Origin of the sequence: uncultured Campylobacter sp. (assembly GCF_938041645.1) — a bacterium.
GTDB lineage: Bacteria > Campylobacterota > Campylobacteria > Campylobacterales > Campylobacteraceae > Campylobacter_B.
Genome location: NZ_CALIST010000026.1, coordinates 1 through 40,786, shown reverse-complemented (window position 1 = coordinate 40,786; position 40,786 = coordinate 1). Strand labels below are relative to the sequence as shown.

Here is a 40,786-nt window from a genome sequence, read left to right as displayed (position 1 = left end):
GCTTTATGAAATTTTCTCGCTTTTAAATTTAAACTCGCGCAGATCGAGTCTGTGTTTTACTCCGCTAAAATCCCGCTAGTCCGTGAAATTTAAGCAGGTCAAATTCGCCCCGTCTGCTTGCCCGCCGCAATGAAAATCGCGGCGCCCGCGCAAAAAGCTGCACACAAAATCAAAATAGCACGCAAAGAAAGCGCCAAAATGCGCATCACAGCAGCTCTTTTATCCTTTGCAGATCCTCTTTGAAAAGCTCCGCCTTGCTCGGATTTTGCGCGATGAATGCGGGATCGAAGCTCGGCACGAAGCTGATGCCGTCCTCGTTAAATACCGAGCCGTGCAGCGCGTCCATGCCCGCTAGATCGCCGTTTCGCAGCACGATTTTGCAGCAGAGCTCCCCTAGGCAGAGCACGACTTTAGGCTTTAAAATTTTGATTTCGTCGGTCAGATAGGGCGCGCATTTTAAAATTATTTCCGAGCTTATGCGCCTATTTTGCGGCACCGCACACCTTATTAAAAAGCTAAAATAAATTTCTTCCGGCGCGCAAATTTGATCTAGCGCCGCCGCTACCTCAGCCTCCAAGCTGCCGCTAACACCCTCGCTAACGCCCGGCGCGAGAGCTACGATCATAAGTTTTACGTTCGCGGGTGTTTTAGAATTTTTAAAATTTTTGATAGTTTTGAAATTTTTAAAATTTTGCTCGCCGCCTCCCGTGCGCGTTTTGGCAAGCTCGCAGAGATTGCACTCAGCGGTAGCGGATTTCAGCGCGTCCAGCGCCTTAAAAAATCGCTCGCCGCCGCTTAAAATTTCGGCGCTTACGTAGCGGTAGCCGAACGCTTTGTAATAAAGCAGCCTGCGTAGTTGCGAGCTTTGCACGGCGCGCCTACGATCTGTTTAAATTTCGCGCGACGAATCCGCGATCAAACTGCGCCAAATCTTTGTAAAATTCCGCTCTAAAGCCCTGCTCGCGCAAAAACGCCGACAAACTTTGCTTTTGATCGTAGCCCATCTCGCAGGCTAGAAATTTTGCGCGCCGTGCGGCGATCAGTACGATGCGTTTTAAAATTTCATCTCCCCGCTCGCCGCCAAACAGCGCCTGTTTCGGCTCCTGCAGCACGCGCGCGTCTAATTCGTATGAGTTTGCGATGTATGGAGGATTTGAGACGATTAGATCAAACTCGCCCACAATCTCATCCGCGTAGGCGCAGTGCACAAACTCGACGTCCGCGCCTAAGCTCGCGGCGTTTGCGCGCGCTACCTCAAGCGCATCCGCGCTGATATCGCTAGCCGTGATGCGGCAAGCGGGAAGTAGTTTTTTTAAGCAGATAGCGATTATGCCGCTGCCCGTGCCGATCTCGCAAATGCGCGGCTCGCCCAAGCTTTGCGCCAAAGTAAGCGCCTTTTTTACTAAAATTTCGGTCTCGCAGCGCGGTATCAGCACCCGCTCGTCGACGTAAAATTTAAAGCCCATAAACTCGCAGCTTTGCGTGATGTATTCAAGCGGGCGACCGTCTTTAAATTCAACGATCTTAGCGCGAAACTCCGCTTCGTGCGCGAGCTCTTCCGAGTATCTTAGCACGAGCTGCTCGCCACTAAGTCGCTCGCAAAGCTTTAAAATTTCGCGCGCGACGTATTTTGAGCCGCACTGCCCCAAGCCCCATCTTAGCGCCTCAGCGATCCTCATCAAGCTCTCTTATGCGCTCATATAGGCTTGGGTGCGAATAATACACCGCGGCGTAAATTTTATGAGCGAGCGGAAACGCCTTGTTTTCGCTGCCCAGCTTCTTTAGCGCGCCGATCATACTCTCTTTATCCTGCATGCTCGCGCCATGCCGGTCTGCGCTAAATTCGTGCATGCGGCTAAGCTTGGAGATTACAGGCTCAAAAAACGCATGTAAAATCGGCGCAAACAAAATCATAAAAACCAGCGTCGCGCCGCCGTCCGCGTTAAGTCCTAGCGCGCCGAACACGCCTGCGGGGAGGTTTCCGAATACCGCAAACGTCACGCCCAAAAGCACGAAGCTAAGCGCTAAATTTTTTAAAATGTCGCCGTGTTTGAAATGCCCGAGCTCGTGCCCTAAAACGGCTAAAATTTCATCCTCGCTCAGCTTCTCTATGAGCGTGTCGAAAAGCACGACCTTTTTCGTCGCGCCGAAGCCGCCGAAATAGGCATTTAGGCGCTTGTCGCGTTTGCTCGCGTCAATCGTAAAAACGCCGCTACTTTTAAAGCCGCAGCGTTGCAAAAGCCCCTCTATGCGCTCTTTTAGCTCGCCTTGCTCTAGCGGCTGCATCTTATTAAACAGCGGCGCAATAACGGTCGGATAGATCAAATTTATCAGTAAAACTATGCCGAAGCTTAGCAGAAAGCCCCAGATCCACCAGTGTGCGCCCAAGCTATTTACGCAAAAAACGAGCGCAGAGGCTACCGCAAAGCCGAAAACCAGCGTGAGCATGAGCGATTTTAGCGCGTCTTTTACGAAAATGGCGGGCGTTATCGTGGAAAAGCCTAGGCGGCGATCTTTTACAAAGGTTTTGTAAATCTCAAGCGGAAGCGCCGCCGCGCCGCCGATGATTAAAAACGCCGTTACAAAGCAGCTCCCCGCCAAAATCCCATCGCCCGCTAGATCATATATCGCGCGCTGTAACGCGCCCGCGCCCGCAAGTATCCAAATAAGCGCCACCGCAAACGAAAAGCAGTGCGAAAATATATTAAATTTTAAATTTACCGCGCCGACCTCGCCCGCCTTGCGATAATCCTCCTCGCTAAGCACCACCGCAGGCTCCTTTAGCTTAGCGCGGATGAAGCTTAGCTCGAGCAGATCGAGCGAAATTTTATAAATCGTGTAAAGCGCGTATAAAAAGATCAAAAACCAAACCATCGCGCCTACTTTAGGCTCTCGGCAAGCGAAAGCACTTCGTAATATTCATTTTCCATACTGTTTAACGTTCCTCTTTTTTCTTCAAGCTCTTCAAAAAGCCCCTGCATCCCGAGCTTTTGATAAATTTCAGGCGTCGAAAGCGCGTGATTTAGTTCTTTTATACGCGCCTCGATAGCCTCGATCTTAGCGGGATACTCCTCTAAAATTTTATTCTGCTTATAGCTAAGTTTTGCAGCGCTCGTCTTTTCCTTTTTGTTTTCGCGGCCACCTTCCTCCGCGCTCACGCTCGCGTCGACCTCGATCTGGTCAATCTCCGCCATCTCGTCTTCAAACTCCAAATACTCCGAATATGGCATTTGAATTTGATCGATAACGCCGTTTTTTTCGAAAACCCAAAGCTTATTCGTGATCTTATCGATAAAATAGCGATCGTGGCTTACGATGATTACCGCACCTTCGAAGCTTAGCAGGTAGTCCTCCAAAATATTGATCGTCGCGATATCAAGATCGTTCGTCGGCTCGTCCAAAATCAGGCAATCGTACTGCTCGGTAAAGAGCTTCGCAAGTGCCAGGCGGTTCTTTTCGCCGCCGCTAAGCACGCCGATCGGTTTATCCAAAAATTCCTTCGGAAACAAGAAATTTTTCAAATACCCATAGACGTGCATGTAGCTGCCGCGGACATTGATGTGATCGCCGCCGTTGGGACAGAAAATTTCGATTATGCTTTTATCGTCCGTGATGCCGCTGCGGGTCTGATCGAAGTAGCCGATCCTGATCTCGCCGCGTTTGATCTCGCCCGCATCGATCTTGCTGCGACCGAGTAGAATTTTAAGCAGAGTGCTTTTGCCCGCGCCGTTGGCGCCTACGATACCGATGCGCTCGCCCTGCAAAACTCGCGCCGAAAAGCCCTTGAAAAGCACCTTGCCGTTTAAAATTTTACCGATATTCGTGCATTCAAAAAGCATCTTTTTGCGATTGTCGCCGCCCGTGCCGTTAAAGCTCCTGCTCGCACGCTCCAGCTCGATCCGCACGCGACGGATCGCGCCCGGGTTTTTCTTCGCATCCTGCCTCATCTGCATGATACGCGCCTTGCGCCCTTCGTTGCGCTTTAGGCGCGCCTTTACGCCGCGGTGTAGCCACTCCTCCTCGGCGCGTAGCTGTTTAAGCAGCGTCTCGTGGGACTTTTCGAGCGAGGCGAGCATCTCCTGCTTGCGCCTCAGATAGTTCTCATATCCGCCGTCGAAATTTGAAATTTTACCCTCTTCGATCTCGATACTGCGCGTCGCCAAGCGGTCGATGAAGTAGCGATCATGGCTGATAAAAACGATCGTCTGCTTCGAGCCAAGCAGCATGTCCTCTAGAAATTTCACCATATAGACGTCGAGGTGGTTCGTGGGCTCGTCCAACAGCAGCACGTCGGGCTTTTTAAGCACCAGCGCGCCCAGCGCCACGCGACGAATTTCGCCGCCGCTAAGCGTGCAGACGGAGCGGTTTTCGTAAATTTTAAGCCCGAAATTTTGCAGCACCTGCTCGATCTTATTGTCGATCTGCCAGCCGTCCTTGGCCTCGATAAATTTAATCAGTTCGTCTTGGCGCGCTAAAAGCTCCTGATTTTCGGGATGTGCAGCGATTTCGCTTGAGATCGCGTCGTATTCGCTAAGGGCGGCGTAAATTTCAGCTAGCTCCCTTCGCAGCGCGTCTTTGACCGAGAGATTGTCTTCAAATTTCGGCGTTTGAGCGAGCATCTGGATATTTAGCCCGTTTTGAGTGATCACGCGCCCCTCGTCGGTCTCGCACAGCCCCGCGACGATCTTCATCAGCGTGGACTTGCCGCCGCCGTTTTTGCCGATCACAGCGACGCGCTCGTTAGCGTCCAGTGCGAAATTTACGCCGTCTAAAACGATGTGAGAGCCGAATTTTTTCGTAACATCGATAAGCTCGATCAAAGCCAATTTTAAGTTCCTCTAGTGTTAAATTCGGTGATTTTACACAAAATTCTATTAAATTTTAATAACTTTTAAAGGTTCAGCAATGCAAAGTTTGGAATTTGACGACCTGCGCGTAGAAATTTTCGCCCCGCACGCGCCGTCTTTTGCGGCTGCGCCCTCCTTTACAAAAGAAGCCGCGTCCGCACCGATCATCTACCTGCACGCCTTGGAGTTTAGCGCGGCCAGTGTGGGCGAAATTTACGAACTCGTCTCGCGACGAAGCGGCGCCGATTTCGTGCTTGCGGCGATCTATCTAAACGAGGCGCAGTGGGGCGATAAGCTTAGTCCGTGGGCGGCAAAATCGCCGTTTAAGGGGGTGCGCGATTTCGCAGGCGGAGGCGCGGCGCACTTAGAAAAATTTACGGACGAGCTGATCCCGCGTATCGAGCGACACGTATTCGGCGCGGGCGAACCTGCGTGGCGAGCGTGCGCGGGATACTCGCTGGCTGGGCTTTTTAGCGCGTATGCGGCGTTTGCGAGCGATAAATTTCAAAAGATCGCCTGCGTCTCGGCGTCGTTTTGGTTCGGCGGATTTGACGCCTTCGTCGCCGCACACTCGCCGCAAAGGGGGCTGGCGCACGTCTACGCGTCCTTGGGCGAGGCCGAGATGAACCCGAAAAATCCGCGCGGAGCACTCTGCGACGAGACGGCGCGAAATTTCATCGCAAAATGCCGCAGTGCGGGCGCGAAAGCGGAGTTTGAGCAAAATCCGGGCGGGCATATGCAAGATGAGATCGCAAGAATTTCAAAGGCGCTTTTAAAGCTTGTAAACTCCTAAAATTCGAGCAAATTTTAAAATTTAGTGACAGAATAAAGTGCGGTGAGAGATTAAAAGAAACTAGCCAAGAAGCGGCACGAAACGTAAATTTAAAGCGAGCCGCCGTTATAATTTCTCGCGCAACGGTTTTTTGTGCGATGCAATGAAATTTAAAACGAACCTACGTTAAAATTTTATAGCGCAAGTAATGCGACAAGAATGGTGCAGCGCAATTCGGCGCAAATGGCACAGCGCGTCGTCGGTGCTTTAGCGGCTTTTGATAAGTGCGAATCAGTTTTGAGCGTAAATCATACGACTCGACGTCGATGCGGCACAGGCGGCACGGTGTAATGCGAATTTCAGGCGGGCTGCCGCTAATTTGCAGATTGTGCTAGTGGTTTAAAATTTCGAGCGAGCCGTATTATAAAATTTAAAGCAAATTATGTCGCAGCTAGGATTTAGCGCGCCTGTGAGCTAAATTTAAACTCTATCATACGCGCCTTGTAGTCGCGCTCGATAGGATTTAGCGTGCCTGCAAGCTAATTTAAATAGCAGCGCGCGCCGTGTATGATCTCGCCGTTTCATTTAGTGTAACTGCTAGCTAAAATTTAAACCACTGAAATTTCAAGATTTACACTACGCCGAGGAACGCTTTGACTCTACAATACACGCCGCTCGGTTTAAATTTTAAAATTTAGCGGGACGGGTGATTAAATGGCAGGCGCGACAAAACAGGTGCTGCGAAATATTTTCAACAACCCTAAAATATTCGCAATAACAGCAAAAAATTCTCGCAAAATCTCCGCAACGACGGTAAAAATTCCTACAAAAATTCCCGCTAAAATTTCCTGCAAAACCGCTGTAAAATTTATCTGCGTTTAATACCGTAGCCATCCTTATCCACGCACATAAAGCCCGTAGTAGCGCCTCCGTCGCGCGCCATCACCACGCCGTCTGCGGCAAATCTATCGTCGCAGCCGATCTCGTAGTCCTTTTTCACCGCCTCACTCGCAGAACCCTCGAAAATCTCGTAAAATTCCGACACAAACCCGTCTTTGTAATAAATAGCGGTTTCGCCCTCCCAGATATTTACGCCCTGGGCATTTGCGCTTTTTGCTTTGGCTTTAAGTTCGTTAAAAGTCCCAAAATCCCAGCCTAGGATTTTTAAAACAGCTCGCTCATTCGTCTTTTCATCTATACTATAAAAACTCGCACTTTGGTTTTTGTCTTTATTCACGGCTCTCATACTTAAGACCTCGTCGCCGCCAAAACGGACGTCAAAAGAAACTCCTTCGGGCTGTATCTCGCGTGCAAAATCGCGCAGAGCTAAAATTTGAGCGCGGTTCCGTTCGTAATTTTCCGCTAAATCCGGCTCCGCAAAGAATACGCCGCAGTTAGCACAAGCGCGGCGCTCATAATGAGTTTAAATAACCTAAAAATTTCCGAGAAAAAATATTTTATAAAATTCACGCCCACTTCCTAAATTTCACCGAATTTTATCGTCTAAGCAAAGGGCAGAATTTTTTTGTAATTGCTCCACAACTCGCTCTCCTCACCGAAATACGCAAGTAGTCCGCGCGCGTTGCGATCGAAAGGGTTGGGCTCTTTATGCAGCGCGATACGCTGCGACAGGCGCAGATCGTAGGTGTTGTATATTGCAGAATATGGCACCGGAAAGTCCGAAGCGTAAAGCAGGCGCGAGTGTACGTCCGTTTGACTCGCCAGATGCGGCAGGGCTTTAGCGCGCACCGGCGTCATCAGCGCCGAAACATCGGCGTAGAGGTTTTTGTGCGTGCGCAGAAGCGCCAAAAGCGCGAAATAATCGTGTCCGAAATTTCGCGGACGGCGCGAGAGCGCACGAAAGATATGCGAATACTCATAGTTGATCGCCATGTGCGCGCACACCGTCGTAACGCCCAGCTCAAGCGGCGCATAGATCACCTCCAGCGCTTCGCAGCGGCGCGCGCTCGGCACCGAGCTTTCGTTACCGACGTGGATCACCAGCGGCAAGCCGAGCTTAGCGAGCTTTTCAAAATACGGCACGTAGCAAGGCAGCCTCGTATCCATATCCCAATAGTTTTGTAAGAATTTCGCCCCCTTAAATCCGAGCTCGAAGCAGCGATCGATCTCATCGAGCGCGTCCGCTCGCTTCGGATTGATGCTAAAAAACGGCACGATGAGATCTGGGTTTTTTTGATAAATTTCAAACACGCTGTCGTTGTCCGCACAGACGGTCTTATCGCGATGGATTAGCTCGCCCGCGTCGCTAAATTTAGCATCCACGCCGAAAAGCACCGCCTTTTTAACGTATTTCGAAGCTCTAAGCCCGCCGAGCAGAGCGTCCACATAGGCTTCATATGGCTCTTTGATCGCGCGCGATACGTCTATGCCGAAGCGCCTGCCGAAAAGGCGCAGCGCGAGCCTGTCGTAAGGGCGGTCGAAGCGCACCTCCTTGCTTAGCAGATGGACGTGAAAGTCAAGCGTTTGCATCGGGGATCCTTGGGAAAATTTTGCCGAGTTTATATCAAATTGCGGTAAATGGTTAGAATTTTAAATTCGGGTTTAAATTTGCGCTCCGCGCCCTACCGCGCCTTTAAATTTTAAAATTTAAACCTCTCTGAAAGAGCCGCTAATTGATATTTAATGCCGTTTTAAAGCTGCGGCGATATACTTGCGATTTGAAAAGCTATTTCAATTAAGGAGCGAAGATGGAGTTTGAAATTTTAGAAAATTCCGCCGATTTTAAGCCTAGCGATCTAGATGAGATAATGGTCTCGATCGGCTGGGATACGGAACAAAACGCAGCCTCCGTGCCGCCGCACGAGACATACAGGGTGTGGCGCACCTATGATTACGTGGCGATCGCCAAAATGCAGGGCAAGACCGTGGGAGTGCTGGAGGCGTTTTGCGACCGCGACAACTTCGCTACGAGCTATCTTTACTGCGTGATAGTTCATAAAGATTATCAAAGGCGCGGTATCGGCACGGCGCTCGTGAATGCCTTTAATAAGCGCTTTGCGCACACCACCACCTTTGTCGTGACCCCTCTGCACAAGGCTGAGGGTGCCGGAGAATTCCTACAAAAGTGCGGCTTTAAAGACGCGTCGGAGCACTTCACGATCCACATGAGGAAGCGAAATTCGATCTAGCGGAAAGCGAAATTTGCTCCAACCGGCATAAATTTAATAAAATTCCACGCGACTTTTAAATTTTAAATCGCGTGGAATTCTGCGCCGTCTTTTTGCCCCTTTACTACAGATCGTCGCGCGAGATATGCAGCTACGTATGCTCTCGCTCCTCCGCGCTAAATCACCGCATATTCGCACTGAGCGCCGTAAATTCTAATTTTACGCATGCCGCGCGGCGCGCGAAAACAACTCCGCTCGCCCCTTGCGCAAAAGCAAACCTAAAAGAATTTTCGGCTACAATTTCCCCCAAATAAAGGCAAAATATGAAAGAAATCTCGCTGCTAAGGCTCTCGCTCGCAATCTACATCGATATGTTTTTGCGCCTCGTGACCACGTTTATCAACACCTACATGATCTCGCGCGTGGACGTCTCGCTAGTAGGCGCGCTGGGGGCGGGCAACGAGATATTTCTGCTCTTCATCACGGTTTTTGGCTTCCTCGCCGTAGGCTGCTCGGTTCTCGTAGCGCAGGCACTGGGGGCAAAAAACAAAGTCCTAGCCATGCGCGCGATCCACACGAGCATCGCATTCAACGCGCTCGTTGGGCTTTGCAGCGGCGTTTTCGTCTTTAGCTGCGCACCGTTTTTACTCCGCGCGCTGCAGGTGCCCGCCGAGCTTTTGAGCGAAAGCGCGATCTATCTTAAGGTCATCAGCATCGTCTTTGCGATAGACGCCGTCGCGATCGTGCTTAGCGCCATCGTGCGCGTTTACGGATACGCAAATTTCATCATCGCAGTCTCTGTAGTGATGAATTTAGTAACGCTCGCTGGCAACTACGTCGTACTCTTTCGGCCGTTCGGACTGCCGTACTACGGGCTTGAGGGCATCGGCGTGAGTACGATCGCAGGGCGTATGATCGGCGTATGTTTATTCTTCCTCATCATCACGAAGGTGCTAAAGATAAAATTTTACCTCACGATGTTTTTAAAGATCCAATTCGCCACGCTGCGTAAAATTCTATCCGTAGGGCTTCCGAGCGCTGGCGAAAACATGCTGTGGATCGTGCAGTATCTGGTCGCCTTCGCCTTCGTCGCGAGCATGGGCGAGGCGAGCCTCACGGTACAGACGATCTATTTTCAAATTTCATCATTCATCTTCTTCGGCGGAAGCGCGATCAGTATGGCAAACGAAGTGATCGTAGGCCGTCTCGTAGGCGCCGCCAAGCCGCAGGAGGCGTACCGGCACACTTTTACCGCGCTGCGCTTTGGGCTCGGGGCGACGGCGCTTTTCGTCGCGATCGTGTTTTTAGCGCGCGAGCAGATTATGGAGATGTTGAGCCTAAACGAGGCGCACAGGCAAGTCATGCGGCCGCTTTTTTATCTCACGCTGGGGCTTGAGTTCGGACGGACGCTTAATATCGTGTTCGTAAACGCCCTGCGCGCAAGCGGCGACGCGAGGTTTCCCTTTGCGATGGGCGTGATCTTTATGTGGGGCGTCTCGATCCCCGTGGGCTGGCTTTTGGGTATTCATTTGGGGTATGGAATTTTGGGCGTTTGGATCGGGTTTTTCTGCGACGAGTGGCTGCGCGGCAGCGCGAATACGGCGCGATGGATAAGTAAAAAATGGCAGAGCAAAAAGTTAGTCTAAATTTGCTAGGTTTGCCGATCAGTCTGCGTTTTAAGCGGATGAAATACGCACGCATCCGCATTAGCAAGGACTGCGAAATCAGCGTGAGCGTGCCGCGCTCCTACACCGCGGCGCAGGCAGAAAGCTTCATCCTAAAGCACGAAAGCTGGATCCGCCAAACGCTGGCGCGACTGCAAAGCAAACTTTTAGCGAGCGATCAGGTTAGAATTTTAGGCAAAATTTACAAGCTGAAATTTAGCCGCGAGGCTGAGCTCGGTACAAACTGCGGCGCGAATAAAAATTTAGACAATGGCGACGCGCAGGACTGCGTAGGCGGCAGCGTAAGCAGTGCGCGCGGCAGCGTAAATTCAGCTCATTTACAAAGCGGCGCAGGCATAGGCGGTAGCGGCGATGTGAGCGGCAGCGCAAACAATTCCATGGGCGGCATGAATGACGGTGCGGGTAGCGGCGCGGGAAGTGAAATTTTAAAATTTCACTCGGGCGAACACACTTCGCAAAGTAGTGCGGCGGGCGAGGATTTGAAATTTAACCTACCGGACGATGCAGCGCAAGGGCTAGCGCAACAGAGCAAAGTGCGACAAAGCGGCGGATTTATAGATACAGCGGCGCAAAATGTTTTCAAACAATCCCGCGGCGAAATTTTAAAATTTCACTCGGACGGGTGCGCTCCGCAAAGCAGCGATGCAGGTAAATTTAACTCCACCTCAAGTGACGAAATTTTAAAATTTGATCCCACCGCAAGGGACGGAATTTTAAAATTTAAACCCGCCGAGAGCGGAGAAATTTCAAATTTTAGCTCTACCGCGAGTGAGGAAATTCCGCTCATGAGCGAAAAAATTTCAAAATCTGCGAGCGAAAACGCGCCGCAAAATGTAGCGCAAAGCGCGCAAGCGGAGGAGTGCGACGAGCCCGATTTTACGATCAAAAATTTTATCCAAAGCTCTAAATTTAAAGATAAAATTTTTATGTCACGAGACGCGATCTTTTGCGAGAGCGAGGGCGAGTTTGCGGCGTTTAAAAAGGCCTTTGCGCTTGAGCTTTATCTGCGCTATATCGCGAAATTTTCCCCGCGGATAGGCCGCAAGATCGCGCGGGTACGGGTGCGCAAAATGCAGACGCGCTGGGGCAGCTGCAACCATGCAAAGGGCTATCTCAACTTCTCGCTAAGCCTGATAGAGCGGGATCTGCGCTTCGTCGAATACGTCGTGCTGCACGAGCTCGCGCACCTCATCCACGCAAATCACGGAGCGGATTTTTACGCGCTGATCGCGCAGATCATGCCCGATTTTAGGGCACGTATCAAGCTAGGTAGGGGTTAGTTCGCGAACGGGGCGCCCGCTTAAATTTCACGTCACTGCGGCACGATCATTGCGGTCGATAAATTTCAAGCGATCTTCCACTCCTCTTTCGCCCCGCCGTAGCAGACCGCAGCCCGCCCCGAACTCGCGCGGCACAGGCGGCGAAATTTCGCAAATTTTCGCGGATCCAAACGCTAATCTAAAGCCGCAAATTCCACGTATTTCTCCATCGCAACCAGCAGGAGCCAGCGCGCGGTAGGGCTGAAAAAATAGTGGTGTTCGGGGACCTGCTCCATTATAAATTTTAAAAAATCGTGAAAGTATTCGGGCGCAAATTTAACCTCGGCGCTCGTTAGACTATCACCCAAATAGTGGATTTCGCCGCTCAAAATCCTCGCTTTTACCGCGGGATTTGCGCCTATGAAGCTTCTGGCACCAGCAAAGCTGGGGCAGTCCGCGGTCGCGTAATCTTTCAATCCCCGCAAGACAGGCTTGGAGCCGACGAAGGTGAAATTTTCCTCTATAAAGCGCGCTCCGCCCTCGCTTACTTGCCAGCGATCGCCCAAGCTCGATAAAAACGCAAACATCTCATCATCCGCGGATTCGAAATTTGCAGGCTCATTTTTGCGATCCATCTTCGTCCTTTTTAAAATTTGTAGTAATTTTTACGGCGCGTAAGCTGCGACCCTGTTATCGTTTTGCGGCGCAGCGGGCTAAAAGAGCGCTACGGACACAGATAAAATTCTACTCGCAAGCATTAACCTTATAAAGCCGCCGCGCAGTGTTTGTGACGATCAGACAGAGGGCGCTTAGCAAACGACCACTAAACGATAAACGTCTCACCGAACGATGGCGAGCGACCAAACAAGCAGCAGAAAACCGTCAAGCGGCAGGCGTGGCTAAATTTAAAATTCCGAAGCCCGCTAAACTAAAGCTTAAACAATCACCGCTCAAAACAGATCAAGGCAGATCAAGGCAGCTTACTTGAAAAAATTCTTGATTTTATCGAGTATCCCCTCGTCGTCTCCGCCCTTGCTGCCGAAGCTTTCTTGAAGCTCGCGCAGAAGCGCCTCTTGCTTCTCGTTCAATTTTTTAGGGGTTTGGACGTTTACCTGCACGATCAGATCGCCGTTTTTCTTGGTGCGGATATTCGGCGCGCCCTCGCCGTAGATCGTGAAGCGCTGCTTGTCCTTGGTGCCTACTTTGAGTTTCAGCTCCGCCTTGCCGCGCGGCGTCGGCACCTCGATGCTCTCGCCCAAGATCGCCTGCGTGAAAAACACCGGCACCTCGATATACAGGTCGTCTCCGTCGCGCAGGAAGTGGCTATCCTCCTTAACGCGCACTATCACGTACAGATCCCCGATCTCGCCGGTTTTAGAAACGTTGCCCTTGCCGCTTAGGCGCACGCGCTGTCCGTCGTCGATACCTGCGGGAATGTCAAATTTAAGGCTCACATCCTCCTCGGTAAAGCCTTTGCCGCCGCAATCCTTGCACCTGTCTTTTACGATCTCGCCCGTACCGCCGCATTCGGAGCAGCTTTGGATAAAGCTCATATATCCGCGCCTGACCGCGACGCGCCCCGTGCCGCCGCAAGCGGAGCAGGTATGCTTCTTTTTGTCCTTCGAGCCGGTGGCGTCGCAGGTCGAGCACGGCTTTTTGATCTTGTATTTTATCTCCTTGTGAACGCCCTCTAAAGCCTCTTTAAACTCCAGCGTTACGGCCAGTTCGGTATCTATGCCGTATGGATCGCTAGGGCGTGAGCGACCGCCTCCGCCAAATGCTTGTTCGAAAAAATCGCCGAAAATCGAGCTGAAATCAAATCCTCCGCCGCCCGCGCCGCTATATGCGCCGCTGATGCCCTCTTTGCCGTAGCGATCATACATCCTGCGCTTTTGATCGTCGCTTAAAATTTGATACGCTTCGTTGATCTTTTTAAATTTCTCCTCCGATTCCTTGTCGCCTTGGTTACGGTCGGGGTGGAATTCCAAAGCGAGCTTTCGAAACGCCTTTTTTATCGTCTCGGCGTCGGCATCGCGCGCCACGCCTAAAATTTCATAATAATCTTCTTCCACGAAATTCTCCTTGAACTATACAAAAGGAGCAATTTTATCTAAATTTAATAAAACGCAAGTTAAGACTTAACTATTTTTATGTATAATGCAATATTTAAAATTTCAAATCAACGATGCAAAGGATAAAAAATGATAAATGTATTGATGATAGAAGACGACAGCGAGTTCGCACAGCTTCTAACCGAATATCTGGCTAAATTTAACATCCAAGTTACAAACTTCGAAGATCCGTATCTGGGCATTAGCGCGGGGATCAAAAACTACGATCTGTTGATTTTGGATCTTACGCTTCCTGGGATGGACGGACTTGAGGTCTGCAAAGAGATCCGCGAGAAATACGACATTCCGATCATCATCAGCTCGGCTAGAAGCGACGTAAGCGATCGCGTCGTAGGCCTTCAGATCGGCGCGGACGATTATCTACCCAAGCCTTATGATCCAAAAGAGATGCACGCACGCATCATGAGCCTCATCCGCCGCTATAAAAAAGCTAGCGAAAAGGAAGAAACCACCACAGATAGCGTATTTCGCATCGATGATAAGCGCCATGAAATTTACTTCGGCGAAGAGTCGCTCGTGCTAACGCCTGCAGAGTATGAAATTTTAGAATACCTCATCAAGCAGCATAGCTTTTCGGTATCCCGCGAGCAGCTCGTATACCATTGCAAGAGCCTAAAAGATAAGGATTCAAAGAGCTTAGATGTCATCATCGGGCGCCTACGCACCAAAATCGGCGATAGCTCCAAAGCGCCTAAGCATATCTTTTCGGTTCGCGGTATCGGCTACAAGCTCATCGGATGAAGCACTCCTTAATCACCAAAATTTCGGTTTTTTTTGTAATCGCGATCATCTTAGTCTGCGTGCTTTTCATCACGTTCGCACGGATGCAGATGAATAGAGCTCTAGGCAGCATGCAGGCTAATCAAATAAACGCGGTCAATAATCTACTTGAGCTATACAAGCGCAATGCCCCTCCCAGCGATATTGAGCGCTACTTCTCCAGCTACGGCTTGGAGCTTGTAAAAGACAAAAATATCATCCAAAACATCATCACGAGTGGTAAAATTTTTTTTGTTCAAGACACCTCTATTGGCGAGTTTAGCTCGGTCGAGTATAATAATTCGCTGTTTTTAAATATAAAAAACAACTCTTTCGTCGTTGTTTTCGAAAGCCTTGGCACGAAGAATTTAAACGATCCGCTTTGGGTCGGGTTTTTGCTTACGATGGCGGTTTTGATCTCACTTTATCTATCGATAGTGCGAAGTTTTACGCCGCTAAAAAAACTAAGCAAAAATATCAAAAAATTCGCCCAAGGCAATTTGGACGTAAATTTAGCTGCCACGCATAGCGAAGACGAGATCGGGCAGGTCGCGCAGGAATTTAACAACGCGATTGCCAAAATTCAAGAGCTGATCCGCTCGCGCCAGCTGTTTTTGCGCACCATCATGCATGAGCTGAAAACCCCGATCGGCAAGGGCAGGCTCATCACCGAAATGCTAGATAACGAAACACAAAAAGAGCGGCTCGTCAATGTCTTCGAACGTCTTGAAATTTTAATCAACGAGTTTGCCAAAATCGAGCAACTGCTCTCAAAAAGCTACTCGCTCAACTATCAGGATTATCATTTCAGCCTCATTTTAGAGCAAGTAAAAGATATGTCGATGCTCGATAATTGGGACGAGCTCATTAGCACAGATATCGAGTGCGATGCGGTGATAAACGTGGATTTCGGGCTATTTGCGCTGGCGATTAAAAATTTAATCGACAATGCCCTAAAATACTCCAGCGATAAAAAAGTCCGCATCATCTGCGATGAAAACAAAGTAAGCGTCGCCAACCGCGGCGCGGCGCTTGCAAAATCATTCGAACATTACAAGCAAGCCTTTATCAGAAATAAAGACGAGAAAGCCACCGGCATGGGGCTTGGGCTTTACATCATTGATAAAATTTGCGAGCTACATAAATTCCGCTTCGAGTACAACTACAGCGACGGCACTCACTACTTCTCGATCGTCTTTTCGCCGAAGGGTGCTATATGAGCGGCGGAGACAGGTTCGAAGAGCTCGTCGCGAGCTTTGAAAAGCTTCCCGGCGTAGGCAAAAAATCCGCCCTGCGCTTTGCCTACTACGTAAGCGTGCAAAATTCCTTCCTAGGGCTAAATTTAGCACACAATATCGAAGAGGCGGTGCGCGGACTGCACAGATGCCGCATCTGCGGTGCGGTATGCGAGGGCGAGATCTGCGAATACTGCGCCGATGAGGAGCGCGAAAGCGATAAAATTTGCATCGTCGAAAACCCAAAAGATATCTTTATTTTAGAGAGTAATAAAATTTACAACGGTCGCTACTTCGTGCTAGACGCCGCTGACGAAGATAAAATCGCGGCGCTACGCGAGATGGTGAGCCAAAACGGCGCGAGCGAGCTGATTTTCGCGCTGACGCCGGGCATCAACTCCGACGGGATCATGCTTTACGTCGAGGATAAGCTCGCGGATATGGGTTTGAAATTCACCAAGCTCGCCCAAGGCGTGCCTACGGGCGTGAGCTTAGACAACGTCGATATGCTCTCGCTAATAAAGGCGATCAACGGGCGCACTGAAATTTAAAATTTCGATGAAATTTTAAATTTATGCGGGTAAATTTATCGGCTAAATTTAAAGCGCAAAGCGGCGAATAGATTTAGCCGCAAAGCCCAAGCGGCGAAATTTCGGGCGTTAAATTTAAAGTCGGCGCGCGATGAAATTTATTAAAATTTACGCGGCTTCGGTGCGCGATACGATGCGGCATGCGCGGCAGCGCCCTGCTCGCCTTCTAAATTTTAACGGCGAGTTTGAGCCGTAAGATTTAAGTACTCCGTTTCAAAGCGGAGTTTTGAGCGCGGAATTTCGAGCGTTCAAATTTTAAAAGGTGAAATTCTAAACGGCGAATTTCGAGCGCTCAAATTTTAAAAGCGCTTTCGAAAGTAGCGAGACGGGGTTGCGCGACGCCGCGAGCCCGTAAAATTTAAAGGCGAATTTCAAGGCGCGCGGGAATGGTTTAAATTTTTAAATTTCGCCGGCGCGGGATTTAAAAATTTAAACGTAATTATCTATTATAATATTTAAGGACAAAGGTGAAAAAGGTTCATTTTATCGGCATCGGCGGCATAGGGATATCGGCATTAGCGAGATTTTTACACGAGAAAAATTTTATCATCTCAGGCTCTGATATCAAAGAGAGCGAGACGACTTACAAGCTAAGAGCGGACGGCATGGAGATCATCACGCCGCACGACGCTTCGGCGATCAAGGATCAGGAGATCGTCATCTACTCCGCCGCGATCAAAGAGGACAACGTCGAGCTGCAAGCCGCGCGCAAAAAAGGGATCGTCTGCCTCTCGCGCAAGGAGGCCCTGCCCTTCGTGCTAAAAGACAAGCGCGTCTTCGCAGTCGCCGGCGCGCACGGCAAAAGCACCACGAGTGCGATAACCTCGGCGCTGATAAACGGCTCGGTCATCATCGGCGCGATCTCCAAGCAGTTCGGCTCGAATATGAAGTACGAAAACAGCGAAAACATCATCTTCGAAGCCGACGAGAGCGATTCGAGCTTTTTAAATTCCAACCCCTACGTCGCGATCGTGACCAACGCCGAGCCCGAGCATATGGATCATTACGATAACGATTTGGATAAATTTCACGCGGCGTACCGCGGCTTTTTGGAGCGCGCCAAGATCCGCGTGATAAACGCCGAAGATGAGTTTTTAAGCTCGATTAAGCTCGGCTGTATCAAGCTCTTTCCTTCGCGCGATATAACGGATCTAAAGGTGCTGCTACGCGATCATCAGCCGTTTATGAGCTTTAATCTTAAAGAGCTCGGGCGCTTCGAGGTTTACGGGCTAGGAAGGCACATCGCGATTGATGCGTCGCTAGCGATCCTTGCCGCAGCGTGCGAGACGGGGCTAGAGCAGATCCGCAAAAATTTACTGAATTACCAAGGGATCAAAAAGCGCTTCGACATCCTGTGCGCCACCCCAAACTTCGTGCTGATCGACGACTACGGCCACCATCCCACCGAGATCAGAGCGACGCTGCAAAGCGCGCGCGAATACGCTAGCCTGCTAGGGCTCAGCAAGATCACGGCGATCTTTCAGCCGCACCGCTTCAGCAGGCTTAAGGCGAATCTAAACGCTTTTAAGGAGTGCTTTGCGGGCGTGGAGGAGTTAGTCGTACTGCCCGTTTACGCCGCGGGCGAGCCTAGCAACGGCATCGATCTAAAAGAGGAGTTTAAGGGGCTCGGGGCACTATTTACCGAGCGGGTCTTTAGAAACGGCGAGCGGATAGAATTTAGCGACATTTTCGGCGTCCGCCACATCATAAACGACGGGCTCGTGATCGGATTTGGCGCAGGCGACATCACCTATCAGCTGCGCGGAGAATTTTAAGCTTGAAAACTCTCGCCAAATTTACGAGCCAAACTCCGCTGAGGGCGGGCAAGGATAAAATTTGAGATTTTTAATATTTATTTTCGCATTTTTATTTATCGCGGCGATCTTCTTCGTGCGGGACGAAATTTTAAGCAAAAGGGCTAAAATCATCGCCACGGCGCTGATCGTGCTGCTGTGCGCGGGGGCGTATTTTTACGAAAGCGCGAGCGAGCGATCCGCCAAACTTGAGGAGGAGATGGTGTTTAAATTTAACGCGGGCGCGCGGCTAAGATGCGGCAGCGCGATAAATTTCGCTGCTGAAGCTCGCGGCGCGGATACGAAAAATTTAGGTTCGCAAGCCGGCGAAGCAAATTTAAATGCGCAGGACAAGGTCGCTTCTGCCGCACAAGCAAATGATACGCAAAGTTCCGCGGCACAAACGAACGAGCAGGCTTCCGCCGCGCAAACTAGCGGCGCTGTTTCGGGCGGACAAAATTCTGCACAAAGCCCTACTTCGCAAAATTCTACGCAGCAGAACGATACGCAGAGCCTCACGCCGCAAAATTCCGCACAGAATTCTAAAACTACGCAAAATTCCGCACCGCAGAGCTTAAATTTGCAAAGCTCTGCGCAGATCGTAACGCGAGAAAATTTCACCTACTCCTTTTCGATGGGCGCTTTCATCGCCAAAAAGAGCGCGGGCGCGGAGTTTAAGGGCAAAACCTACAAGATTAAAGAGTGCGTTTATGATCAGTGACGAACTCTTTACGCGCCTCGATCTGGGCGAGTATCTAGCCAAATTTAAAAGCTTTTTGGCGCGCGAAAAGCCGCTGTTTTTAAGCGGCGATAGCAAGCTAAATTTTGAAAAAATTTCGGAGCTTACGAAATTTGATCTCGCGCAGTGCGAGAGCGTCGCGAACCTAGACGACGCGCTGATGCGTATCTCAAAACACGGCGTGCTTCATATCAGCGAAATTTACGAGTTTAGCAAGATCGTCCGATATTTTTTGTATCTCAAAAAGCAGCCCTTTGAGGGCAAACTTGCCGCTTGGCTTGCAAAGATCGAGATTCCTGCGCCCATCGCGCAATTAAAGGATTATTTCGACGATCAGGGCGGCTTTCGCGATGCGATAGACGAGCGCTTCGGCGCGCTGAACGAGGCGTTTAAGATAAAAAAGGGCGAGATCGAGCAGACGCTAAAAAGGCTGATCTATTCCAAAGCCCTTTCGCCCTATCTCGCCGACACGCAGATCCACTACATAAGCGACACCGAGGCTCTGCTGGTGCGCGGCGGCTTCAACCACGTGCTAAAAGGCAGCGTCGTAGCGCGCTCAAGCGGAGGCTATTTTTACGTGCTTCCAGACGCGATCGCGGCTCTGAAGTCCGCTCAAAGCGCGATTTTGGATAAGAAAGAGCAGATCGTTTTCGAGCACTGCAAGCAGATCAGTGCGGTTTTTAATAAGAATTTAGCTTTTTTAAAATTTATAAATGCCGCTTTCGATGCGATCGACGCGCTGATTGCGCGCGCCGCGATGGCAAGAGCGAGCGATTATGAGTTCGTCCTGCCGGAGTCCTCGCGCGATATCGTCCTAGATAGCTTCGCCCACCCCGCGCTTAAAAATCCAAAGCGCGTGAGCGTGGAATTTACGGGTAAAATTCTGCTCATCACCGGCGTGAATGCGGGCGGAAAATCGATGCTTTTAAAAAGCATTCTAAGCGCGGCGCTGCTAGCTAAGTACCTCCTTCCGATGCCTATTCGCGCAAGCCTCAGCCGCATCGGCACCTTTAAGGAGTTCGAGCTCATAATGGAGGATCCGCAAAGCTCCAAAAACGACATCTCGACCTTTGCGGGCAGGATGGTTGCCTTTAGCAAGCTGTTTGGGCGCAAAGAAATTCTAATCGGCGTCGATGAGATCGAGCTGGGTACCGATTTTGAGGAGGCTGCGAGCCTATACGGCGCGATGATCGAGCAGCTGATAAGCGGCGACGTGAAGATGATCATTACCACGCATCACAAGCGCCTAGCGATGCTGCTTGCAAAGGATCCGCGCGTAGAGCTACTGGCGGCGCTTTACGACGAGAAAAACAGCGCGCCGAAATATGAGTTTTTAAAGGGCACGATCGGCAAATCTTACGCCTTTGAAACCGCGCTGCGCTACGGCATAGCGCAAAATTTGATCGCCGCGGCGCGCAAAAACTACGGCGAAAACAAAGAGAACTTAAACGAAGCGATCTCAAAAGCGATAAATTTAGAGCTTGAGCTAAAACAAAAACTAGTCCAAACGCAGCAAAAAGAGGCTAAACTCGACGCGCTTAGCGAGGCGCTGAAAGATCAGCGCGAGCGCGCGCAAAGCGAGCTGAAGGCGGAGCTTTCAAGGCTACAAAACGAATACTACCGCGCCATTTCGGAGGCCAAACGCAGCGTGAGCCTAAGCGACGTGCGCGAAAAGCAGCGTGCCATAAACCGCGCAAACGAGCTCGCACGAGCCGTGCAGCAGCCCGAACTCAGTGCGCCCGAGCCGCAAAGCTTTAAAGTGGGCGATCGCGTAAAATACGGCAAGATCAAGGGCGAAATTTTATCGCTCAGCAAAACCCAGGCGCTGATGCTAAGCGACGGTATCAGGCTGCGCGTGCCGCTTAGCGAGCTAAAGCGCAGCGGCGCGGCGCCCGCGCCCGTAAAAAACATCAGCATCAAGGTGCAAAAGCCCACCTCTGCATCGCTCGTGCTCGATCTGCACGGCTTGCGCGCCGAGGAAGCGATCAGCAGGCTTGATAAATTTATCAGCCAAAGCCTCGTGATGGGCTTTGATGAGATCATCGTCAAGCACGGCATCGGCACGGGCAAGCTCGCGTTCGCGGTCAAGGAGTTTTTAAAATCGCACCCAAGCGTCAAGGGGTTTCGCGACGGCACGCCCGCAGAAGGGGGCTTCGGCTCAAAGGTCGTCTCGCTTTAGGCTTAGGCTCAAAGGCCTTTTCGCTTTAGACGCCAGCGCGAATGATTTAGACATAGAATTTCGCCGCAGAATTTGTAACTTGGCTTTTCGCTAAAACTTCATGCGGCGTAGCCGCAATGTAAAATAAGCGCGGACGCAGTCCGCAGTTTAAATTTAACGCGAGCGTAGCTCGCCCCGCTAGCGTCGCGCGGGTGGGAGTTGGTAAGGGGGCGGGCGCGCCTCGCAACTCCGAGCGCCGCCCCCTTACGAATATTGCGCATAATACACCCGAGAACTAGGCTATATCATAAAATTTTGTAATAATTTACAAAATAGAATTTCATCTTGTAATAAATTTAAAATTTCTCTATGTAGAATTCTGCCTATGGAATTTAGGTCGTGGCGGCGTTTTCTCTTAAGGGAGAAGGGGCGCTACTTGCGAGGCGCTCCCCTTCCCCCTTAAAATCCCCCAACCCCTGGCACGCTCAAGGGGCGAGCTTTCAGCTCGCGTTAAATTTATATTGGAAAAGCACGCAGTTTTTACGTTCGTCTATTTAGTAAAATAATGTCTTATTGTGTCTCCAATAAAATTTTACGGAATTTTATTTGTGGCTAGTAGTGTAAAATTTTGGCTGAAATTCTGCATTCAGCTTGCCGTTACGCCTCGCGCATCTCCTCTGCTAGGCGCTTTTTATAGGTACGCTTGAAATGAAACGCCCAAATTAGCGGAAATATTATCTCCAGTCCTTTCCAAAATACAAACCCGCTATACTCTCCAGGAATGGTAAAAAAACCTATCCAAACCGCATAGTAAGCAGCCACGTAGCTTATCACGAAGATAATGCTCCAAATTAGTACTTCAGAGCCGGTCGTAACAATCCAGATCGCAATCAAATAGATTAAAACGCTTACTAGCGCGGTCGGAAAAAACCAATTAAGAACGCCTAATTTTTGATGGTCTATATCCGCGCTAAGATATCCCGCCACGCATGCGATGATGCACAGAGTGCATAAGATAGCGCGCAGCACGGCTAAATAGCGCAGCTCACGGGGTTGTATCGCGCCTTCGTAGTCGCTGTTTTCGCAGCTGCCGCTTTGCCTGTTTTTGCTGCTGCCGCTTTGCCTGTTTTTGCTGCTGCCGCTTTGCCTGTTTTTGCTGCTGCGCCCCGCGACATAGACAAAATGCGCGCCCAACGCTATGAAACACGCACATTGAATAAAGTCCATAAATATGAAACTGCCGAGTGCATCACTTTCGCCTACATTGCCTATTAACCTAGGCCACGAAAACTTCACTATGCAAAACGTCGCCGCGAGTAAAATCGGGTGCAGCGCGACCCTGCCGTTTCGCAAATCGGAGAGTAAATTTTTAAAATATCTCATGCTTTCCCCTTAAAATTCCGCGGAATTTTACTAGCTTTCCATTATTTTAAGGCGCAGTTCGGAGCTGAAATTTTAAAGCCACTTTGCTCGTTCATTGCTAGGATCGGTTTCGTTGCCGATCGCTTCGTAGCGCGAGTAGTAAAACTCCACAAACTCCCGCACCTGCGCCTCGCGCGGCAGATACACGCCGCCGCTAAGCTCTGCAAATCGCGATAAAAATTCCGCCGCATCCTTTTTGTCGCAATAAAGTCGCGCTAGCTCCTCGTAGTTTTGCAGGCACGCGGCTTTGAAGCTCTCATAGCCCGCGCGGTCAAATTTAACCGCCAGCCGCCCGCGTTCAAATTTCAAAACGCCCGATGTGAAAAGCAAGCTCAGATGTATCAGAGCCTCGCAGTAGTAGGGTTTGAGCTCCTCCACCCGCTGCCACGCGATGAGCCCCACGGCGCGGCGGATCAGCTCATCTAGCACCGGCAGGCAAAACTCCGCCTCCTCGTGGAAAAAGAAGCTCACGAGCCCGCCCGTGGTCGCCTTGTACTCCTCGATGAGCTTAAAAAGCCCCGAGCGGTTCATGCGCGCCTCGGTGTCCGCATCGATGAAAAATATATGCCCGAACTCATGCCCGATCGTCGATATTTCATAGACGCGGCGCCAAATTTGCGGCTTTTTAAATAAAATTTCGCGTCCGAAATTTAGATAATCGAGAGTAAAAATTTCGCCGCTTAGCCGCATAAAAGGTCTAGCCTTGGCACTTTCATAGACGAAATTTACGAAGGCGAAAATTTTCTTGCCGCAGTTGGTGCTTACGAACTCGTCGTTGGGCACGACCTGCGCCGAAAAGAGTCCGTTCAGATCGGCTCCGTAGTAGATCAGCGGCGCGCAGACGTAAAGCTGAGTTTTGGCGATGTTTGAGAGTACGAGTGAGTGCATGACGGCGTTGTTTGCGCCGATTTTTTCATACGCGCGCTCAAAGCTCTCGCTTACGCGCGCTTTAAATTTCTCCGCGCTGAACTCATACGCGCCTGCAAGCCTGACGTCCCATTCCAGCGCGACTGCGTGCGTGTAGGCATCCTCGTAGTACTCAAGCGGATGCCCGATTTGAAGCGGCGTTTTTATATCCATCCACGCGATCTCCGCATCCCGCCACGCGCCGATCACCGCGCTAGCGTCCTTTTCGCAAAAGGCCTGTTTGAGCTTGCTTAGATACGCGATGTAGGCTAGTTCGCTCTCATCTTCTGCAAGCATCACGAGGCGCTCTAAAAGATCGCTAAATTCACTCTGCAGCTTTGCCGTCTCATCCGCAAAGGCTACGGCGTAGGGAACCATTTGGGATTTGCCGTCGCGCTGCACTACTGCGCCGTAGCAACGCTCGCAGATCTCGCCGTGAGGCGTGCGCATAAACAGCTCCTCTTGCAGCAAAAATTCCTTCGCCTGCGCAAGCGAGCTAAATTTCTTTTCCCAGCGCTTGTTCGTGCCTTCGATGATTAGGGCTTGCCAGCTTTTTTGCATATCGCTTAGCACGAGCCCGATGCGGTGTACGCCCTTTAAAAGCTCCAGATAAAACGGCTGCAAAATCCCCTGCGCGCCCGCCTCGGCTATGAGCGCTGCATGCATGTCCTCATGTATTTCGCGCGTGAAATCATACATTTTGCTCTTTAGCTCGCGCTGTCGCGCCTCATCGTAGCCCAAGCGGCGAAATTCCTGCAGCAGCGGATCCTCTTTGAGATCGACGATTCGGCGTAGCACGGCGATGCGCGCAGTATCGCCAGACTCAAAACCGCAAATTTCCAGCCCGTGCGCGATCAGCTCGGCGTGCGGCTCGTCGTAGAGGGCGTTTAGTCGCGCCTTAGCGCTCGCTGCCATCTTGCTAAGTTTTACAAAATCGTTCATCGCGTATCCTTTTTGCCGTTTTATCGTCTTTTTACGAGCGGAATGTGCCTGCTTTGCGAGCAAAATTCTATCCTCGCGTTCGCTTAAAATTTTAAAATTTCGACATAGATTTTTGCCGATTGTATCGAAAAAGTGTTAAATTTGCGCGGTTAAAATGCGAGATTTTTAAATTTAAGGAGTAAAAATGAGCGATTTAGACTTAGACGATTTCGGCGAGCCGCGCATCAAGGTCGTAGCGCTGCCTAAGGATACGAATAGCTCGGGCAATATTTTCGGCGGCTGGATACTAGCGCAGATCGATTTAGCGGGCGCGACGGCGGCGCGCGAGATAGCGCCCGAGCGGGTCGTGACGATCTCGATGCAGGAGGTAACTTTCAAACAGCCCGTATTTATCGGCGATGTCATCAGCTGCTACGCAAAAGTATTAAGCGTAGGAAATACCTCTATCCGCGTGCAGATCGAGGTCGCAGCGCTACGACTGGGCGAGGATGGATTTCGCGAGTGTCTGCACGTAACCAGCGCGATCGCAACCTACGTAAGCGTGACCAAATTAGGCCAAAAAAAGTCGATCAGCGCAGAGATCAAGCGGCTGCACGGATTTTAAAATTTTTCAGACTTTAGTTTTAGCTCAAGGAATTTTAGCATCAAGCTTATAACGCGAAAATTCTTATGTGGGATAAGCCTAGTGCACAGAATTTGTTGCGTAAAATTTTATAATTTTAAGCGCGGAATTTTGCTGTACAGTATTTTGGTGGAAAACCTAGCAGACGGAATTTTAGAATTTTAGAATTTTAGAATTTTAGAATTTTAGAATTTTAGAATTTTGCGGCGCGCAGATTAATAAACAAATTAAAACGCGCCGCGGTAAGTCGTGCTAGCAGCTAGTTTGTAGCGTCTTGGAGCTCTTCTTCGATCTCGGAGTTGCTTTTTACGACCATGCCTGAGCCATGGATGACGCTAGGCATGCAGGATGTGCAGATATGCACCGTCTCGCCGTTTTTATGCGCCTTGATAAAGACCGCGTTTTCATCGTCGCTGCTTTTGAGCGAACATATATTGCAAATGTAAATATCACCTGATTTCATAGAAATCCTTTCTTAAAAAATTTTGCACTATTTTATGAAAATTTCAAAATTTTTCATTGATTTTAGTTAATCTTTAGCGATTTTTATTGCGGGCGCTTTCGTCTATCAGCACTACGTGCGTCAAAAAGATGATGAAAAATAGCTGGAAAAATAATCCTACCAGCGGGATCAAACAAAGCAGGTAAAAAATAAAAGCACTTAGGGCAAATTTATATCCGCCACCCATTTTATAAGAGCGCTCGAAGCTTTTCGCGCTTAACGCATTTGAAGCGACGTCGATTAGAACCAGCTTGTAATAGATATAAAAAAACGGCACGTTGATTATGAATAAATTTATTACCGGTACGAACAAAAGCACCGAGCAGATAAATAAAATCGCTAAAAATTTTAAAATTTCAACGCTCATCAGCTTTAGCACTCGCGCCATGCTCGCTTCGTCCGCGCGACTTAGGTGGTAGTGGCGTGCGTTGATCTCTTTAGTGACTGCGGGCGTCAAAAAGGCTGCGATGATAAGCGCGCAAAACACGCTAAGCATCAGCACCGCAAAGCTGGCAAACACCGAAAAAATCGCGCCGATAATCCACTTCGTAGCAGCAAAGCTTAGAATTTTTGCAATTATTGGGAAGCGCTGCTCGTCCAAGAAGCTAAAATCGCCGCTTTGCGCGCCCTGCGAAAGCGCGTCAAAAAGCTCTTTACCGCCGAAAAATGCGAGCGTGCCTAAGATTATGAGCGAGCACACAAGCGGCAATAGTGAGAGCAAAATAAACTTGCGCGTAAAAAAATCCTGCTTTGCCAAATTAAAAATTCTACCCATGTATGCTCCTATTTGCGTTATTTTAGCGACTTTTGCGATGGAATTTGAGCTTAGTTTATTTTAACTGCCGCACCGTGCCTCATCAATCCGCTCGCTTGGCTTATTCGCTTGCTTTAGCCGGCTCATCTCGCATTATAATACGAAATTTATGCTTTGATCGCTCGCCCGTCCGCGTTTAATTTGCTCGTTTATCGTGTGTAAAAAAAGAGGCTAGATCTAGCTTGGTTTTTGCCTGCTGCGAATATTTATTTGCTTGCTGCGCGGAATTTTGCCACTTGTATGCAAGCAAAGCATTGCGTAAAATTTTAGGTACAAAACTGCAGAATTCTAAATCAAAGCCCTTTTTTAAAATTCGCATGCCGAAATTTTATAGATGAAATTTCAAAATTTCAAAGGGAAATCTCGCGCGCAAACCCACGACTTCACTTCGTCGTGTCGTAGATCTTTTGCAATTGCTCGTAAATTTCGTTTGCGCTTACTGCGCCTTTTGATAGCACCTCGATTAGCACCTCGTTATCTTCAAGGTCTCCCCAGATTTTGCGGTAGCCGCCTTCTTTGTAGCCGTTATTTTGGCGGAATTTATTCAGCACGTTTTTGCCGATATATTTTTCAAATAAAATATCGAGGCTCACGCCGCATTTTAACGCCACGCGGAAAAAGTCGGTCAAAAGCTCGCCGATATGCAGATCAAAGCCGCTTGTTTCGTGGACGATGAGCTCGATGTCGTTGATGATCTCGTAGATGCTGTATTCTCTGATGTCGTAGGCGTAGGAGCTAAACTCCGCAAATCCGCTTACTGCCGTGACGTCGCTTACGATGTGGTCGATGTCTTTGCCGCCGTAATATTGCTCTAAAATATAGCTCATTACGAAGTGCCAAATATCAACGATCTCAATGACGATATTATTAACGTCCGGCGCTGCAGAGATATTTTTCCAATGCTTCCACGCAAAGCTATCGATGAGCTCTGCGCATTCCATGTAAATGCAGCGCTTCCAGTTGATAAGTTTGCCGTTTTTTGTATAGCCGTCCTCCCAGCCCACGCCATTTGTTTCGTCGTTTAGGGCTTGCTGCATCAAAAACATCTCTTTTACTTTTTTATAATTTTCCATAAAAATTCTCCTAATTTTGGCTCACGATTATAGCTAATAAAAGAAAATCATTGTATAATTTAGCAAAAAGGAGGCTTAAAATGTGTGCCGCTCAGGATAAATTCGACGAGTTTTTAGGCAGGATGAAACTCCTATCTCTCGGAGTTTTGCGCAATAATCTGCCATATTGCTGCAGTGCATTTTATGCCTACGATCCGCAAAATAAGGAGCTCATCATCGCAAGCGCGAGCGACTCCGAGCATATCAAAGCAGTCTTTGCCAACCGCGGAGTTGCGGCTACGGTTGCGCTGGATACGAAATTTGTAGGCAGGATTAAAGGCGTGCAGATTTGCGGTCATATCCGTAGCGCGGATGAGCGCGAAACCTCGCTATATCTTAAGCGCTTCCCGTTTGCGCGCGCGATGGAGACCGATTTTTTTACGATCAGAATCGATTGGATGAAAATGACCGATAATACTCTAACTTTCGGCAAAAAGCTAATTTGGGAACGCTAGCTCGCTAAGAATATTGTCTATTTATATTTTGCGAAATTTTAAACTTTGCGAGGATTAAATTTTATCTGGTAAAATTTTTAAAACTTGCATAAATTCTATCTTGTCTATTTTTCAAAGAATTTCACCATTAGATCCGCTTTAAAATTTTCGCTCGGTTGGTTTTTTGGAATTTTGCAGCATAGAATTTAGCGTAAAATTTCATTTTGCAAGCGGGGATTATCGCAAATTTTATTCCCTTGGAAGCGGAGCCTGCCGCGTAGAATTTTGCATGAAAATTTTAAAATTCTAAAATTTCGCTTTTCAAATTTAATCTGGTGCGCGAGCTTAGCTCTGCCGCTCCCTGATTTCGCTTACTAGTCGTCCGCCGATCGCGTAGTCGTCAGTGGATATTTCATCTATCGTAACGACTGTGGTTTTTTCGCCCCTACCCAGTACGGCTACGAGGGCGTCGGTGAGATTCTTGACGAGCTTTGCTTTTTGTTCGCGACTTAAGCCGCCGCGCTCTTTGGTGATTTTGACGTTTATGTAGGGCATTAATTCTCCTTAAAATAAACGCAATTGTAACTAAAATTTCGTCTGTGCGCCTGAAAGTGCGAAATTTTATGTTAAAATCGCCGTGATCTAAATTTAAGGAGAAAATATGCCATTGTTAGATAGTTTTAAGGTCGATCATACCCGCATGAATGCCCCTGGCGTGCGGCTCGCAAAAAGCATGAGCACCAAAAGCGGCGATAAAATCAGCGTCTATGATCTGCGGTTTTGTCGCCCGAATTTAGAGATTATGAGCGAGCGTGGCACCCACACGCTGGAGCATCTTTTTGCGGGCTTCATGCGCGAGCACCTAAATAGCGCGGACGTCGAGATCATCGACATCTCGCCGATGGGGTGCCGCACGGGCTTTTATATGAGCGTGATCGGGGCGCCTAGCGAGAGCGCCGTTGCGGCGGCGTGGAGCGCGAGTATGAAGGATATTTTGGGGGTGGGCTCTCAAGCGGATATCCCCGAGCTGAATAAATTTCAATGCGGCACCTTCGCGATGCACTCGCTAGCAGAAGCTAAACAGATCGCGCAAAACGTGCTAAATAAGGGTATCGGCGTGATCAAAAACGACGAGATTGCGCTGGATCCAAGCAAGATAAAATAGTTTTGAAATTTAAGAGATAGTGCAAAATTCTAACGCTATCTCTTTGAACTCCCGCTCGGCTCGTGATCAGTATGTTACGCGTTATAAAAACATTATCGTAAAATGTGCAAAAATTCGAGGCGCAAAAATGCGTATCTGCTAAAACAAGCCGGAGGCGGCATCTATTTATAAGCCGACTTGGAGCTTGCCGTAAAGTCTGCGCCATGCGAGGTTTTTGATAAAAGCTACGATTTGGCTTTAAGCTGGGTGGCAGAAGCGCACAAGCAAAGCTCATATCAAATTCAATAAATTTATCTCGTAGGCCGGCTTTAAATTTAGAATAATTTTTAAAATTTCGTCTTAAATTAAAGCCGAAATTCTATCCGCAAATACCATGCTTATGCACATTATTACTTTCAGATGCGATCTTCAATCCTCCAAAAAAATCGCACAGCAAAACGAGAATTTAGAATTTTTATTTAAGGTTGCGTTGTGAGTTTGGCGCTTGAAATTTCACTTTTGCTGCACGAAAAGAATACTAAAATTCCGCCGAAACAGCACCGGATGCGGTGAACTTAAAGGAGAGAAAATGCAAAGAATTTTTCATATAAAAGATGCTATTTGTAGCGACGAGCGAGCCGTAAAAACGACATTTTTTACTGCGGAGGCCACTTGCGGCGCGGTTTGGATCGTCAAACGCGGCCAGGTCGTAGCGCCGCATATTCACCCAGACGGCGATGACGTGTGGATCTGCTTAAGTGGACGCGGCGTGTTTTATCCGAGCAAGGGCGAGGAGGTGCCGATCTGTGCGGGCGATCTAATCATTTCCAAAAGCGGAGAGTGCCACGGTATGAAAAATACGGGCGATGAGGATTTTGTGTTTGCAAGCGTTACGGCGCCGATTCCGTGCGGCTACGAAGCGCTTTGAATTAAAATTCGCCAGAGATTTTGTGGTATTCGCAAAATAAATTAGCGTCGCAAAGAGTTGAATTAGAATTTGTCCGTAGCGTTAAATTTCATAAATTTAGCCGCGCTTTTGTACAATTTCAAGTGCCGCGCAATCTGCGGCGAGATTAAATTTGAGGCAAAAGATGTATGAGGATTTTACGCAAGAGCCAAAGTATGAGCGCGCGCAAAAGAAGCGCAAAGCTGGGGTGCGCGAGGCGGAAGCAGATCGTAAACCGGTGCAAGACGCGCCTCGAGGCATGCCGCTTTGGCGCAAGATCGCGCTTGGCGCGACATTTGCATTTGCGGCTTTTAGCGCGCTCGCTCTGTTTGCGGTTATAAATTCCAGCGATGACTACTCGCCGCAAGAGCAGATCAAATACAGCGATTTTTACAAAAAAGGAGATGAAATTTACGCCCTCGTGGTGGGTGCGGGCTATTTTGCGATACCGGACGCGGACGCGGCGAGCTTTCGGGTTTTGGATTTCAGCTCCGGCTACCGCTCCAACGTCGCGGCGGATAAAAACGCCGTATATTGCGGAAATATCGCGATGAGCGAGCTAGAGCCCGCGCGCACGAAAGCCGTAGCGTTCGGATACGTAAGCGACGGGCGGATCAGTTATTTTTGCGACGGCGAGGCGGTACCCAACGACGCGCTGGGAGCGTTTAAGCTCACTTATCAAACCTTGGCGCATATCTTTTGGGATGCGCCCAAGCCGCAAAGCTACCTCTATAAATTTAAACGAATGGACGCTACGGATCTGCGCCAAATCGCGGGCGTGTATTACGCTGCGCAGGGCTCTCGCGCGTTTTATAAGGGAGAGGTTTTGCCGGGCGCCGATGCCGCGAGCCTGCGCCGGATAGAGGGAAGCGATGGGCGCGCTAGCGGCGTTTACGCCGCAGACGGCGCGAACGTGTATTTTAAAAACCTGCGCCTTGACGCGCGCGATAACGGCGGGCATTACGATCTTTTTAGGCAGCGGTTGGACTATTTTTTGTGGGATGCGAAAAGCGGCGACGTTTTTGCGAATGATTTAAAATTTGACCCCGCCGCCGCGCCCTATACTCCGCTAAATAGGCAGCTCGCGCACTCAAACCATCTGCTTTTTGCCTCCCCTGGCGGCATCTATTATTTTGACGAGAATGACGGAAAGCAAAAGCGCGCGGCAGATAACCCCTTTGAGGGCGAAGTTCGCGCGCTTAGCGGCAGCGTATTTCAAAGCGGCGAGCGGATATATTTTTTAGAAGGCGCCGAAGTTTGGGGCGGCGGCCGCAGCAGTCGTAGGCTGGTCGCTCGCAAAAGCGGGCTTTTCGCGCTCGAGCTGCCGCATGAGTGGCGCAGGGTGGGCGGCGTGCACGGCGGGCTATACGGCTGGGTGTATTCAAACGGCGGGCGATTTTTCTATTTCGACGATCTGGGCTCTTCGCAGCTGATAGATCGGTGCATTTATGAGATCAGGGATCTAGATTTGGTTGAAATTTTGCTTCAAAAACAGAGCTTTGACACGAGTAAAATTCGCGAGATGATAAAGAGCGGCGGGCTTGAGGCGGTGGACGGCGAGCTGCTTTTCGAGGTAAAGACGCGAGTGAAATTTTAGGCGCGATGGGCGTTACCTGGACGCTAGAAAGCATTGCTAAATTTTAAAATTTGATTTTATTTCGGCATAAATTTATAAAATTTAAATGTCGTCGTGGGCTCTAGCGCAGGTTTAGAAATTTCATCGCAAATTCCTTTAGAGGGAGCGCGCAAATTCCGTTTTGCGCTGTCGCGACGACGCGCGAAATATTTTGTATCGGTCGCGATCTTTGCGTCGCGGCGCGCTTGGATAAGACGTCGCCGTAAATTTTATTTTAGCGCTGCAGCTTTCCTAAAATTTGGCTAGCAGTGCGGGCGTACACAGCGACAGAGCGTAAATTTAAAAGGCTCAATCGTAAAGCTACGCGCATGAAATTTGCGCGCCGAAGCTTACGGGATAAAATTTAACGGCTTGGATTCAAAAGCGTAAATATCTTACTTCGATATGAAATTTAACAGAGTGCGCGCGGATCAAGCGGCGCGATCAAAGTGCCGTTTTGCAAGCAGATGAGCCCTAAGCGGCGCCGAAAGCGAGCATCGGATGTGAAGCGCTATTTTATAAATCCGCTTGCTACTACGCGGTCGCGCTCGTCGTAAAAAACCGCGAGCTGTGCAGGAGCGATGCCCGCTGCGGGCGCGGACAGCACGGCATGCACGCCGTCCCTTTCGCGAGGCGAAATTTTAACGGGGAGTTTGGCGCTGCGGTAGCGGATTTTAACGCCGAGACCCGCCATATTTAAAATTTCATCCTTGCTTAAAAAGGCGTTGAAATTTTCGGTGTCGAACTCATAGGTCGCCAGCTCCTCCTTGCCGCCCACGACGATCTCGTTTTTGCGCGGGTCGATGCTTAGCACGAAGTGCGGCTCATGCGCGCCGTGTACCGTAAAACCGCGGCGCTTGCCGATCGTGTAGTGCATGTAGCCCTCGTGAGTGCCGATGGCGTTGCCCGCGCGATCGCGCACGATGCCGGGCATTTTGGTGCCCGTATGACGGTTCAAAACGTCGATATAGGTGGTATCTACAAAGCAGATCTCGCTGCTTTCGCTCGCAGAGGCGATCTGCGAAAGCTCCGCATATGCGCGCGCGGCCTCTTTGACGTCCTTTTTATACATCCCTCCAAGCGGAAAGAGCATAAACTTAAGCGCGGCAGGATCGATATTTGCTAAAAAATAGCTCTGATCTTTGCTAAGATCTGTCGCGGCTTTTAAAAGCCCGTCCTCGATACGGACGTAATGCCCCGTAGCTAGGCGCTCAAAGTCCTGCTCGCGCGCGAATTCCAAAAGCTTGCCGAGTTTTATACGGCGGTTACACAGCGCGCACGGATTTGGCGTAAGACCGTCTATATAGGCCTGCACGAAGGGCTCGTAAACGTCGCGATTAAAATCATCCTGCAGATCCAAAATGTGGATTTTTATACCCAAAAACTCGCCCACTTTGCGGACTTTGGCGATGTTTGCCTCGTGATAGCCGGGCTTTGCGTGCAGCTTCATATAGCAGCCCTGCACCTCGTGCCCCGCGTCTTGCAGTAGCTTCGCGCACATTGAGCTATCCACGCCGCCGCTCATCGCGACTAAAATTTTCATTCGTTCTCCTTACGTCGCACATCCGTCAAAATTTCATCCACGCTGTCGCAGAGCTTAAAATTTTGCAGATCGCTTTCGTTTATCGCACCAGATTTTAGCAGTGAAGTGCGGAAAAACTCCATTAGCGGTGCGTAGAATTCCTCGTCGTAAAGATAGATCCGTGCGCGCTTAAAGCCCGTCTGCACCAGCACTAAAATTTCAAAAAACTCATCCAGCGTCCCAAAGCCGCCCGGAAAGATGACGAAAATTTCGCTGTTTTCGATGAGAGCGCCTTTGCGCGGCGCAAATGCCGAAAATTTCGCCCCCTGCGTCAAAAAACCGTTGCTTTTTTGCTCAAACGGCAGCATGATGTTAAAGCCCACGCTGTGCGTTCTTGCTCTCGCAAATGCGCCTCGGTTGGCGCCTTGCATAATGCCGCCTCCTCCTCCGGTGATGATCGAGTATCCTAAATCGGCGAGCTCCTCGCAGAGCTTTTGCGCGTCTTTTACGTAGCGGTTATCCTCGCTAAAGCGCGCCGAGCCGAAGATCGTAGCGCTTTTGCCCACGTTTTTGAGATTGTCGCGGGCAATTTTGATGTCTTTTAAAATTTCTTTTAACTGCATGATTAATCTATCTTTTATGTATATTATTTAAAATTTTAGCTTTAAGAATAGCATTAAATTTTTAAAATTCCGTTTAAAATAGTAGAATTTGCGTGATTTAAAATCTCGTCGTAAATCATACTAGGTTGCTAAGCTTTCGTAAAAATCCGCCGACGCCGCGGTAAGCACTCATATCGATAGGCTCTAAGCCCTGCTTGCTCAAAAATCGCGAGACGCTCTGTCTAAGCGCGATGGTAGCGGGCGAAAACGGATAGTGCGAGTTAAAAAGCGCGCGATTTTGTGAGCAGACGGCTACTTGTTTGCAAAACGGCACAAAGCCTAGTAATTTAAAGCTCAGTTCGCTTATATTGCGGTGCGTGACCGACTTTAGATTTTCGTAGATCATCACGGCATCATCCTCGCTCGCGGTGAAATTTAGCAAAAACAAAACCTCTTTTTTGCTCGCCCCAAGCGTCTTTAAAAGCGCGTAGGTGTTGCTGATCGAGCAGGGTTCGTTCGCACACAGCACGATATTTTCGTCGCCGATGCTCAAAAAATCTCCAAGATACTCAAGCCCCGCATCGATCAAAATAAAATCGAAGATTCCCGCCTCTTTTAGCTCGCTTGCGAAGCGAGCGGGGCCTTCGTGAGCCTTTGCGTTTGCGAAATTTCCGGCTTCTTCGGGATTTGATGAACGGGCGGAATTTTTCATTTCATCTTTACTTGCGGAATTTTGAGAATTCTCGTCAGGGATTGAATTTCGCTTGGTGAAATCGTCGCTTTTAAAATTCTCTAGGCTTTCTGATTCTGCAAAATTCCATCCATCTTCGCAATTTTGCGGCTTTTTGGCTGCACAATTCGTAGAATTTTTTGCAGCGTTTGCTATTGAATTTGAAGCGGCGGAATTTTCTGAGTTATTTTTGCCATCAAAGCTCGTGAGTTTTTGCGCGTAATTGTGCGAGCTGAGACTTTCGTCGTCTTGCGAGCCTTGCGCGCTACCTATAGAATTTTGCATGACGTAATCGTCCGCACTAGAGCTTGCGTTTTTGATAGAATTTTGCGCCATAGAATTCGTGCTATTTACAGAATTTTGTGAAGACGCGGGATTTTGTGAAGCAAGCGCGGGCGAGACGAGAGTTAAATTTTGAGAAATTTTTACTGCGACGGCGCTTGGTAGCGAAATCCTCTTTCTTTGCAAAGCATTTAAAATGATCTCTTGATTATTTAAATTTGGCGCCTCTATGATCGCCGTGCGGTAGCCCTGCTCGTTTAGAATTTCGGCGAAATTTGCTGCAATCACGCTCTTGCCGACTCCGCCCTTGGCGCTTAAAAAATTTACGATTTTAGTTTGCATATCAGTCCTCTTTTAAGTTTCATCTCTCCAAGTGGCAAAATCACGCTTATGCGCTCGCAAACACCCGGATGCGGCAGCGTGAGCCGCTCGCAGGCACGCACCTTTGCGCTTGCGTATAAAATATCCACGTCCAGCGTGCGCGGCGCGTTTTTAAAGCTTCTTTTGCGCCCAAATCGTCGCTCCGCGCGCTGCATGATTTTAAGCAATGTAAGCGGTGGCAGAGAGCTTTGCACGAGCATTACGGCGTTTAAAAAATCGGGCTGATCTAAAAAGCCGAACGGCCTGTTTTTTAAGATCAAGGAATTTTGTGCCACGAAAAAGCGCGTATCGCTTTGTAAAATGCGGTAAAATCGCTCGAAGCGCCGCCTGACGTCCCATAAATTCCCGCCGAGCCCAAGTAGGTATAAATTTTTAAAATTTCCGCGCGCATGGCGCCTCATCGGGAAAACGGCGCTTTTTACGACGCACAGCGCGTCCGTGCACTCGTAAAATCCGTTTTTTTTAAGCCGCATGTTTACCCGAGCTACTCTCATAAAATTTCAGCCCCGTTTTCGCGCACGACCACGACGTCCTCGATGCGCACGCCAAACTCGCCGGGAAAGTAAATCCCCGGTTCCACGCTAAAGACCATCCCCTCTTTTAGCACAGTATCTCCGCGCTTTGAGATAAACGGAAGCTCGTGGATGTCGACTCCGACGCCGTGTCCAGTGCTGTGAAAAAACGCCTCGCCGTAGCCGCACCTCGCGATAAAATCCCTCGCAGCCGCATCTATCTCGCTCGCCTTTTTACCCGGCATAACCGCCGCGATAGCAAGAGCTTGCGCCTCTTTTACGATCTCGTAAATTTCTTGTCGTTTGGCGTTTTTAAAATTTTGCTCCTTGCCGAAGTTAAAATTTTTATCGAAGTACGCCGTACGCGTCCTATCTGAGCAGTAGCGATTAAATTTAACCCCCGCGTCAAGCAGGAGCAAATCGCCGTGCCGCAAACGCTTTTTACCGGGCAATGCGTGTGCCTTTGCGGCGTTTTCGTTGATAGCGACGATAGGCGAAAAGCTAAGCGCGAGCTCGCCCTTTTTCTTAAAGATGAGCTCGGCGTTAAAAAATAGCTCCTCTTCGCTCATGCCTTCGCCCTCGGCGCGCACGAACGCGGCAAATTCGTCAAATCTTTCCGCGCCCAGCTGCGCCGCTTGCTTTAAAATTTTTATCTCATCCTCTGATTTTACTATGCGCGAAATTTGCGAAAAATTCGCCCGAGCCTTAAATCTTATCCCAAGCCCCTTGCTCAGAGTTTCCCACTCGCCCGCACTAAAATCGTACGGGTTGTAGCTAAGCTCCTTTACACCTGCCTTTCGCAAAAATAGCCGCGCGTCTTTTATCAAATTTCGCTCGACCTCGATCACTTCGGTATCTTTGCAAAGCTCGCGCGCCTCGATGCTATAACGCGCATCGGTGAGGAAAAATTTGCGTCCGCCGAGGCTTAAAAATATCGCGTTGTCGCAGCTGTATCCGCACTCGTGGTAAACAGCGTTTTCGTCCTTTAAGATAAAATTTTTCAAATTTAATCCCAAACTTATTTGGCTTTCTGCTCGGCTCTGGCGGCTTTGATCTGCTCAAAAATTTGAATCATTCCGATCATCGCCAGATGGTATCCCACGGGACCGAATCCGATAATCTGACCCGCAGTCACGGGTGCTATTAGACTTTTTTGTCTAATCTCCTCCCTGCGAGCGATGTTTGAGATATGCACTTCGATTACGGGCAGGCTGACTGCGGCGAGCGCATCTCGGATAGCGAGCGAAGTGTGCGTGTAGGCGGCGGGATTGATGATGATGCCGTCGCAGGTGCCGAAGCACTCTTGGATCTTATCGATGATCTCGCCTTCGAAATTGCTCTGAAAAAACTCGATCTCGTTGCCGCTCTGATCGGCGACCGCCTTCATCTGCTTATGGATATCCTCCATCTTCATAACCCCGTAAATAGCGGGTTCTCGCATACCAAGCATATTGATATTCGGTCCTTGAATCACCATAATTTTCATTTTTGCGTCCTTGTTTTGAAATTTAAGCGAAAATTATAACCAAAGCGAGCTTATTTTTTACTATGGCGCTAAATTTGCCCGCTCAAGCCCAAGCGATAAAATTTTATCTCTAAATTTAGCACGGAAGAGAATTTTATGCTAAAATCACGCGCTGTTTTAGATAAGGAAAACGATGAGAATTTTAAGGGCGAAGTGGGTTCTTGCCTGCGATGAGAATTTTAAAATTTTAAAAGATGGCGCGATCGTCTTTGACGAGAAAATAATCGAGGTCTGCTCCTTTGCAAGCGCGGCGCGCAAATACCCGCAAGCCGAAATTTTGGACTTTAGCGGCGATATAGCGATGCCTGCGTTTATAAATCCGCACGTGCATTTGGAATTTAGCGCAAACAAAGGCACGCTGCGCTACGGCGATTTTTTGGATTGGCTAGACAGCGTCATCGCCTCCAGGCAGCAGCTGGACGCCGCGGCGCGCGGACGGGTGATCTTGGAGCAGATCGCCGCGATGATGCGAAGCGGCGTGGGCACGATCGGCGAAATTTCAAGCTTCGGCGGCGAGGCTGAAGCTTGCGCGCAAAGCGGCATTAGAACCGTGTTTTTTAATGAAATTTTAGGCGCTAGCAAGGACGCTGCGGCGGAGAATATTTTGAAATTTAAGCAGCGTTTTGAGCGTGCGAAGGCGCTCGCAAGCTCGCTTTTTATCCCTGCCGTGTCGGTGCACTCGCCGTACTCGACGCACCCGCAGATTACGGAGTTTGCGACGAAGCTTGCCCGCGAAAACGGACTTGCTATAAGCACGCATTTTATGGAGAGCGCGTATGAGCGGCAGTGGCTGCGCACGGGTCGAGGTAAGCTTAAAACCTGGCTTGCTAAATTTAATCCTGCGCCTGCGCCTTTTTACTCGCCGCAGAGCTTCGTAGCGCATTTTAGCGGGCTTCGCACGCTTTTTACGCATTGCGTGTGGGTGGATGATTTTAGCATCTTTGATCCGAAGCTCCACTCGATCACGCACTGCGCGCGCTCCAACCGCCTGCTTAGCAAAAAGCGGCTGAGTTTTAAAAAGCTGCTCGCAAGCGGACTTAATTACAACATCGCTACCGACGGGCTTAGCTCGAATTTTAGCCTAAACTTTTTAGACGAGCTGCGCGCAAATTTAATGATGCACGACGAGCTGGGCCTGGCGGAGCTGGCGCGAGCGTTACTTTTAGGCGCGACGAGAAATGCGGCAGCCGCGCTGGGGCTAAATTTGGGCGAGCTGAAAGCGGGCAAGCTCGCCGATATCGCCGTTTTTGAAGGCATTGAGTGCGAGCAGAGCCAGTTGGCGCTACAGCTTATTTTGCAGAGCAAAAACGCGAAATCACTTTTTATCGAAGGAATGAAATGCAATTTCTAAAAAACATCTTTGCGCCGATCGGCGCCGTGCTCGGATTTATCAATAAATACTTTAAATCCTTGATTTTTCTGCTTATTTTGTTTTTGATTTTCGCAGGCGGCGAAAGCGCGCAACAAAAGGGCGCGAATCTCGCTCAGCTTTCATTAAGCGGCGCGATAATGGACGATAGCGAAATTTTAGAAAAGATCGAAACTCTGAAAAACGACGAGGCGATCAAAGGAGTGCTCCTACTGATCGACAGCCCCGGCGGCGCGCTAAGCCCGAGCGTGGAAATTTCGCTGGCTATCAAATCTCTAAACTCGCGCAAGCCGGTCGTCGCCTATGCCAAGGGCGCGATGGCGAGCGGCAGCTACCTAGGCGGCGTGTGGGCGAGTAAAATTTACGCAAATCCGGGCAGCTTCATCGGCTCTATCGGCGTAATCATGCAGGGCCTAGACGTGAGCGAAGCAGCCGCTAAACTAGGCTTTGCCGAACAGATCGTCAAAGCGGGCGAGCTCAAAGAGGCGGGTACGATGATGCGAAAATGGAGCGACGCGGAGCGCGCGAGCTTGCAAGCTCTGGTGGATGAGAGCTATGAGCTATTTACGCGTGAGGTAGCGCAGGCACGCTCACTGGATCTTAGGAAGCGCGATACGTGGGCAAATGCGCGAGTATTTTTAGCTAGCGGCGCCAAAGGCGTCGGCCTCATCGACGAGGTGGGCTCTTTAGAGGACGCTAAGAGCGCGCTAGTAAAGGCTAGCGGCGTAGCAGATCCGATCTGGCAGGAGCCTTCTGCGTATGAAAAGATGATGGATAAGCTGGCAAATAAAAGCGAAAGCTTAGTGCGCAGAGCATTCGGTGCGAAGCTGATGGCGTATTAGAATTTTAGAAATTTCACAGAAATTTTAAAATATGAGGGAATTTTAAGAGCAAAATTTTGTATGTAGAAACATACTGGGTTTGACTACTTTTAAATTTCCTCGCTTTTTCATTTGGCGTTTCTTTAAAATTTTACCTTTTTTGTGAATTTTTCTTTGTTTAAGAACTCTTCATTTTTCTACTAATTATTCAGCCCCCTTTAAGCATCGCTCTTGTATAATCACAATTCTGTTTCGCACCGAGCCGAACCTGCTTTCTTAACTCTTAAGTCCTAGTAGTTTTAGCCTTTTAGCGAACGCGTTTTTTAAAATTTTAACTGTTAAAAACAAATATCTTTAGTCAATCTTTGAAATCTAAACAAGTGATCGATTGAGCCTATGATTTAGATCCGTTAAAGGATTTAAGTTCATAAAAACAATGTTACAAAAACATAAAGTTTTTAGATTAAAAACTTCATAATCGTATCTACCTGTATTAAGTATAAAGAGTTTAAATCATAGATTAAATTTAAGACGCAGAATAAGATCGTAGCCAAGCTTTGATTTTCAATGCTATCCTTAGAAATTTATGATTTGCGAAAAACTTGTTTTTTTGCAAATCTTTGTAGCTTTAGGTGGGTGCAGGGAGCGAAAGCTCCCGCTCGCAGTAACGGCTTTGCCGTTGCGAGAAGTATAAATATGGAGAGTTTGATCCTGGCTCAGAGTGAACGCTGGCGGCGTGCCTAATACATGCAAGTCGAACGGAATTTAAAAGAGCTTGCTCTTTTAAATTTAGTGGCGCACGGGTGAGTAATATATAGCTAATCTGCCCCTTGCTGGAGGACAACAGTTAGAAATGACTGCTAATACTCCATACTCCTTTTTACCATAAGATAAATCGGGAAAGAATTTCGGCAAGGGATGAGACTATATCGTATCAGCTAGTCGGTGGGGTAACGGCCTACCGAGGCTATGACGCGTAACTGGTCTGAGAGGATGATCAGTCACATTGGAACTGAGACACGGTCCAAACTCCTACGGGAGGCAGCAGTAGGGAATATTGCGCAATGGGGGAAACCCTGACGCAGCAACGCCGCGTGGAGGATGACACTTTTCGGAGCGTAAACTCCTTTTGTTAGGGAAGAATAATGACGGTACCTAACGAATAAGCACCGGCTAACTCCGTGCCAGCAGCCGCGGTAATACGGAGGGTGCAAGCGTTACTCGGAATCACTGGGCGTAAAGGACGCGTAGGCGGATTATCAAGTCTCTTGTGAAATCTAACGGCTCAACCGTTAAACTGCTTGGGAAACTGATAATCTAGAGTAAGGGAGAGGCAGATGGAATTCTTGGTGTAGGGGTAAAATCCGTAGATATCAAGAAGAATACCTATTGCGAAGGCGATCTGCTGGAACTTAACTGACGCTAATGCGTGAAAGCGTGGGGAGCAAACAGGATTAGATACCCTGGTAGTCCACGCCCTAAACGA

The 40,786-nt window shown here is 49.2% G+C and carries 38 protein-coding genes and 1 rRNA gene; 19 read left to right on the top strand and 20 right to left on the bottom strand.

Going from position 1 to position 40,786, the window contains the following annotated elements; all coding sequences use genetic code 11:
- Positions 1-205: 205 nt before the first annotated feature.
- Genes Q0600_RS04570 through abc-f form a run of 4 tightly spaced genes read right to left on the bottom strand, consistent with a single transcriptional unit; the run spans position 206 to position 4,826 of the window.
- Positions 206-871, bottom strand: coding sequence for a uracil-DNA glycosylase (locus tag Q0600_RS04570; RefSeq protein WP_298757424.1), 666 nt, complete (start codon positions 869-871; stop codon positions 206-208).
- A gap of 7 nt (positions 872-878) precedes the next feature.
- Positions 879-1,679 (bottom strand): peptide chain release factor N(5)-glutamine methyltransferase, encoded by an 801-nt coding sequence (prmC, locus tag Q0600_RS04565; protein ID WP_298757422.1) that lies wholly within the window; start codon positions 1,677-1,679, stop codon positions 879-881.
- Entirely contained in the window at positions 1,666-2,874 is a 1,209-nt protein-coding gene (locus Q0600_RS04560) for a M48 family metallopeptidase (protein WP_298757419.1), read from the bottom strand. Before Q0600_RS04560 ends, prmC begins: the two co-directional genes overlap by 14 nt.
- Positions 2,875-2,879: 5 nt before the next feature.
- Positions 2,880-4,826 carry a ribosomal protection-like ABC-F family protein gene (gene abc-f / locus Q0600_RS04555; protein ID WP_298757417.1) on the bottom strand — a complete coding sequence of 649 codons (1,947 nt, stop codon included), beginning with the start codon at positions 4,824-4,826 and terminating at the stop codon, positions 2,880-2,882.
- Positions 4,827-4,905: 79 nt separating this feature from the next.
- Between abc-f and Q0600_RS04550 the strand changes: the two genes are divergently transcribed.
- Entirely contained in the window at positions 4,906-5,640 is a 735-nt protein-coding gene (locus Q0600_RS04550) for an alpha/beta hydrolase-fold protein (protein ID WP_298757414.1), read from the top strand.
- An 847-nt stretch (positions 5,641-6,487) separates the two neighbouring features.
- Here the strand turns inward: Q0600_RS04550 and Q0600_RS04545 are convergent.
- Positions 6,488-6,865 (bottom strand): hypothetical protein, encoded by a 378-nt coding sequence (locus Q0600_RS04545; protein WP_298757411.1) that lies wholly within the window; start codon positions 6,863-6,865, stop codon positions 6,488-6,490.
- Between the two features lie 257 nt (positions 6,866-7,122).
- On the bottom strand, positions 7,123-8,109 hold the full coding sequence (locus Q0600_RS04540; RefSeq protein ID WP_298757408.1) for an amidohydrolase family protein: 987 nt from the start codon (positions 8,107-8,109) through the stop codon (positions 7,123-7,125).
- A 218-nt stretch (positions 8,110-8,327) separates the two neighbouring features.
- Between Q0600_RS04540 and Q0600_RS04535 the strand changes: the two genes are divergently transcribed.
- From Q0600_RS04535 to Q0600_RS04525, 3 genes are all read left to right on the top strand, one after another.
- The gene (locus Q0600_RS04535; protein WP_298757405.1) at positions 8,328-8,768 is read left to right on the top strand and encodes a GNAT family N-acetyltransferase; all 441 of its coding nucleotides are present in this window, start codon (positions 8,328-8,330) and stop codon (positions 8,766-8,768) included.
- A gap of 302 nt (positions 8,769-9,070) precedes the next feature.
- Positions 9,071-10,393, top strand: a complete 1,323-nt coding sequence (locus Q0600_RS04530) for an MATE family efflux transporter (RefSeq protein WP_298757402.1) — start codon at positions 9,071-9,073, stop codon at positions 10,391-10,393.
- Entirely contained in the window at positions 10,369-11,712 is a 1,344-nt protein-coding gene (locus Q0600_RS04525; RefSeq protein ID WP_298757399.1) for a M48 family metallopeptidase, read from the top strand. The genes Q0600_RS04530 and Q0600_RS04525 overlap by 25 nt, the downstream gene beginning before the upstream one ends.
- A 173-nt stretch (positions 11,713-11,885) precedes the next feature.
- On the opposite strand, the gene Q0600_RS04520 is transcribed toward Q0600_RS04525, so the two are convergent.
- A complete protein-coding gene (locus Q0600_RS04520) occupies positions 11,886-12,326 on the bottom strand; it encodes a hypothetical protein (protein ID WP_298757396.1) in 441 nt (146 codons plus the stop codon).
- Positions 12,327-12,472: 146 nt separating this feature from the next.
- On the opposite strand from Q0600_RS04520, the gene Q0600_RS04515 reads away from it, so the two are divergent.
- A complete protein-coding gene (locus Q0600_RS04515) occupies positions 12,473-12,679 on the top strand; it encodes a hypothetical protein (RefSeq protein WP_298757393.1) in 207 nt (68 codons plus the stop codon).
- On the opposite strand, the gene dnaJ is transcribed toward Q0600_RS04515, so the two are convergent.
- Positions 12,672-13,763, bottom strand: a complete 1,092-nt coding sequence (dnaJ, locus tag Q0600_RS04510; RefSeq protein ID WP_298757390.1) for a molecular chaperone DnaJ — start codon at positions 13,761-13,763, stop codon at positions 12,672-12,674. The two genes, Q0600_RS04515 and dnaJ, sit on opposite strands and share 8 nt — an antisense overlap.
- Before the next feature lie 129 nt (positions 13,764-13,892).
- On the opposite strand from dnaJ, the gene Q0600_RS04505 reads away from it, so the two are divergent.
- The 6 genes from Q0600_RS04505 to Q0600_RS04480 all read left to right on the top strand — a co-directional run bounded on the left by Q0600_RS04505 (position 13,893) and on the right by Q0600_RS04480 (position 21,118).
- Positions 13,893-14,564 (top strand): response regulator transcription factor, encoded by a 672-nt coding sequence (locus tag Q0600_RS04505; protein ID WP_298757388.1) that lies wholly within the window; start codon positions 13,893-13,895, stop codon positions 14,562-14,564.
- Complete coding sequence (locus Q0600_RS04500) at positions 14,561-15,802, top strand: ArsS family sensor histidine kinase (protein ID WP_297895573.1); 1,242 nt, start codon at positions 14,561-14,563, stop codon at positions 15,800-15,802. The genes Q0600_RS04505 and Q0600_RS04500 overlap by 4 nt, the downstream gene beginning before the upstream one ends.
- Complete coding sequence (gene recR / locus Q0600_RS04495) at positions 15,799-16,368, top strand: recombination mediator RecR (protein ID WP_298757386.1); 570 nt, start codon at positions 15,799-15,801, stop codon at positions 16,366-16,368. The genes Q0600_RS04500 and recR overlap by 4 nt, the downstream gene beginning before the upstream one ends.
- A gap of 506 nt (positions 16,369-16,874) precedes the next feature.
- Positions 16,875-18,182 (top strand): UDP-N-acetylmuramate--L-alanine ligase, encoded by a 1,308-nt coding sequence (gene murC / locus Q0600_RS04490; protein ID WP_298757383.1) that lies wholly within the window; start codon positions 16,875-16,877, stop codon positions 18,180-18,182.
- A gap of 61 nt (positions 18,183-18,243) precedes the next feature.
- Entirely contained in the window at positions 18,244-18,921 is a 678-nt protein-coding gene (locus tag Q0600_RS04485; RefSeq protein ID WP_298757381.1) for a hypothetical protein, read from the top strand.
- A complete protein-coding gene (locus Q0600_RS04480; RefSeq protein WP_298757380.1) occupies positions 18,911-21,118 on the top strand; it encodes an endonuclease MutS2 in 2,208 nt (735 codons plus the stop codon). Before Q0600_RS04485 ends, Q0600_RS04480 begins: the two co-directional genes overlap by 11 nt.
- A 636-nt stretch (positions 21,119-21,754) precedes the next feature.
- On the opposite strand, the gene Q0600_RS04475 is transcribed toward Q0600_RS04480, so the two are convergent.
- Together Q0600_RS04475 and ciaB are read right to left on the bottom strand one after the other, a co-directional pair.
- The gene (locus tag Q0600_RS04475; protein WP_298757378.1) at positions 21,755-22,480 is read right to left on the bottom strand and encodes a hypothetical protein; all 726 of its coding nucleotides are present in this window, start codon (positions 22,478-22,480) and stop codon (positions 21,755-21,757) included.
- Positions 22,481-22,552: 72 nt separating this feature from the next.
- Positions 22,553-24,367 carry an invasion protein CiaB gene (gene ciaB / locus Q0600_RS04470; protein ID WP_298757376.1) on the bottom strand — a complete coding sequence of 605 codons (1,815 nt, stop codon included), beginning with the start codon at positions 24,365-24,367 and terminating at the stop codon, positions 22,553-22,555.
- 184 nt (positions 24,368-24,551) lie between these two features.
- Here ciaB and Q0600_RS04465 point away from each other — a divergent pair, with 184 nt between their 5' ends.
- Positions 24,552-24,971, top strand: a complete 420-nt coding sequence (locus Q0600_RS04465) for an acyl-CoA thioesterase (protein WP_298757374.1) — start codon at positions 24,552-24,554, stop codon at positions 24,969-24,971.
- 277 nt (positions 24,972-25,248) lie between these two features.
- On the opposite strand, the gene Q0600_RS04460 is transcribed toward Q0600_RS04465, so the two are convergent.
- The 3 genes from Q0600_RS04460 to Q0600_RS04450 all read right to left on the bottom strand — a co-directional run bounded on the left by Q0600_RS04460 (position 25,249) and on the right by Q0600_RS04450 (position 27,378).
- Positions 25,249-25,452: a hypothetical protein gene (locus tag Q0600_RS04460; RefSeq protein ID WP_297941994.1), complete on the bottom strand. Its 204-nt coding sequence runs from the start codon at positions 25,450-25,452 to the stop codon at positions 25,249-25,251.
- A 73-nt stretch (positions 25,453-25,525) separates the two neighbouring features.
- Positions 25,526-26,266 (bottom strand): EI24 domain-containing protein, encoded by a 741-nt coding sequence (locus Q0600_RS04455; protein ID WP_298757372.1) that lies wholly within the window; start codon positions 26,264-26,266, stop codon positions 25,526-25,528.
- A gap of 422 nt (positions 26,267-26,688) precedes the next feature.
- Positions 26,689-27,378 carry a dUTP diphosphatase gene (locus Q0600_RS04450; RefSeq protein ID WP_298757370.1) on the bottom strand — a complete coding sequence of 230 codons (690 nt, stop codon included), beginning with the start codon at positions 27,376-27,378 and terminating at the stop codon, positions 26,689-26,691.
- 80 nt (positions 27,379-27,458) lie between these two features.
- Between Q0600_RS04450 and Q0600_RS04445 the strand changes: the two genes are divergently transcribed.
- Positions 27,459-27,872, top strand: a complete 414-nt coding sequence (locus tag Q0600_RS04445; RefSeq protein ID WP_177386822.1) for a hypothetical protein — start codon at positions 27,459-27,461, stop codon at positions 27,870-27,872.
- A 324-nt stretch (positions 27,873-28,196) separates the two neighbouring features.
- On the opposite strand, the gene Q0600_RS04440 is transcribed toward Q0600_RS04445, so the two are convergent.
- Entirely contained in the window at positions 28,197-28,406 is a 210-nt protein-coding gene (locus tag Q0600_RS04440; protein ID WP_298757368.1) for a 4-oxalocrotonate tautomerase family protein, read from the bottom strand.
- Positions 28,407-28,512: 106 nt separating this feature from the next.
- Here Q0600_RS04440 and luxS point away from each other — a divergent pair, with 106 nt between their 5' ends.
- The 3 genes from luxS (at position 28,513) to Q0600_RS04425 (ending at position 31,538) form a co-directional block, all read left to right on the top strand.
- A complete protein-coding gene (gene luxS, locus Q0600_RS04435) occupies positions 28,513-29,016 on the top strand; it encodes an S-ribosylhomocysteine lyase (protein WP_298757366.1) in 504 nt (167 codons plus the stop codon).
- 568 nt (positions 29,017-29,584) lie between these two features.
- Positions 29,585-29,923 (top strand): cupin domain-containing protein, encoded by a 339-nt coding sequence (locus Q0600_RS04430; RefSeq protein WP_298757364.1) that lies wholly within the window; start codon positions 29,585-29,587, stop codon positions 29,921-29,923.
- A 163-nt stretch (positions 29,924-30,086) separates the two neighbouring features.
- Positions 30,087-31,538: a DKNYY domain-containing protein gene (locus tag Q0600_RS04425; RefSeq protein WP_298757362.1), complete on the top strand. Its 1,452-nt coding sequence runs from the start codon at positions 30,087-30,089 to the stop codon at positions 31,536-31,538.
- A gap of 529 nt (positions 31,539-32,067) precedes the next feature.
- Here the strand turns inward: Q0600_RS04425 and mnmA are convergent.
- From mnmA to aroQ, 6 genes are all read right to left on the bottom strand, one after another.
- Positions 32,068-33,099: a tRNA 2-thiouridine(34) synthase MnmA gene (mnmA, locus tag Q0600_RS04420; protein ID WP_298757360.1), complete on the bottom strand. Its 1,032-nt coding sequence runs from the start codon at positions 33,097-33,099 to the stop codon at positions 32,068-32,070.
- Positions 33,096-33,701 (bottom strand): TIGR00730 family Rossman fold protein, encoded by a 606-nt coding sequence (locus Q0600_RS04415; RefSeq protein ID WP_298757358.1) that lies wholly within the window; start codon positions 33,699-33,701, stop codon positions 33,096-33,098. Before Q0600_RS04415 ends, mnmA begins: the two co-directional genes overlap by 4 nt.
- 115 nt (positions 33,702-33,816) lie before the next feature.
- Entirely contained in the window at positions 33,817-35,034 is a 1,218-nt protein-coding gene (locus Q0600_RS04410) for a P-loop NTPase (protein ID WP_298757355.1), read from the bottom strand.
- Positions 35,016-35,567: a 2-amino-4-hydroxy-6-hydroxymethyldihydropteridine diphosphokinase gene (gene folK / locus Q0600_RS04405; protein WP_298757352.1), complete on the bottom strand. Its 552-nt coding sequence runs from the start codon at positions 35,565-35,567 to the stop codon at positions 35,016-35,018. The genes Q0600_RS04410 and folK overlap by 19 nt, the downstream gene beginning before the upstream one ends.
- Positions 35,564-36,589: a M24 family metallopeptidase gene (locus Q0600_RS04400; RefSeq protein WP_298757350.1), complete on the bottom strand. Its 1,026-nt coding sequence runs from the start codon at positions 36,587-36,589 to the stop codon at positions 35,564-35,566. The genes folK and Q0600_RS04400 overlap by 4 nt, the downstream gene beginning before the upstream one ends.
- A 14-nt stretch (positions 36,590-36,603) precedes the next feature.
- Complete coding sequence (aroQ, locus tag Q0600_RS04395; protein ID WP_298757347.1) at positions 36,604-37,071, bottom strand: type II 3-dehydroquinate dehydratase; 468 nt, start codon at positions 37,069-37,071, stop codon at positions 36,604-36,606.
- 172 nt (positions 37,072-37,243) lie between these two features.
- Here aroQ and Q0600_RS04390 point away from each other — a divergent pair, with 172 nt between their 5' ends.
- The 3 genes from Q0600_RS04390 to Q0600_RS04380 form a co-directional block, all read left to right on the top strand.
- Entirely contained in the window at positions 37,244-38,461 is a 1,218-nt protein-coding gene (locus Q0600_RS04390; protein ID WP_298757344.1) for a metal-dependent hydrolase, read from the top strand.
- On the top strand, positions 38,449-39,321 hold the full coding sequence (gene sppA, locus Q0600_RS04385; RefSeq protein WP_298757342.1) for a signal peptide peptidase SppA: 873 nt from the start codon (positions 38,449-38,451) through the stop codon (positions 39,319-39,321). Before Q0600_RS04390 ends, sppA begins: the two co-directional genes overlap by 13 nt.
- A 672-nt stretch (positions 39,322-39,993) precedes the next feature.
- Positions 39,994-40,786 (top strand): 16S ribosomal RNA (locus Q0600_RS04380); the annotation flags it as partial.

Excerpts from the sequence above, each read along its gene's own strand:
- ciaB (WP_298757376.1), bottom strand. The coding sequence starts at position 24,367 with ATGAACGATTTTGTAAAACTTAGCAAGATGGCAGCGAGCGCTAAGGCG.
- Q0600_RS04480 (WP_298757380.1), top strand. The coding sequence starts at position 18,911 with ATGATCAGTGACGAACTCTTTACGCGCCTCGATCTGGGCGAGTATCTA.
- Q0600_RS04525 (WP_298757399.1), top strand. The coding sequence starts at position 10,369 with ATGGCAGAGCAAAAAGTTAGTCTAAATTTGCTAGGTTTGCCGATCAGT.
- Q0600_RS04460 (WP_297941994.1), bottom strand. The coding sequence starts at position 25,452 with ATGAAATCAGGTGATATTTACATTTGCAATATATGTTCGCTCAAAAGC.
- Q0600_RS04465 (WP_298757374.1), top strand. The coding sequence starts at position 24,552 with ATGAGCGATTTAGACTTAGACGATTTCGGCGAGCCGCGCATCAAGGTC.
- Q0600_RS04550 (WP_298757414.1), top strand. The coding sequence starts at position 4,906 with ATGCAAAGTTTGGAATTTGACGACCTGCGCGTAGAAATTTTCGCCCCG.
- folK (WP_298757352.1), bottom strand. The coding sequence starts at position 35,567 with ATGAGAGTAGCTCGGGTAAACATGCGGCTTAAAAAAAACGGATTTTAC.
- aroQ (WP_298757347.1), bottom strand. The coding sequence starts at position 37,071 with ATGAAAATTATGGTGATTCAAGGACCGAATATCAATATGCTTGGTATG.
- Q0600_RS04560 (WP_298757419.1), bottom strand. The coding sequence starts at position 2,874 with ATGGTTTGGTTTTTGATCTTTTTATACGCGCTTTACACGATTTATAAA.
- Q0600_RS04425 (WP_298757362.1), top strand. The coding sequence starts at position 30,087 with ATGTATGAGGATTTTACGCAAGAGCCAAAGTATGAGCGCGCGCAAAAG.
- luxS (WP_298757366.1), top strand. The coding sequence starts at position 28,513 with ATGCCATTGTTAGATAGTTTTAAGGTCGATCATACCCGCATGAATGCC.
- Q0600_RS04440 (WP_298757368.1), bottom strand. The coding sequence starts at position 28,406 with ATGCCCTACATAAACGTCAAAATCACCAAAGAGCGCGGCGGCTTAAGT.
- Q0600_RS04520 (WP_298757396.1), bottom strand. The coding sequence starts at position 12,326 with ATGGATCGCAAAAATGAGCCTGCAAATTTCGAATCCGCGGATGATGAG.
- Q0600_RS04475 (WP_298757378.1), bottom strand. The coding sequence starts at position 22,480 with ATGAGATATTTTAAAAATTTACTCTCCGATTTGCGAAACGGCAGGGTC.
- Q0600_RS04445 (WP_177386822.1), top strand. The coding sequence starts at position 27,459 with ATGTGTGCCGCTCAGGATAAATTCGACGAGTTTTTAGGCAGGATGAAA.
- Q0600_RS04505 (WP_298757388.1), top strand. The coding sequence starts at position 13,893 with ATGATAAATGTATTGATGATAGAAGACGACAGCGAGTTCGCACAGCTT.
- Q0600_RS04450 (WP_298757370.1), bottom strand. The coding sequence starts at position 27,378 with ATGGAAAATTATAAAAAAGTAAAAGAGATGTTTTTGATGCAGCAAGCC.
- Q0600_RS04455 (WP_298757372.1), bottom strand. The coding sequence starts at position 26,266 with ATGGGTAGAATTTTTAATTTGGCAAAGCAGGATTTTTTTACGCGCAAG.
- sppA (WP_298757342.1), top strand. The coding sequence starts at position 38,449 with ATGCAATTTCTAAAAAACATCTTTGCGCCGATCGGCGCCGTGCTCGGA.
- Q0600_RS04530 (WP_298757402.1), top strand. The coding sequence starts at position 9,071 with ATGAAAGAAATCTCGCTGCTAAGGCTCTCGCTCGCAATCTACATCGAT.
- Q0600_RS04500 (WP_297895573.1), top strand. The coding sequence starts at position 14,561 with ATGAAGCACTCCTTAATCACCAAAATTTCGGTTTTTTTTGTAATCGCG.
- Q0600_RS04410 (WP_298757355.1), bottom strand. The coding sequence starts at position 35,034 with ATGCAAACTAAAATCGTAAATTTTTTAAGCGCCAAGGGCGGAGTCGGC.
- Q0600_RS04545 (WP_298757411.1), bottom strand. The coding sequence starts at position 6,865 with ATGAGAGCCGTGAATAAAGACAAAAACCAAAGTGCGAGTTTTTATAGT.
- Q0600_RS04390 (WP_298757344.1), top strand. The coding sequence starts at position 37,244 with ATGAGAATTTTAAGGGCGAAGTGGGTTCTTGCCTGCGATGAGAATTTT.
- Q0600_RS04430 (WP_298757364.1), top strand. The coding sequence starts at position 29,585 with ATGCAAAGAATTTTTCATATAAAAGATGCTATTTGTAGCGACGAGCGA.
- Q0600_RS04535 (WP_298757405.1), top strand. The coding sequence starts at position 8,328 with ATGGAGTTTGAAATTTTAGAAAATTCCGCCGATTTTAAGCCTAGCGAT.
- recR (WP_298757386.1), top strand. The coding sequence starts at position 15,799 with ATGAGCGGCGGAGACAGGTTCGAAGAGCTCGTCGCGAGCTTTGAAAAG.
- Q0600_RS04415 (WP_298757358.1), bottom strand. The coding sequence starts at position 33,701 with ATGCAGTTAAAAGAAATTTTAAAAGACATCAAAATTGCCCGCGACAAT.
- mnmA (WP_298757360.1), bottom strand. The coding sequence starts at position 33,099 with ATGAAAATTTTAGTCGCGATGAGCGGCGGCGTGGATAGCTCAATGTGC.
- prmC (WP_298757422.1), bottom strand. The coding sequence starts at position 1,679 with ATGAGGATCGCTGAGGCGCTAAGATGGGGCTTGGGGCAGTGCGGCTCA.
- Q0600_RS04540 (WP_298757408.1), bottom strand. The coding sequence starts at position 8,109 with ATGCAAACGCTTGACTTTCACGTCCATCTGCTAAGCAAGGAGGTGCGC.